This window comes from Nocardia macrotermitis (assembly GCF_009604405.1).
Taxonomy (GTDB): domain Bacteria; phylum Actinomycetota; class Actinomycetes; order Mycobacteriales; family Mycobacteriaceae; genus Nocardia; species Nocardia macrotermitis.
Window position 1 is genome coordinate 114,371 of the sequence record NZ_WEGK01000003.1, and the last position, 57,386, is coordinate 171,756.

51 protein-coding genes and 2 pseudogenes (1 of these 53 cut by a window edge) are annotated in these 57,386 nt (G+C 65.9%); 31 read left to right on the forward strand and 22 right to left on the reverse strand.

Annotated elements, in window-relative coordinates; genetic code table 11:
• The 10 genes from NRB20_RS07700 to NRB20_RS07745 form a co-directional block, all read left to right on the forward strand.
• Positions 1–194, forward strand: partial view of a hypothetical protein gene (locus NRB20_RS07700; RefSeq protein WP_153409787.1) — the final stretch only. Its footprint begins 691 nt before the window's first position; the window shows 194 of its 885 coding nt (coding positions 692–885); its start codon lies off the left edge, out of view; it ends in the stop codon at positions 192–194.
• 149 nt (positions 195–343) lie between these two features.
• A complete protein-coding gene (gene rplS / locus NRB20_RS07705; RefSeq protein ID WP_040826229.1) occupies positions 344–685 on the forward strand; it encodes a 50S ribosomal protein L19 in 342 nt (113 codons plus the stop codon).
• Positions 686–790: 105 nt separating this feature from the next.
• Entirely contained in the window at positions 791–1,651 is an 861-nt protein-coding gene (gene lepB / locus NRB20_RS07710; RefSeq protein WP_153409005.1) for a signal peptidase I, read from the forward strand.
• Between the two features lie 80 nt (positions 1,652–1,731).
• Positions 1,732–2,559, forward strand: coding sequence for a signal peptidase I (lepB, locus tag NRB20_RS07715; protein WP_406603793.1), 828 nt, complete (start codon positions 1,732–1,734; stop codon positions 2,557–2,559).
• 75 nt (positions 2,560–2,634) lie between these two features.
• Positions 2,635–3,378, forward strand: coding sequence for a ribonuclease HII (locus NRB20_RS07720; protein WP_406603800.1), 744 nt, complete (start codon positions 2,635–2,637; stop codon positions 3,376–3,378).
• A 67-nt stretch (positions 3,379–3,445) separates the two neighbouring features.
• On the forward strand, positions 3,446–3,751 hold the full coding sequence (locus NRB20_RS07725; protein ID WP_011210678.1) for a DUF2469 domain-containing protein: 306 nt from the start codon (positions 3,446–3,448) through the stop codon (positions 3,749–3,751).
• Positions 3,752–3,874: 123 nt separating this feature from the next.
• A complete protein-coding gene (locus NRB20_RS07730; RefSeq protein WP_319944606.1) occupies positions 3,875–4,231 on the forward strand; it encodes a YraN family protein in 357 nt (118 codons plus the stop codon).
• Positions 4,231–5,739 (forward strand): YifB family Mg chelatase-like AAA ATPase, encoded by a 1,509-nt coding sequence (locus NRB20_RS07735; RefSeq protein ID WP_153409009.1) that lies wholly within the window; start codon positions 4,231–4,233, stop codon positions 5,737–5,739. The genes NRB20_RS07730 and NRB20_RS07735 overlap by 1 nt, the downstream gene beginning before the upstream one ends.
• Before the next feature lie 176 nt (positions 5,740–5,915).
• Positions 5,916–7,280 carry a DNA-processing protein DprA gene (gene dprA / locus NRB20_RS07740; RefSeq protein ID WP_153409011.1) on the forward strand — a complete coding sequence of 455 codons (1,365 nt, stop codon included), beginning with the start codon at positions 5,916–5,918 and terminating at the stop codon, positions 7,278–7,280.
• Positions 7,281–7,462: 182 nt separating this feature from the next.
• Complete coding sequence (locus NRB20_RS07745) at positions 7,463–8,386, forward strand: tyrosine recombinase XerC (RefSeq protein WP_153409013.1); 924 nt, start codon at positions 7,463–7,465, stop codon at positions 8,384–8,386.
• A 218-nt stretch (positions 8,387–8,604) separates the two neighbouring features.
• On the opposite strand, the gene NRB20_RS07750 is transcribed toward NRB20_RS07745, so the two are convergent.
• On the reverse strand, positions 8,605–9,120 hold the full coding sequence (locus tag NRB20_RS07750) for a DUF1990 family protein (protein WP_153409015.1): 516 nt from the start codon (positions 9,118–9,120) through the stop codon (positions 8,605–8,607).
• Between the two features lie 121 nt (positions 9,121–9,241).
• Here NRB20_RS07750 and NRB20_RS07755 point away from each other — a divergent pair, with 121 nt between their 5' ends.
• Positions 9,242–10,009 (forward strand): siderophore-interacting protein, encoded by a 768-nt coding sequence (locus NRB20_RS07755; RefSeq protein ID WP_319944607.1) that lies wholly within the window; start codon positions 9,242–9,244, stop codon positions 10,007–10,009.
• Between the two features lie 8 nt (positions 10,010–10,017).
• On the opposite strand, the gene NRB20_RS07760 is transcribed toward NRB20_RS07755, so the two are convergent.
• Positions 10,018–10,518, reverse strand: a complete 501-nt coding sequence (locus NRB20_RS07760) for a M23 family metallopeptidase (protein WP_153409017.1) — start codon at positions 10,516–10,518, stop codon at positions 10,018–10,020.
• Between the two features lie 365 nt (positions 10,519–10,883).
• Here NRB20_RS07760 and rpsB point away from each other — a divergent pair, with 365 nt between their 5' ends.
• The 6 genes from rpsB (at position 10,884) to NRB20_RS07790 (ending at position 17,252) form a co-directional block, all read left to right on the forward strand.
• On the forward strand, positions 10,884–11,723 hold the full coding sequence (gene rpsB, locus NRB20_RS07765; RefSeq protein ID WP_153409019.1) for a 30S ribosomal protein S2: 840 nt from the start codon (positions 10,884–10,886) through the stop codon (positions 11,721–11,723).
• 139 nt (positions 11,724–11,862) lie between these two features.
• Positions 11,863–12,687: a translation elongation factor Ts gene (gene tsf / locus NRB20_RS07770; RefSeq protein WP_153409021.1), complete on the forward strand. Its 825-nt coding sequence runs from the start codon at positions 11,863–11,865 to the stop codon at positions 12,685–12,687.
• 196 nt (positions 12,688–12,883) lie between these two features.
• A complete protein-coding gene (pyrH, locus tag NRB20_RS07775) occupies positions 12,884–13,612 on the forward strand; it encodes a UMP kinase (RefSeq protein WP_153409023.1) in 729 nt (242 codons plus the stop codon).
• Between the two features lie 85 nt (positions 13,613–13,697).
• Positions 13,698–14,255 (forward strand): ribosome recycling factor, encoded by a 558-nt coding sequence (gene frr, locus NRB20_RS07780; RefSeq protein WP_319944608.1) that lies wholly within the window; start codon positions 13,698–13,700, stop codon positions 14,253–14,255.
• 259 nt (positions 14,256–14,514) lie between these two features.
• Positions 14,515–15,459: a phosphatidate cytidylyltransferase gene (locus NRB20_RS07785; RefSeq protein WP_153409791.1), complete on the forward strand. Its 945-nt coding sequence runs from the start codon at positions 14,515–14,517 to the stop codon at positions 15,457–15,459.
• 116 nt (positions 15,460–15,575) lie between these two features.
• Positions 15,576–17,252: a metallophosphoesterase gene (locus NRB20_RS07790; protein ID WP_227833327.1), complete on the forward strand. Its 1,677-nt coding sequence runs from the start codon at positions 15,576–15,578 to the stop codon at positions 17,250–17,252.
• A gap of 72 nt (positions 17,253–17,324) precedes the next feature.
• On the opposite strand, the gene NRB20_RS37940 is transcribed toward NRB20_RS07790, so the two are convergent.
• The gene (locus NRB20_RS37940; RefSeq protein WP_227833328.1) at positions 17,325–17,741 is read right to left on the reverse strand and encodes a LapA family protein; all 417 of its coding nucleotides are present in this window, start codon (positions 17,739–17,741) and stop codon (positions 17,325–17,327) included.
• Positions 17,742–17,890: 149 nt separating this feature from the next.
• Between NRB20_RS37940 and rlmN the strand changes: the two genes are divergently transcribed.
• The 6 genes and pseudogenes from rlmN to NRB20_RS07825 form a co-directional block, all read left to right on the forward strand.
• Positions 17,891–19,000: a 23S rRNA (adenine(2503)-C(2))-methyltransferase RlmN gene (gene rlmN / locus NRB20_RS07800; protein ID WP_153409028.1), complete on the forward strand. Its 1,110-nt coding sequence runs from the start codon at positions 17,891–17,893 to the stop codon at positions 18,998–19,000.
• A 649-nt stretch (positions 19,001–19,649) separates the two neighbouring features.
• A complete protein-coding gene (locus NRB20_RS07805) occupies positions 19,650–19,973 on the forward strand; it encodes a helix-turn-helix domain-containing protein (RefSeq protein ID WP_153409030.1) in 324 nt (107 codons plus the stop codon).
• Positions 19,970–21,226, forward strand: a complete 1,257-nt coding sequence (locus NRB20_RS07810) for a type II toxin-antitoxin system HipA family toxin (RefSeq protein WP_153409032.1) — start codon at positions 19,970–19,972, stop codon at positions 21,224–21,226. The genes NRB20_RS07805 and NRB20_RS07810 overlap by 4 nt, the downstream gene beginning before the upstream one ends.
• A 130-nt stretch (positions 21,227–21,356) precedes the next feature.
• Positions 21,357–21,893 (forward strand): annotated as a pseudogene (locus NRB20_RS07815) (radical SAM protein); the annotation flags it as partial.
• Between the two features lie 113 nt (positions 21,894–22,006).
• Positions 22,007–22,411, forward strand: a complete 405-nt coding sequence (locus tag NRB20_RS07820; RefSeq protein ID WP_153409034.1) for a hypothetical protein — start codon at positions 22,007–22,009, stop codon at positions 22,409–22,411.
• A gap of 101 nt (positions 22,412–22,512) precedes the next feature.
• Positions 22,513–22,638: pseudogene (locus tag NRB20_RS07825) on the forward strand (23S rRNA (adenine(2503)-C(2))-methyltransferase RlmN); the annotation flags it as partial.
• Positions 22,639–22,665: 27 nt separating this feature from the next.
• Here NRB20_RS07825 and NRB20_RS07830 read toward each other — a convergent pair.
• The 4 genes from NRB20_RS07830 to NRB20_RS07845 form a co-directional block, all read right to left on the reverse strand.
• Positions 22,666–24,501: a hypothetical protein gene (locus tag NRB20_RS07830; RefSeq protein WP_153409036.1), complete on the reverse strand. Its 1,836-nt coding sequence runs from the start codon at positions 24,499–24,501 to the stop codon at positions 22,666–22,668.
• Complete coding sequence (locus NRB20_RS07835) at positions 24,498–25,145, reverse strand: protein phosphatase 2C domain-containing protein (protein WP_194289757.1); 648 nt, start codon at positions 25,143–25,145, stop codon at positions 24,498–24,500. Before NRB20_RS07835 ends, NRB20_RS07830 begins: the two co-directional genes overlap by 4 nt.
• A gap of 50 nt (positions 25,146–25,195) precedes the next feature.
• Positions 25,196–26,038 (reverse strand): VWA domain-containing protein, encoded by an 843-nt coding sequence (locus NRB20_RS07840; RefSeq protein ID WP_227833329.1) that lies wholly within the window; start codon positions 26,036–26,038, stop codon positions 25,196–25,198.
• Between the two features lie 255 nt (positions 26,039–26,293).
• Complete coding sequence (locus NRB20_RS07845) at positions 26,294–29,056, reverse strand: AAA domain-containing protein (protein ID WP_153409042.1); 2,763 nt, start codon at positions 29,054–29,056, stop codon at positions 26,294–26,296.
• A 512-nt stretch (positions 29,057–29,568) separates the two neighbouring features.
• Between NRB20_RS07845 and NRB20_RS07850 the strand changes: the two genes are divergently transcribed.
• Both NRB20_RS07850 and NRB20_RS07855 read left to right on the forward strand, forming a co-directional pair.
• Positions 29,569–30,552: a glycoside hydrolase family 3 N-terminal domain-containing protein gene (locus NRB20_RS07850; protein WP_153409043.1), complete on the forward strand. Its 984-nt coding sequence runs from the start codon at positions 29,569–29,571 to the stop codon at positions 30,550–30,552.
• A gap of 26 nt (positions 30,553–30,578) precedes the next feature.
• A complete protein-coding gene (locus tag NRB20_RS07855) occupies positions 30,579–31,469 on the forward strand; it encodes a fructosamine kinase family protein (protein ID WP_153409045.1) in 891 nt (296 codons plus the stop codon).
• A gap of 58 nt (positions 31,470–31,527) precedes the next feature.
• Here NRB20_RS07855 and NRB20_RS07860 read toward each other — a convergent pair whose 3' ends face one another.
• Complete coding sequence (locus NRB20_RS07860; RefSeq protein WP_194289758.1) at positions 31,528–32,937, reverse strand: purine-cytosine permease family protein; 1,410 nt, start codon at positions 32,935–32,937, stop codon at positions 31,528–31,530.
• 68 nt (positions 32,938–33,005) lie between these two features.
• Here NRB20_RS07860 and NRB20_RS07865 point away from each other — a divergent pair, with 68 nt between their 5' ends.
• The gene (locus tag NRB20_RS07865; RefSeq protein ID WP_153409049.1) at positions 33,006–33,653 is read left to right on the forward strand and encodes a winged helix-turn-helix transcriptional regulator; all 648 of its coding nucleotides are present in this window, start codon (positions 33,006–33,008) and stop codon (positions 33,651–33,653) included.
• 134 nt (positions 33,654–33,787) lie between these two features.
• On the opposite strand, the gene NRB20_RS07870 is transcribed toward NRB20_RS07865, so the two are convergent.
• A complete protein-coding gene (locus tag NRB20_RS07870) occupies positions 33,788–34,615 on the reverse strand; it encodes a sigma-70 family RNA polymerase sigma factor (protein WP_319944609.1) in 828 nt (275 codons plus the stop codon).
• Positions 34,616–34,874: 259 nt separating this feature from the next.
• On the opposite strand from NRB20_RS07870, the gene NRB20_RS07875 reads away from it, so the two are divergent.
• Complete coding sequence (locus NRB20_RS07875; protein WP_153409051.1) at positions 34,875–35,234, forward strand: DoxX family protein; 360 nt, start codon at positions 34,875–34,877, stop codon at positions 35,232–35,234.
• Positions 35,235–35,239: 5 nt separating this feature from the next.
• Here NRB20_RS07875 and NRB20_RS07880 read toward each other — a convergent pair whose 3' ends face one another.
• The 3 genes from NRB20_RS07880 to NRB20_RS07890 form a co-directional block, all read right to left on the reverse strand.
• Positions 35,240–35,986, reverse strand: a complete 747-nt coding sequence (locus NRB20_RS07880; RefSeq protein WP_153409053.1) for a DsbA family protein — start codon at positions 35,984–35,986, stop codon at positions 35,240–35,242.
• A gap of 71 nt (positions 35,987–36,057) precedes the next feature.
• The gene (locus NRB20_RS07885) at positions 36,058–36,489 is read right to left on the reverse strand and encodes a hypothetical protein (protein WP_153409055.1); all 432 of its coding nucleotides are present in this window, start codon (positions 36,487–36,489) and stop codon (positions 36,058–36,060) included.
• A complete protein-coding gene (locus NRB20_RS07890; RefSeq protein ID WP_153409056.1) occupies positions 36,486–37,187 on the reverse strand; it encodes a helix-turn-helix transcriptional regulator in 702 nt (233 codons plus the stop codon). The genes NRB20_RS07885 and NRB20_RS07890 overlap by 4 nt, the downstream gene beginning before the upstream one ends.
• A gap of 346 nt (positions 37,188–37,533) precedes the next feature.
• On the opposite strand from NRB20_RS07890, the gene NRB20_RS07895 reads away from it, so the two are divergent.
• Complete coding sequence (locus NRB20_RS07895) at positions 37,534–39,738, forward strand: NB-ARC domain-containing protein (protein ID WP_153409059.1); 2,205 nt, start codon at positions 37,534–37,536, stop codon at positions 39,736–39,738.
• Here NRB20_RS07895 and NRB20_RS07900 read toward each other — a convergent pair.
• The 3 genes from NRB20_RS07900 to NRB20_RS07910 all read right to left on the reverse strand — a co-directional run bounded on the left by NRB20_RS07900 (position 39,713) and on the right by NRB20_RS07910 (position 42,552).
• Positions 39,713–41,359, reverse strand: coding sequence for a hypothetical protein (locus NRB20_RS07900; RefSeq protein WP_153409061.1), 1,647 nt, complete (start codon positions 41,357–41,359; stop codon positions 39,713–39,715). The genes NRB20_RS07895 and NRB20_RS07900 overlap by 26 nt on opposite strands.
• Before the next feature lie 513 nt (positions 41,360–41,872).
• Positions 41,873–42,358 (reverse strand): thioesterase family protein, encoded by a 486-nt coding sequence (locus NRB20_RS07905; RefSeq protein ID WP_227833360.1) that lies wholly within the window; start codon positions 42,356–42,358, stop codon positions 41,873–41,875.
• Between the two features lie 5 nt (positions 42,359–42,363).
• Positions 42,364–42,552 (reverse strand): TetR family transcriptional regulator, encoded by a 189-nt coding sequence (locus NRB20_RS07910; RefSeq protein ID WP_153409064.1) that lies wholly within the window; start codon positions 42,550–42,552, stop codon positions 42,364–42,366.
• A 387-nt stretch (positions 42,553–42,939) separates the two neighbouring features.
• Here NRB20_RS07910 and NRB20_RS07915 point away from each other — a divergent pair, with 387 nt between their 5' ends.
• Positions 42,940–44,976 carry an NB-ARC domain-containing protein gene (locus NRB20_RS07915; RefSeq protein ID WP_194289759.1) on the forward strand — a complete coding sequence of 679 codons (2,037 nt, stop codon included), beginning with the start codon at positions 42,940–42,942 and terminating at the stop codon, positions 44,974–44,976.
• A gap of 22 nt (positions 44,977–44,998) precedes the next feature.
• Here the strand turns inward: NRB20_RS07915 and NRB20_RS07920 are convergent, their stop codons facing one another.
• The 4 genes from NRB20_RS07920 to NRB20_RS07935 all read right to left on the reverse strand — a co-directional run bounded on the left by NRB20_RS07920 (position 44,999) and on the right by NRB20_RS07935 (position 49,952).
• A complete protein-coding gene (locus NRB20_RS07920) occupies positions 44,999–46,315 on the reverse strand; it encodes a hypothetical protein (protein WP_153409068.1) in 1,317 nt (438 codons plus the stop codon).
• Between the two features lie 552 nt (positions 46,316–46,867).
• Positions 46,868–48,118: a glycosyltransferase family 4 protein gene (locus NRB20_RS39245; RefSeq protein WP_153409070.1), complete on the reverse strand. Its 1,251-nt coding sequence runs from the start codon at positions 48,116–48,118 to the stop codon at positions 46,868–46,870.
• Positions 48,115–49,440 carry a pentapeptide repeat-containing protein gene (locus tag NRB20_RS07930; protein WP_153409072.1) on the reverse strand — a complete coding sequence of 442 codons (1,326 nt, stop codon included), beginning with the start codon at positions 49,438–49,440 and terminating at the stop codon, positions 48,115–48,117. Before NRB20_RS07930 ends, NRB20_RS39245 begins: the two co-directional genes overlap by 4 nt.
• A gap of 161 nt (positions 49,441–49,601) precedes the next feature.
• On the reverse strand, positions 49,602–49,952 hold the full coding sequence (locus NRB20_RS07935) for a hypothetical protein (protein WP_153409074.1): 351 nt from the start codon (positions 49,950–49,952) through the stop codon (positions 49,602–49,604).
• A 442-nt stretch (positions 49,953–50,394) separates the two neighbouring features.
• Between NRB20_RS07935 and NRB20_RS07940 the strand changes: the two genes are divergently transcribed.
• Positions 50,395–51,627, forward strand: coding sequence for an amidohydrolase (locus NRB20_RS07940; protein ID WP_227833330.1), 1,233 nt, complete (start codon positions 50,395–50,397; stop codon positions 51,625–51,627).
• Positions 51,628–51,695: 68 nt separating this feature from the next.
• Here NRB20_RS07940 and NRB20_RS07945 read toward each other — a convergent pair whose 3' ends face one another.
• Positions 51,696–52,013, reverse strand: a complete 318-nt coding sequence (locus NRB20_RS07945; protein ID WP_153409078.1) for a hypothetical protein — start codon at positions 52,011–52,013, stop codon at positions 51,696–51,698.
• A 211-nt stretch (positions 52,014–52,224) separates the two neighbouring features.
• On the opposite strand from NRB20_RS07945, the gene sthA reads away from it, so the two are divergent.
• Complete coding sequence (gene sthA / locus NRB20_RS07950; protein WP_153409080.1) at positions 52,225–53,625, forward strand: Si-specific NAD(P)(+) transhydrogenase; 1,401 nt, start codon at positions 52,225–52,227, stop codon at positions 53,623–53,625.
• A 238-nt stretch (positions 53,626–53,863) separates the two neighbouring features.
• Here the strand turns inward: sthA and efeB are convergent, their stop codons facing one another.
• The gene (efeB, locus tag NRB20_RS07955) at positions 53,864–55,099 is read right to left on the reverse strand and encodes an iron uptake transporter deferrochelatase/peroxidase subunit (RefSeq protein ID WP_153409082.1); all 1,236 of its coding nucleotides are present in this window, start codon (positions 55,097–55,099) and stop codon (positions 53,864–53,866) included.
• A gap of 66 nt (positions 55,100–55,165) precedes the next feature.
• Positions 55,166–57,241, reverse strand: a complete 2,076-nt coding sequence (gene efeU / locus NRB20_RS07960; RefSeq protein WP_319944610.1) for an iron uptake transporter permease EfeU — start codon at positions 57,239–57,241, stop codon at positions 55,166–55,168.
• Between the last annotated feature and the right edge of the window lie 145 nt (positions 57,242–57,386).

A 57,386-nucleotide genomic window follows, 5' to 3' on the forward strand; every position in this document is an offset into this window, starting at 1 on the left:
GGCGTCCGGTGATCCGCGCGAAGATTTTCGTACAGGATCTGATCGCCGGAAAACCCGATGCCGTGGCGCACATGCGGGTCGCGGCCGAGGAGGAGTTGGCTCGTCGGGTGGTGCCCGCGCCCGCGCCGCCGCATCCGATCGGGCAGTCGTTGCCGAGAATTCCCGGTCACGGCCGCCGGACCGGGGGCGATTAACGGCCGGGCGTGCGGGTCTGGCACAATACTCGGGTTGCCCTGGGCTGATCTGTCCAGCGCACCGCCCATAATCCGGAGCACGAACCGGTCGAGCGCCCTGTGGCGCGCCGCCAGGTTCCTCTGTTCGCGCGAACTCCACAAGGACGGAAATGAACACCCTCGACTTCGTCGACGAAAAGTCGCTGCGTAGCGACGTGCCGGACTTCCGGCCCGGTGACACCATCAATGTGCACGTGAAGGTCATCGAAGGTAACAAGGAACGCATCCAGGTCTTCAAGGGCGCCGTGATCCGGCGTCAGGGTGGCGGCATCCGCGAGACCTTCACGGTCCGCAAGGTTTCCTTCGGTGTCGGTGTCGAGCGCACCTTCCCGGTGCACAGCCCCAACATCGATCACATCGATGTGGTGACCCGCGGTGACGTCCGCCGGGCCAAGCTGTACTACCTGCGCGATCTGCGCGGCAAGGCCGCCAAGATCAAGGAAAAGCGCTGATCACATCCCGTTGACGGGATTGCGTTGTGGGAAAGCCTCCGGCCGCTGGGTCGGAGGCTTTCCGTATTCTCGGACCCGTTTCTCAGCTCATCGACCCGCCCTCGAATGCCAAGTGCGGCTAGGTTGTTCGTCGTGACGCGGGACAGCGAGACGATCGACGAATACGACGATGTGCGGCCGGGCGGATACACGCCGCGCCGATCGCGGCGGGAAACATCGCAGGGGAAGAAGAAGCGCAGGAAGCAGCGGCCGTTCTGGCAGGAATTCCCGATTCTGGTCGTGATCGCGGCGGTGATCGCGGCGTTGGTGGTGACCTTCATCGGTCGGCCGTACGTGATTCCGTCGGGGTCGATGGAGCCGACGTTGCACGGATGTCCCGGGTGCACGGGGGACCGCATCTACGTCGAGAAGCTCAGTTACGACTTCGGTGATCCCCAGCCGGGCGATGTGGTGGTGTTCAAGTCGCCGAGCAGTTCCTGGGACGAGGGCTACCACTCGACGCGCTCGAGCAATACGGTCGTGCGGGGCGTGCAGAATTTCTTCTCGTTCTTCGGTCTGGTGCCGCCCGATGAGAACGACCTGGTCAAGCGGGTGATCGCGGTCGGCGGTCAGACCGTGCAGTGCTGTGACGCGCAGGGCCGGGTGCTGGTCGACGGTAAACCGCTGGACGAGCCGTACGCCTACTATTCGGACCCCTATCAGCCCGGTCTGCCGTTCGCGGTCAAGACGGCGATGGGAGTGTCGACCAATCCCGCCGGACGGGAATTCGGGCCGATCAAGGTGCCCGAGGGCAATCTCTGGGTGATGGGCGACAACCGCAACAACTCACTCGACTCGCGCGGCCACATCGACGATCAGTACACCGGAACCGTGCCGATCGCGAACGTGCGCGGCAAGGCGGTGTTCAAGATCTGGCCGCTGAAGCGGATCGGGCCGGTGCGATCGCAGAACCCGCAGGCGAACTGAGCGCGCCACGCCGAACGCGTTGCGGCACTTGTCGACATCCCGGTAATGACCGTGGATGGGGGCGGGATAACCTGTTCGGCGTGGCAGACGAATTCGACTCGGGGGCGTCGACCGAAGGGGACGACGACGCTGCGAACGCGCCGGTGCCGCGCCGTCGGCGATCGCGGGGGAAGAAGCAGAAGAAGCAGCGGCCGTTCTGGCAGGAGCTGCCGATTCTGATCGTGATCGCGGCGGTGATCGCGGCGTTGGTGGTGACGTTCATCGGTCGGCCGTACGTGATTCCGTCGCAGTCGATGGAGCCGACGTTGCACGGTTGCCCCGGGTGTACCGGGGACCGGATCTATGTCGAGAAGTTGACCTACGACTTCAGCGATCCGAAACCGGGTGATGTGGTCGTGTTCGTCGGGCCGAGCGGATCGTGGAACAAGGAGTACCACACGAATCGCTCCAGCAATGTCGTCGTGCGGGGTGTGCAGAATTTCTTCTCGTTCTTCGGTCTGGTGCCGCCGGATGAGAACGACCTGGTCAAGCGGGTGATCGCGGTGGGTGGTCAGACCGTGCAGTGCTGTGACGCGCAGGGGCGGGTGCTCGTCGACGGCAAACCACTGGACGAGCCGTACGCCCGGTACCTGTACCCGTATCAGCCGGGTCAGCCGTTCGCGGTCAAGACGCCGATGGGGTTGTCGATCAACCCGGTCGGGCGGGAGTTCGGGCCGATCAAGGTGCCCGCGGGCAACTTGTGGGTGATGGGCGACAACCGCAACGAATCCGCCGATTCGCGTGCCCACCAGGACGACGAGTACTCCGGCACCGTCCCGGTGAAGGATGTGCGCGGTAAAGCGGTGTTCAAGATCTGGCCGCCGAGTCGGATCGGGCCGGTGCGAGCCCAGAATCCGCAGACGAACTGATCGCCGCGCCGGACGTGCGGGTGGTCCGGCGGATGCGGCCGCGAGAAGCGAACGGATAATCGAACGGTGGGTGCAGTGGCGCGCAACGGGCAGCGAACCGGGGACTGGCCGCCGCGAGTGGTGATGCGCAGGGCAAGTGGTCTGCGCACGCTCGAGGCGGCGCTGATCCGCAGTGGTCTGGGGCCGGTCGCCGGGGTGGACGAGGCGGGGCGGGGATGCTGTGCGGGGCCGCTCGTGGTCGCGGCCTGCCTGCTCGCGCCCAAGGCCTACGATTCGCTGGCCGGTCTGGACGATTCCAAGAAACTCACCGAATCCGTGCGCGAGGAGCTGTTCCCGATCATCCAGCGCCGGGCCCTGGCCTGGCGGGTGGTGGTGATTCCGGCCTGGGAGATCGACGCGATCGGCATCCACGTCGCCAATATCGAGGGCATGCGGCGGGCGGTGGCAGGGCTGGATCAGCGGCCCGGTTATGTGCTCACCGACGGTTTCAAGGTGCCCGGTATCGCGGAACCCTCGCTGCCGGTGATCGGCGGCGACGCGACGGCGGCCTGCATCGCCGCGGCCAGCATTCTGGCCAAGGTGACCCGCGACCGGATGATGGTCGAATTGGACCAGCAGTTTCCCGGCTACGGTTTCGCGACGCACAAGGGATACAACACGCCCGAGCACACCGCGGCGCTGGATCGGCTCGGACCCAGCGACGAACACCGGCGGAGCTGGCGCAATGTGCGGATGATCGGTGGGGAGGATGCCGGTCCGGTCCGTCGCGCCGGGGCCGGAGCGAGGCGGTTGGCTACCGACGCCGCGCATGCGAGATGATGTCAGAACACGCAGTGAGGCGAGCCCGCCGGGGGCGGCGTCGTGAACCAGGAGGACTTTCCACCAGATGAGTGCCGAGGACCTCGAGAAGTACGAAACCGAGATGGAACTCTCGCTGTACCGGGAGTACAAGGACATCGTCGGTCAGTTCTCGTACGTGGTGGAGACCGAACGCCGCTTCTACCTGGCCAATTCCGTCGAACTACGGCCGCAGAACGCCGATGGCGAGGTGTATTTCGAAGTGCGCATGTCCGACGCATGGGTGTGGGACATGTACCGGCCCGCGCGCTTCGTCAAGCATGTCCGGGTCATCACGTTCAAGGACGTCAACATCGAAGAGCTGGAGAAGCCGGACCTGCGTCTGCCGGAGTAGTCGTTCGGGGCGACGGCGCGCGTGTCGTGCGCGTGTTGTCCCCAGACGGGGGTTATCCACAGACTTTCTGTTTTCCCAGGTCGGCGGGATCGGGCGGGAGTGTGGTCCGGCCATCCTGAGCGGGTGGCACATAATCTTGCGCTCGGCGCACACGGGGAAGAGCTGGCGGCACAGTATCTGCGTGCGGCCGGGATGGAGATCGTCGCGCGGAACTGGCGTTGTCGGTACGGCGAGCTGGATCTGATCGCGCGCGATGCGGAGGTGACCGCATTCGTCGAGGTGAAGACGCGTCCGGGCCGTAAGTTCGGCTCACCGGCCGAGGCGGTGACCTTCACCAAGCAGCAGCGCATCAGACGATTGGCGCTGCTGTGGCTCAACGAGCAGCAGGGGGCATGGCGGCAGATCCGCTTCGACGTGGTGTCGGTGCTGATCGAGCGGGAGTCCGAGCCGGTCATCGAACATCTGAAAGCGGTGTTCTGATGGCGCTGGGGCGGGCGTTCTCCGTGGCGGTGACCGGGGTGGACGGGCAGTTGGTGGAGATCGAGGCCGATATCGGGCAGGGGTTGCCGTCGATCCACCTGGTCGGGCTGCCCGATACGACGCTGAACGAGTCTCGCGATCGGGTGCGGGCGGCGGTGACCAATTCGGGTGAGAAATGGCCGGACGGCCGGGTGATTCTGGCGTTGTCACCGGCGACGTTGCCGAAGGTCGGCAGTGTCTACGATCTGGCGTTGGCCGCGGCCGTGCTGGATGCGGGGGATGCGGTGCCCTCGGCGCGGCTGGAGGGGGCGGTGCTGCTGGGGGAGCTGGCGCTGGACGGGCGGGTCAGGCGGGCGCGCGGGGTGCTGCCCGCCGTGCTGGCCGCGCGGGCGGCGGGCCGGAGTACGGCCATTGTGCCGGAATCCGCACTTGCCGAGGCGAGTCTGGTCGACGGGATCAAGGTGCTCGGCGCGGCGACCCTGCGCGAATTGGTCGACTGGTTGCGTGGTGAGGGGGAGTTGCGTCCGCCCGAGGGCATGCTTCCCTCGTCCGAGCGGCCCAGCGGTGATCTCAACGAGGTGATCGGGCAGGACGAGGCGCGGTGGGCATTGGAGGTGGCCGCCGCGGGTGGCCACCACGTGCTGCTGACCGGGCCGCCAGGAATCGGCAAAACCATGTTGGCGCAACGTCTTCCGAGCCTGCTGCCGATGTTGACCGAACGCGAGTCGCTGGAGGTGACCGCGATCCATTCGGTGGCGGGCATCCTGCCGGGCGATCATCCGCTGATCACCGTCCCGCCGTTCGTCGCACCACATCATTCGACCTCGGTCACCGCGATGGTCGGCGGCGGGTCCGGTTCGGCGCGTCCGGGCGCGGTCAGTTGTGCCCATCGCGGGGTGTTGTTCCTGGACGAGTGCGCGGAGATCGGCACGAAGGTGCTGGAGGCATTGCGAACTCCGTTGGAGGAGGGCGAGATCCGCATCGCCAGACGGGACGGCGTGGCCCGCTATCCGGCACGTTTCCAGCTGGTGCTGGCGGCCAATCCCTGCCCGTGCGCGCCCGCGCGCGATGTCGACTGCATCTGCGCACCGCTCGCGCGGCGACGTTATCTCGGCAAGTTGTCCGGGCCGCTGATGGACCGCATCGATATCTGGGTGCAGATGCACGGGCAGGCCTCCGGCGCGTTCGCCGCCTCGGGGGCGGAGAGCAGCGCGGTGGTCCGGGGCCGGGTCGAGGCGGCCCGCAAGGCAGCCGCCGTGCGCTGGCAGGAGTACGGCTGGACCACCAACGCCGAGGTCCCGGGACACACGCTGCGCCAACGTTTCCGGCTACCACCCGAAGCCCTGGCCCCCGTGGAGAACGCCCTACGCTTGGGCCGAATGTCCGCCCGCGGCGCCGACCGCGCCATCCGGGTCGCCTGGACCATCTGCGACCTGCGCGGCGGCGAGATTCCCGGCACCCAGGACGTCATGCAGGCGTTGAACTTCCGCCAGCGCGGTGCGGCATGAGCGGCGGGCAGCCTCGGGCGCGCTGGGCCTCGACACCCGCCGAATATGCCGATTCCACTGTGTCGGAAGAGTATTCGGCGGCGCGGGAACCCATCGATGTCGGTCCCACGATCGGTCGCGAATCGGCATCCGGCTACGGCGATGGCTCGGGGGAAATACCGGGCCGTGCGGATCCGATGCCGCGTAGCGCCGATGGGGCCGGGGTGTCGATCTGCGGGGGAACGGCTTTCGGCGAGCCCTCCGGTTCGGGGGCGGTGGTGCTGGAGGAGGAGACGGTGGTGGGGCGCGATGGTTGTGCGGGCGCGGGGGCATACGAGGAGTCGATACTGCGCACCGGTACCGGGGAGGAATATGTGGAGCTGGACTCGGGTGGCTATGGGAACCTCTGTGCCTCAGGTGGTTTCGCTGAAGATGGGGATGAGCGGAGGTTGGCTTGGGTTTATCTGTCGCGGGTTGTGCAGGGGCCGTGTGCGGCGTTGTCGGGGTTGATCGAGCGGGTGGGGGTGGTCGAGGCGGCGCGGGCGGTGCGGGAGTGTGATCTGCCCGAGTCGTTGCGTGGGGCGACCGAGCAGCGGCGTGGGAGTGATTGTGCGGAAAGGGATTTGGCCAGCATTCTGGAGTCGGGTGGGCGGGTGGTGACGCCCGATGATCCGGAGTGGCCCGCGTGGCGGATGCTGGGGCTCGGGCAGCTCGACGCGGCGCGGGATCCGGGGGCGGCGGTGCCGCTGGTGTTGTGGGTGCGGGGGCCGGGATCGTTGCTGACCGCGAGCGAAAAGGCGCTGGCCGTGGTGGGTGCGCGATGTAGTACCGGGTATGGCGAGCGGGTCACCGGGGAGATCGTCGGTGATCTGGCGGCGCAGAGGTGGACGATCGTTTCCGGGGCGGCGTTCGGGATCGATGGTGCCGCACACCGCGCGGCGCTGGCCGCCGGTGCGCCGACGATCGCGGTGCTGGCCTGCGGTGTGGATCGGCCCTATCCGGCCGCGCATGCCCGGTTGCTGGCCGAGATCGCCGAAACCGGCCTGGTGGTCAGCGAATATCCGCCCGGCGCCACCGCGCACAAACATCACTTCCTGGCACGGAATCGGATCATCGCCGCGTTGGCAGACGGCGTGCTGGTGGTGGAGGCGGGATTGCGCAGCGGCGCGCGCAACACCGTGAAATGGGCTCGCCGACTCGGGCGTCCGGCCCTCGCGATCCCCGGTCCGGTCACCTCCGCGTCCTCGGCGGGCTGCCATCGGATGATCCGTGAGGGCGAAGCCGTGCTGGTGAGCCGCGCCGAGGAGATCGTCGACGAGGCAGGTCCACTGCACCTGTCCCTGCCCGCCGACGCGCCCGTCCCGGAGCGAGCCCTCGACGGTGACGAGGCCCTCGTCTACGCCGCTCTGCCGAGATCCGGCGCACGGATCCCCCTCGAGCTGTCCGGCGAGTCCGGCCTCTCGCTCCCCGCTGTCCGTGCCGCACTGGCAGCCCTGGACCTCGCCGGACTTGTCGGCTGCGACGAATCCGGCTGGTTCAGAACCACGAGACGTGGTCGATAGCCGGGGGCGGGGCGCCACGTCTCGAACGACGATCAGCGGCGAACCGGCAGGCCGACAGTCGACCGTTGCTGTGCTTCGGATGATGGACGACGCCGGCGGTGAGGACAGTGCACGCACATGGTCGAGGGGTGAATCCGGTGCGGTGACTTGTCAGGTGGGCGGGGGTCGGTGAGTGTGGAGGGATGGATGCACTGCCCGAGGATCTGGAGGCGTTGCTGCTGGAGTACGGGCGGCATCTGCGGCTCGGACGCAACCGGTCCGCGCATACGGTTCGTGCGTATGTGGGCGATGCGCGGTCGCTGCTGCTGCACCTGTGTTCTCGGGCGGCAGATTCCGGCGTGGGGGAGATCGACCTGCCGTTGCTGCGGTCCTGGTTGTCCGTGCAGTCCGGGGCCGGGGCGGCGCGCACCACGATGGCGCGGCGGGCATCGGCCGCTCGCACCTTCACCGCCTGGCTCACCCACACCGGGCGGCTGGCGATCGATCCCGGGCCGCGACTCGGATCGGCGCGGGCGCATCGGGTGCTGCCCTCGGTACTCGGCCGTGAACAGGCCGCCGATGTTATGGATGCCGCGCAATCCGGTGCGGCACAACATGATCCGATGGCATTGCGGGACAGGCTGATCGTCGAGCTGCTCTACGCCACGGGTATCCGGGTCAGCGAGCTGTGCGGCCTGGACATCGACGATATCGATCGGGAACGTCGCCTGGCTCGCGTACTTGGCAAGGGCAACAAGGAGCGCGCGGTCCCGTTCGGCGCCCCCGCCGACGAGGCGCTCGAGAGCTGGCTGCGCTCGGGCCGCCCGGCCTTCGCCAACGCCGAGTCCGGTCGCGCCCTGCTACTGGGCCGCCGCGGTCGCCGACTCGACCAACGTCAAGCCAGAACCGTTGTGCACGAGGTGGTTTCGGCCATCCCCGGAGCCCCCGACCTGGGCCCGCACGGCCTCCGTCACACCGCCGCCACCCACCTGCTCGAGGGCGGCGCAGACCTGCGCATCGTCCAGGAACTCCTCGGCCACGCCAGCATGGCCACCACCCAGCTCTACACCCACGTCTCCGTCGAACGCCTCCGCAACGTCCACGACCAGGCCCACCCCCGCGCCTGAGCCGGACTGTCGCCGCAGAGTCCGCTCGGCTGCCCCCGCATGCCGGTGATGGCGCTCCTCGAAGCAATGCTGTCCGAAGAGCCGGCACACGAAGGCGGCGTATCGGGCCGAATGCATCGTCTGTATGGAAACGATGAATACAGCACGGGCACAGTCGAATTCGGTGAATCTGATACAGGCGGGCAGCTATCCGGAGTGTGTCTACTCTTGGTCGCGGGTCAGGCGGGGCGGATGGCGTCGACGTACTTCCCGGCCATGTAGTGCTGGAGGCGGCGGGTCACCGGGCCGCCGAGGCGGGTGTACCAGGTTCCGGGGCGGGAGAAGGCGGCGACCAGGCCGTGGACGGAGTCGTCGGTGGGGTCGTAGTCGACGGCGAACAGTTCCTCGCCGATTTCGGGGTGTCCGGGCAGGGTGCCGTAGGCGAAGCCGCGACGGTCGGGCTCGTTCAGGACGTAGACGACGCGGCAGGGCGCGGTGATGGCCAAGGGGCCGATGCCCAGGCGGACGGTCAGTGCGGTGCCGGGCGTCGCGGACGGTGTGCTCGCCGAACCGAAGATGCCGGCGCCGCGCTGCATGCGATAGGTGAGGACCTGCTCGGCCGCCGATTCGAACAGGTCGCGGCCAGCGCCGATCCGCCGCCGCAGCCGGAAATGGTGGTAGCCGGCCGGGAATTCCCTGCTCGTCGCGCCGGTTTCGGGATAGGTGAAGGGCGGAGCATCGGATTCGTCGGCCATCTCCCCATCCTGGCCGACGACGCCGTCTCCCGCCTCAACTATTATCGAAGACATATCGCGAGCTATCGTCGATACTTCATGCTAACCTTCCTTAGGTAATCCTAATTACTGGAGGTGCCTTGTGGCTCGTACACCGTTGTCCTTCGTCGTCCGGCGCACCGAGCGCCTGACCGACCATCTGATCCGGGTGCACCTGGGCGGTCCGGGATTCGCGTCCTTCACGCCCAACGGTTTCACCGACGCCTACGTCAAATTGCAGATCCCGGGCGAGGACGGCCCCATCACGCGCACCTACACGGTCCGCTCCATCGATCCCGACCTCGAACAGATCGCCATCGATTTCGTCTACCACGGCGCGGAGGGCGCGGCCGGTCCGTGGGCTGCCGCGGCGCAGCCCGGCGATGAACTCGTGCTGGCGGGCCCGGGCGGTGCCTACGCGCCGAAGCTCGATGCCGATTGGCATCTGCTCGCGGGCGACGAATCGGCCCTGCCCGCCATCTCGGCCGCCTGCGCCGCGCTGCCCGAGCAGGCGGTGGGCCGCGTGTTCGTCGAGATCGCCGGTCCCGCAGACGAATTGGACTTCACCCGGCCGGCCGGTGTGGAACTGGACTGGGTGCATCGCGGCGACCGCGAGCCGGGTGTCGCCCTCGCCGAGGCCGTGCTCGCCGAACCATGGCGGGACGGCAAGGTGCACGTCTTCATCCACGGCGAGGCGCAGGTCGTCATGCACGAACTGCGCCCCTACATCCGCAAGGAGCGCGGCGTCCCCGCCGATCACGCCTCCATCTCGGGCTACTGGCGTCGCGGCCGCACCGAGGAGACCTTCCGGCAGTGGAAGCGCGAGCTGGCCGAGCGCGAGGGTGTCGAGCCGACCGGCGCGCGGCGGTAGGCCACCAGCTAGGGCGGCCGCCCCTGCACCGGTTCGAGGCGTAGCGGCGCGAGGTGAACGAGCCCGAGCGGATCGAGATACTCGCGCCCACGCCGCACTCCCCAGTGCAGGCAGGCTCCGGCGCATCCCGGATGCCCGGCCTTCAGCACGCCCAGCACCTCACCTCGAAAAACCTTGCGCCCCACCGTAACCGACGCGCGCACCGGTTCATAGGTGGTCCGCAACCCGCCCGCGTGATCCACCGAGACCACCGGCTTCCCCGCCACCTCGCCCGCGAACACGACGAACCCGTCCCCGGCCGCGAGCACCGGCTGCCCGGGCGCACCGCCGAGATCGACTCCGCGATGCCCGGGCAGCCAGTCGTGCACCGGCCGATCGAACCGCCGCACCACCGGCGGCCGCGGATGCAGCGGCCAGTCGAACGCCCCGGCAACGGCTACGGCCCGGGGCATGGGCAGCAGCATCGGCAACACCAGCCAGCCCAGCACGATCGCGATGATCCAGCGCATGACCCCACCGTGCCGAGCGCGAACGTGTCGCGAAACCCCGTCTTCGGCGAGTGTGGACAACTTCGACGCTGTGAATACGCACGTGTTCTGATTTGCCGAACACCGTGAGCGCCCCCCGCGCCCCGAATTCCACCGCGCGAGTCCCCGCGTTCACCTCGCATTTCTTTCCCGGAACACCCCGTTTAGGAGTTCCGCCCGCAAACTCGTAGACTGGTTCGGCGGTCCGCTCATTCCCGGGACCGACTTCGCGCGTCCAGCGCACAAGCCGTCGGCTGGTCCCCGTGCAGGGGTTCCGGCGGCCGTGGACGCCAGGGCAGAGGTCGCCGATCTCTGCGACAACCAGCAACGAAAGAGGATACGCAGCCATGGCTGTCGTAACTATGAAGCAGCTGCTCGACAGCGGCGCGCACTTCGGGCACCAGACCCGCCGGTGGAACCCGAAGATGAAGCGGTTCATCTTCACCGACCGCAACGGCATCTACATCATCGACCTGCAGCAGACCCTGACGTACATCGACAAGGCGTACGAATTCGTCAAGGAGACCGTCGCCCACGGCGGCACCGTGCTGTTCGTCGGCACCAAGAAGCAGGCGCAGGAATCCATCGCCGCCGAGGCCACCCGCGTCGGCATGCCGTATGTGAACCAGCGCTGGCTCGGTGGCATGCTCACCAACTTCTCGACCGTCCACAAGCGGCTGCAGCGCCTGAAGGAGCTGGAGTCGATGGAGCAGACCGGCGGTTTCGAGGGTCGCACCAAGAAGGAAATCCTCATGCTCACGCGTGAGAAGAACAAGCTGGAGCGCACCCTCGGCGGCATCCGGGACATGGCCAAGGTCCCCTCGGCCATCTGGGTCGTCGACACCAACAAGGAGCACATCGCCGTCGGCGAGGCTCGCAAGCTGAACATCCCGGTCATCGCGATCCTGGACACCAACTGCGACCCCGACCTGGTCGACTACCCGATCCCGGGTAACGACGACGCGATCCGCTCGGCCGCGCTGCTGACCAAGGTCGTCGCCTCCGCGGTCGCCGAGGGTGTGCAGGCTCGTGCCGCGCGTGCCAGCGGCGATGTGAAGCCCGAGGCCGGCGCCGGTGAGCCGCTCGCCGAGTGGGAGCAGGAACTGCTGGCGCAGGCGACTCCGGCCGCCGACGAGGCCGCGGAAGCCCCCGCCGCCGAACCGGCTTCGGCTGCCGCCGAGAGCTGACCGACGCGTCCGTGGCGGTAGCACGCGAGTTGCCGCCACAACCGGATTTGTTCACCGTGCCGGCCCTTCCTGTTCGGAAGCGGTCGGCATGGTGGTGCTACGACCTGACCCACTCTCCCCGTTAAGGAGGCTCGCCAGGATGGCGAACTACACCGCCGCTGACGTCAAGCGGCTCCGTGAGCTCACCGGCTCCGGCATGATGGACTGCAAGAAGGCCCTGGAGGAGACCGACGGCGACTTCGACAAGGCCGTCGAGGTGCTCCGCATCAAGGGCGCCAAGGACGTCGGCAAGCGTGCCGAGCGCGCCACCGCCGAGGGCCTGGTCGCCGCGCAGGACGGCGTGATGGTCGAGATCAACTCGGAGACCGACTTCGTCGCCAAGAACGCCGAGTTCCAGACGCTGGCCACCCAGGTCGTCGAGGCCGCCGCCAAGGCGCGCCCGGCCGACCTGGACGCGCTCAAGGCCGTCGACCTCGGCGGTAAGACCGTCGATCAGGCCGTGCAGGAGCTGGCCGCCAAGATCGGCGAGAAGCTCGAGCTGCGTCGCGTCGTTGCCTTCGAGGGCCCGGTCGCGACCTACCTGCACAAGCGCGCCACCGACCTGCCGCCCGCCGTCGGCGTGCTGGTCGAGTACCAGGGCGAGGGCGAGGGTGCCGCCGAGGCCGCTCGCGCCGCCGGTATGCAGGTCGCCGCGCTGAAGGCGAAGTACCTGACCCGCGAGGACGTCCCCGCGGATCTGGTCGCCAAGGAGCGCGAGATCGCCGAGGCGACTGCCAAGGAGGAGGGCAAGCCCGAGGCCGCCCTGCCGAAGATCGTCGAGGGCCGGGTGAACGGCTTCTACAAGGACGTCGTCCTGCTGGAGCAGCCGTCGGTGACCGACAACAAGAAGACCGTCAAGGCGCAGCTGGACGCGGCCGGTGTCACCGTGACCCGTTTCGCTCGCTTCGAGGTCGGCCAGGCCTGACCGGCCGGGATCGATTCCGGAGGGCTCCCCGTGCAGTGCGCGGGGAGCCCTCCGTGCATCGAATCAGGGTCGGCTCCACATCCCGACCCGGCATAGGGCAGGATGGACGGAGCTTTTTGTCACCATCCCGTGCTCGCTGCGACACCGGATGGTCTTTTCGCGTGTGCATGGCGTTCCGCCCAGGAGAAGGAGACAGATGTCGGACCCGGAACCGGCTCGTGAGGGCTATCGCCGAGTACTCCTCAAACTGGGAGGAGAGATGTTCGGCGGCGGCAACGTAGGGCTCGACCCGGATGTCGTGCAGACCGTCGCCGAGCAGATCGCGGAGGTGGTCGCGACCGGCGTTCAGGTGGCGGTGGTGATCGGCGGCGGCAACTTCTTCCGCGGCGCGGAGCTCGAGGACCGCGGTATGGAGCGGGCCCGCTCGGACTACATGGGCATGCTCGGCACCGTGATGAACAGCCTTGCGCTGCAAGACTTTCTACAGAAGCAGGGTGTGGACACCCGGGTGCAGACGGCGATCACGATGGGGCAGGTCGCCGAGCCCTACATCCCGTTGCGCGCCAAGCGGCACCTGGAGAAGGGCCGCGTGGTGATCTTCGGCGCGGGCATGGGTATGCCGTACTTCTCCACCGACACCACCGCCGCCCAGCGCGCGCTGGAGATCGGCGCGGAGGTCGTGCTGATGGCCAAGGCGGTCGACGGCGTGTTCAATGCCGACCCCCGGATCGATCCGGACGCGACGATGTACTCCGAGATCACCCACAAGGAGGTCATCGAACGCGGGCTCAAGGTGGCCGACGCCACCGCCTTCAGTCTCTGTATGGACAACCAGATGCCGATGCTGGTGTTCAATCTTCTGACCAAGGGCAATATCGCCCGCGCGGTGTCCGGTGAGAAGATCGGCACACTGGTTCGGTCCTGACGAGCGTCGGGAGCGGTTGTCTCGTGCGACACCCGCCCTCGTGATCCCGGAACCGACAACGACTAACGCTGTGGAGGAAACGGTCGTGATTGAGGAAGCACTCTTCGACTCCGAGGAGAAGATGGAGAAGGCCGTCACGGTGGCGAAGGACGACCTCGGCTCCATTCGCACCGGTCGGGCGAACCCGAGCATGTTCTCGCGGATCGTCATCGACTACTACGGCTCGCCGACCCCGATCACCCAGGTGTCGAGTATCAACGTGCCCGAACCCCGCATGGTGGTCATCAAGCCGTATGAGACCGGTCAGTTGCAGGCGATCGAGACCGCGATCCGCAATTCGGATCTGGGCGTCAACCCGACCAACGACGGCAACATCATCCGCATCTCGGTGCCGCAGCTCACCGAGGAACGCCGTCGCGAACTGGTCAAGCAGGCCAAAGGCAAGGGCGAGGACGCCAAGATCTCCATCCGCAACGTGCGGCGCAAGACGATGGACGAGCTGAACCGCATCCAGAAGGACGGCGAGGCCGGCGAGGACGAAGTGGGCCGCGCCGAGAAGGAATTGGACAAGACCACGCAGAAGTACGTGGCGCAGATCGATGAACTGGTCAAGCACAAGGAATCGGAGCTGCTCGAGGTCTGACGGCCCCGGGCGCGAGTGCCTGCCCGGGGCGGGGACGGAGTGGACGGATACGTGAGCGCAGCGAAGCGGAGTGAACCGATAAGACAGCGCGCGTCGCGCACGGCGGAGCCGAGCGCCAGCGAGGCGGAGTCGTGAGCGCAGCGAAGCGGAGTGAACCGATAAGACAGCGCGCGTCGCGCACGGCGGAGCCGAGCGCCAGCGAGGCGGAGTCGTGAGCGACGGGACAATCGTGGCCGAACAAGCCGCGGCCGACGAGGGCATGTCGGCGAGCGAAGCAGCCGGTACATCCGGCGCACCGGGTCAGGCGGTTCCCGCCGGTCCGGGGCAGGCGTCCGCCGAGGGCGAGCAGGTGCAGTCCGAATCCGAGCAGCCCGAGGCGGCGAAGTCCTCGCGGGCGGGACGCAATCTACCGGCCGCGCTGGCGGTCGGCTTCGGCCTCGGTCTGTCCCTGATCGCGATTCTGCTGTTCGCGCCGAGGATTCTGGTCGGGGTGATCGCGGTGGCGATCGCGATCGCCACCTGGGAGGTCGCCAAGCGGCTGCGGGAGGCCGACGTCCTGGTGCCGCGCATACCGCTGCTGGTGGGCGGGCAGGCGTTGATCTGGTTGGCCTGGCCGTACGGCGCCGACGGCGTCGCGGGGGCGTTCGGGCTGACGGCGCTGGGCTGCATGGTGTGGCGGCTGTTCGATCACGGCCTGGCCGCGACACCGCGAAACTTCCTGCGCGACACCGCGATCACGGTTTTCGTACTGGCTTGGATCCCGTTGCTGGCGTCGTTCGCGGTGCTGATGCTGTCCGAACCGAGCGGCAATCTGCGGGTGCTGACGTTCATGATCCTGGTGGTCTGCTCGGATGTCGGCGGGTATGTGGCGGGGGTGCTGTTCGGGCGGCATCCGATGGTTCCGGCGATCAGTCCGAAGAAGTCCTGGGAGGGTTTCGGCGGGTCCCTGGTGTTCTGCGTCATCGGTGGACTGCTCACGGTGACCCTGCTGTTGCAGGCGAATTCGATGATCGGCGTGCTGCTGGGCGTCGCGGTGGTGCTGGTGGCGACCTGTGGTGATCTGATCGAATCGCAGATCAAGCGGGAGTTGGGCATCAAGGATATGGGCACGTTGCTGCCCGGTCACGGCGGCATCATGGACCGGCTCGATTCGATGTTGCCCTCGGCGTTCGTGTCGTGGCTGGTGTTGACCGCGCTTTTGTGAGTTCGGTTCCCCGCGAGGGGGAAGACTGCGTTCATCACGCTGTCGGGTATCGGTAATCTTGCGCGACTTGGATGTGTCGCATACCGGTTCCCGTTTCTCGGCGCGAAGGTGTCAGCATGCTCAACCCTCCCGGCCTCGCGCCGAATACCGGAATTCCCGAGGCGCTGGCCGCCCGGATGACGATGGACGAGCAGTACGACTGGCATCGGTCGTATCTGAAACGGCATGCGGTGAGCCGTCGTTCGATCCTGCGTGGCAGTACCGCGGCGGCGATGGTGGCGGGGCTGTCCTCGTTCGGTGCGCTCGCCTATGCCGAGGGTGCGCCACTCGCGGTGGCCGGGCGGCACACCGGATTCGGGCCGGACGCGTCGAGTCAGCTGCGGTTCTCGGCGCAGTTGTCGCGAAATCCGGGGCGCGCCAAGGTTTTTCTCGAACACGGTCCGACTCCGGCGTTGGGGGCACGGGTCGAGGGGCAGGTGCGTAACCTGCTGACCCAGATTCCGCGGACCGACGGGGGAGTGCTCGCGGCCGAACAATTCTACGTGCATGCGCCGGTGGATGGGCTGCCGGGGCGGATTCCGCACTTCTACCGGTGGCGTACGTCCGACGGTTTCGTGAGTGAGGTGGCGTCGGCCGCGCCGGCGATGCCGAGTTCGCGGGCGGCGTTGCTACCGTTCCGGTTCACCATGATGGGGGATCAGGGGATCGACGACATGCCCACGCGGCCTTCGGGTTTGCGGTCGGGGGCCTACCGGAACAAGTACGGCGACGGCGATGCGCCCGGTGCGCGTAATGCCGAGGCGATTCAGCGGCAGATCGTCGCGTGTAATCCGGATTTCCATATTCTGGCCGGTGACATCACCTATGCCGATCCCTCGCACGGTGGTGGGCCGGACTGGTTCGTGCCCAGCGGGACCTCGAAGAATCCGAAGATCGACGCGTACAACCCGTTCGTCTGGGACAGCTATTTCCAGGCCATCGAGGGCAGTGCCGCGCGGGTGCCGTGGATGTTCGCCACCGGCAACCACGATATGGAGGCGGTGTACGGCACGCACGGCTACGGCGGGCTGACCGCGCGGCTGGATATGCCCGAGAACGGTCCGGCCGGTTGTCCGTCGGTGTATTCGTTCCGGTACGGGAATGTCGCGGTGCTCTCGCTCGATGCCAACGAGGCGTGCTATCAGTATCAGGCGAATCTCGGGTATTCCGGTGGGGCACAGAAGAATTGGCTGGAGCGGACGTTGGCGGGGTATCGCGCCGATCCGGCGGTGGACTTCATCGTGTGCTTCTTCCACGAGTGCGCCTACGCGACGGGCGTGGGCGGGGCCAGCGACGGCGGGGTGCGCGGGACGTTCGCGGAACTGTTCGATCGGTACGGCGTGGATCTGGCGTTGCAGGGGCACAATCACTGTTTCGAGCGCACGGATCCGATTCGTGGCGGGCGGGCGACGCGGGTCGCGGGGGACAACTCGATCGTCTATCCGGAAACCGACGGGACCGTGTACTACGTCGTCGGCGGGGGTGGGGCGGCGCACGGGGAGTTCGATTTCGGGGAGAGTTATCGCGGGCACGTGTTGCCCGATACCGCGGTCGCTCGCAGCGGGGTGTGGGATGCGGACGGGAAGCAGCAGTTCGAGGCGGTGCAGTGGTCTCGGGTGCGGTACAGCCGGTACTCGTTCATCCGGGTGGATGTGCGGCCCGGGGTGTTCTCCAGTGAGATGGATGTGATCGCCGTCGACGAGTTCGGGCGGGAGTTCGACAAGGTTACTTTTCGGCGGTTGGTGCGGCGGTAGCGTTCCGGGGCGAGCGCGTTCGGCGGTCCGGGTGTGCTCGGCGGTGGGGTTCGGCTGCGGTTGGTTCGGGTTTCAGGCGCGTTTGGCCGCGCGACGCAACTGAAGGATTCGCCAGCCGCCTGCCAGGCCCATGACCAGCGATCCCGCGATCAGTGACAGCAGGATGGTCACGCCCAGCGGGAGCTCGAAACTCCAGAAGAACAGCGTGACGCGGGCCTGATTCAGGTTCTGGAGGATGAAGATCAGCAGGACGATGCCGATGATCGCGGCGGCGACCAGGCTGACCCAGGTGGCTCCGGCGCGAGTGCGCAGCGGGTCCTTGCCGGTCGGGCGGGTGATGGTCGCGGGTGCGGTGTCGGGGGTCGTGGTGTCCGGGACGGCGAGAGGTTCCGAGCTGGTGGCGGGCTCGGGGATCGTGGGTGATTCCGGAGCGGCAGACGCCCGCGGAGGAGTGTCCGGGCCCGAGCTCGATGCGGCGTCGCTGGTCATACCTCGATGATTACCCATTGCTATCGGTTCTGCACGCAGGTTGGCGTCCGAAACCTCTCCGTGCACGGGTGTGTCTTCGCGCGCATGTGATCGAGTCGACGGGGCCCGCGCCCCACCGCGCCGGATGTGGATGGGACACTGGTGAGGTTATGGCTACCCCTCTCCCGCTCGTTTTCGATGCTCCGCGTCGCGGCATGCCGCCGCGGCATCTCGCCGACCTCAATGCCGATGAGCGGCGTAAGGCGGTTCAGGAGCTGGGGTTGCCCAAGTTCCGGGCCGATCAGATCGCCCGGCAGTACTACGGCCGGCTGGTGGCCGATCCGGAGCAGATGACCGATCTGCCCGCGCAACTGCGCGCCACGGTGGCCGACTCACTGTTCCCGCCGCTGCTGACCGAGGTCCGGCACGTCGTCTGCGACGACGGCGCCACCCGCAAGACCCTCTGGCGCGCGGGCGACGGCACCCTCCTCGAGTCGGTCCTGATGCGCTACCCCGACCGCAACACCCTGTGCATCTCCAGCCAGGCCGGCTGCGGTATGGCGTGCCCCTTCTGCGCCACCGGCCAGGGCGGCCTCAACCGCAACCTGTCCACCGCCGAAATCGTCGACCAGGTCCGCGCCGCAGCGGCCGCCCTCCGCGACAACGAGGTCCCCGGCGGCCCCGGCCGCCTGTCCAACATCGTGTTCATGGGCATGGGTGAGCCGTTGGCGAACTACAAGCGTGTGGTGAATGCGGTGCGTCGTATCACTTCTGCGTCTCCGGATGGTTTGGGTATTTCGCAGCGCAGTGTGGTGGTGTCGACGGTTGGTCTGGCTCCGGCGATCCGCAAGCTTGCTGATGAGGGTTTGTCGGTGACTTTGGCTGTGTCGTTGCATACTCCGGATGATGAGTTGCGGGATACGTTGGTGCCGGTGAACAATCGTTGGTCGGTGTCCGAAGTTCTTGATGCGGCAAGGTATTACGCGGATAGGTCGGGTCGTCGGGTGTCGGTCGAGTATGCGTTGATTCGTGATGTGAACGATCAGCCGTGGCGTGCGGATCTGTTGGGTTCGAAGTTGCACAGGGCTTTGGGTTCGCGGGTTCATGTGAATCTGATTCCGTTGAATCCGACGCCGGGTTCGGAGTGGGATGCGTCGCCGAAACCTGTTGAGCGAGAGTTTGTTCGGCGGGTGGAGGCGCAGGGGGTGGCGTGTACGGTGCGTGATACGCGGGGGCAGGAGATCGCTGCGGCGTGTGGACAGCTCGCCGCCGAAGGCTAGGCAGTCGTTCGCAATCGATTCCCTTGGGCCACGCCGGTTGCACAGAGACTGTCGTCGGATCTGGTGCGAACCTGCGGCTGAGATAGAAGGGAACAGATTCTCCATCGCAGGCTGTAACGCCCAAGGGCCACAGTCGTATTGGTGGAGTGCACGACCTGGCGTGCCTGGGTCTGGTCTGGAAATTCGGCGGACAGGGACAGCTGTGCGGACACGACCAGTGGGCTTACAGGGTCTGCCAACTCCCGGGAAAGGAACGCTTCGACATCCTCGCCCGCGCCTGATGACCGGTAGTCCTCCGGTGATCAGCGTGGCGTCGAAGGCGGCGGCCGGTTCGAGACCGGTCATCGTGGCGACATCGGCCGGGTCGAGCGGCCGTCCATACGAGGTCAATGCCTGCATCCCCTACTGGAAGAATCTGGGTTGAATGGTGTAGGTGCTGGTCAGATGGTTTGTATGCCTGTTGTGATCGGTGAGCCGCGCGCGATGAAGCGGCGAGTGACTCGTCGCAATTCTGGGGTGCTATCGTCGTCATTCTGATGATAAGGCTGGAATTTATGCTGTAGGCCACTTTGGTGGCGCTTATAGTTGCTATCGCAGTGATAGTTCGGCCGGATCGTTGCCGGGGCGAACAGGGTTCGAAGCCACATGTATGCGCATAGGAGCACAGTTGACGCGACCCCAGCCTCGTAGGCGGACCCGGGCGGATATCGGGCCGCTAACCGCATTTGCAGAGTTCGTAGCAGAACGTCGCCACGTTCTCGGGTTGACGCAACTCGATCTTGCGGATCTCGCTGACGTCGGCGTGTCGACGGTGCGCAATGTCGAGGCCGGCCGGGCCTCGCCGACGCTCGAAGTCACCCTTCGTGTGCTGAATGCGCTCGGCTCGACCCTGGTGGGAATGCCTCAGGGGTCGGCAGATCGACTTCCGCGCGATGCTGTCGATCTTGGTAAGGAGAGGAACGCGCGGCGATGACCGATTATCCGGATTCCGGCGTTCTCCGGTCGATCAACGAAGCTGACGTCTATAAGGCCGGAGTGCTCGCCGGCCATCTGCGACGGTCGGGCGATGTGGTGGGGTTCTCCTACACCGACTCATATCTTGCCGAACCCGTGGCGCCGCCGGTCGCGTTCACTCTGCCCAAGAGCAATGGGACGTACCGAGCCACCGGGGGTTCTGTTCCGCCTTTCTTCGCCGGGCTGCTGCCTGAAGGATTGCGCCTCAGTGCAATGACGACCGCCGTGCGAACCAGTGAAGACGATCATCTCAGCCTGTTGCTGGCGGTCGGCAGGGATGCGATAGGCGATGTCCAAGTGGTCCCCGGCGGATATCGCCCGCTGGATCCGGTGCCCGTTTTCGATGGTGCGGACACCTCCGACGCGGATTTCGGTTCCCTGTTCGCGCAGGTCACGGCTACGAACGCTGACGAATTCGACCGCACTGGACTTCCAGGTGTGCAGGTCAAGGTATCCGCACAGATGATCTCGACTCCGTTGTCGACCACGCGCGGGCCGGCGATCCTGAAGCTCAACCCGCCGGATCACCCGTTTCTGGTGGAGAACGAGAACTTCTTCCTCGACATGGCAGCAGCATGCGGCATCCAAGTTCCGCAGCACCGCATTGCAACCGATGGCCGAGGGCGAACCGCGCTGTTCGTCGACCGTTTCGATCGAGTGGTCGAACGCAGTGGTGTACGCAAGCTGGCGCAGGAAGATGCTTGTCAGGTCGGCGGTCGGTATCCGGCGGCAAAATACCGAATCACCTTGCAGGAAGCGATGAGATCGCTTGCCGAAGCGGTCAGCGCTGGTGGCGGATCGTATCCGTTGGCAATCGTCCGGATGTTGGAGATCGCGGCGTTCAGTTACCTGATCGGCAACGGCGACCTGCACGGAAAGAACCTCTCCATCAGGCAGAACCCGACCGGACTCTGGGAAGTCACGCCGGCCTACGACCTCCTGACAACTCAGCCCTACCTGTCCTGGAACGATCCCATGGCACTACGGCTCTATGGCCGAGACGGAAAGTTGATCTATCGCTGGTGGATCGAAGCTGCCCGTCACCTGGGGGTGTCCGAACGTGCGATCAAGCGCAGCCTGGTACGTATCGTTGATTCGTCCGAGCCATGGATCGACCGCGTCTCGGATATCGGCTTCGACGAGAAAACTACGCGTCGGTTGAGCCGGATGATCGGTCAGCGACGCGAGGAACTTCGTCGGCCGTCGGTGTGAGGCGGGGCCCTGATGCTGACACTCATCGACTCGAACCTGTTATCGCTACTATTCTGACGATTAGTCGGATTTATGTGATGCGTACAACACAATCGGATGCTATCGCTCCCAGGGGAACGATAAGGCTGTCGAGGTCTGTGGGGGTGAGGAGGCTTGTCCAGCGGTCGTGATCGGTGAGCCGTTGGCGAACTACAAGCGTGTGGTGAATGCGGTGCGTCGTATCACTTCTGCGTCTCCGGATGGTTTGGGTATTTCGCAGCGCAGTGTGGTGGTGTCGACGGTTGGTCTGGCTCCGGCGATCCGCAAGCTTGCTGATGAGGGTTTGTCGGTGACTTTGGCTGTGTCGTTGCATACTCCGGATGATGAGTTGCGGGATACGTTGGTGCCGGTGAACAATCGTTGGTCGGTGTCCGAAGTTCTTGATGCGGCAAGGTATTACGCGGATAGGTCGGGTCGTCGGGTGTCGGTCGAGTATGCGTTGATTCGTGATGTGAACGATCAGCCGTGGCGTGCGGATCTGCCGGGTTCGGAGTGGGATGCGTCGCCGAAACCTGTTGAGCGGGAGTTTGTTCGGCGGGTGGAGGCGCAGGGGGTGGCGTGTACGGTGCGGGATACGCGGGGGCAGGAGATCGCTGCGGCGTGTGGACAGCTCGCCGCTGAGGGGTAGTGGCTGTCTGATCGCGGGGTGGGTCGGCAGTTCGGAAAGTTTGTCGGTGGGTCTGGTTACGCTGGCAGCCGACACCGATCAGACGGTGTCTATCGGACAAGGGAGGGTTCATCATGGCTGCCGAAAGTCCCACTGCCCTGCGTGATCGAGTGCTCCGGGTGCGGGAACTGCTCAGAACAGCAAAGGATTTCATCGTTCCGTGGGATTACTTCCACGACGAGTTGGCGCCGAAGGCGGATTTCATGAGCGCCGGTGAGTCCGGCGTGAGCCCGCTGATCGACGCGGCGATCGAGCGCATCGCGGACAGCCGAGGGTGGAGTCGGCCACAAGGGCAGCAGCCGACCACACACATTCCGGAGTTCGAGTTCTGGCACGGGCCTCGGTTTCTCGGGGCGCGCAACGGCATCTTCTTCTATGACGAGCGCACCTGTCAGGGCCTGCTGGGAGTGATGACCAACTTCACCGGGCCGGTCGATCTCTTCCGCTTCACGACGATCGCGCTACCGGCGGACAGTTAGTCGCCGCGTCCACGAAGATTGCCGCGCAGCTCGAGTCACGCGCTTGGACATCCGTGGCTGCGCGGCAACCACCCTTCGAGTAGGTCCGTGGGGTGATCTGAATGGGCGAGCCACTCGCGAACTACAAGCGTGTGGTGAATGCGGTGCGGCGCATCACTTCTCCGTCTCCGGACGGTTCGGGTATCTCGCAGCGCAACGTGGTGGTGTCCACGGTCGGCCTTGCGCCGGTGACGAGTTCGGTCTGTACAGGGTGATCAACCGCTGGTCCGTGTCGTTTGTTGTGGTGAGGGTAGCTGCTGCCGCGGCGACGGGTAGTGGTGAACGATGACCACGCCGAGGATCAGGGCCGCGATCAACAGCAGCAGCCACACGATGTCGCGGGCGCTTCTGCTTGGTCGCAGTGACGTCGGTGGTGGCGGTGGTATGTATTCGCGCGGCGGCGGTCGTTGCGGAGACGGCGGAGTATCGCCGGTCTTCGGCGGACGTAACTGTTCCTGACGGTACTGCGGTGGGACCGGGGGTGGCCGATTGTCCGTTGGTGTCGTGCTGCTCGGTGGTGTGGGCGGGGGCACCGGCGTCGGTTGCTGCGGTGTGGTCCGGGGTTTGTATCTGTGGCTCAAGTCCGCGTGTAGTTGCGCGTTGGACCACGGATCCTGCGGTGATCGACTCTGTTGTGATGGTGTCGGTGTCGGCGGCAGAGGTGCTCTCGGCGGCGGTTGCGATTCGGGTTCTTCCAGCACGTCTTCCGTACCAGCCGCCTGGCGGTGATTCGCCTTGTTGCTGAGGTCCTCGTACTGGTTCTTGTCGAGGATCTGTAGGAAGCCGGCGTGGTCGAGCTCGATCTGGGGAGTCAGTTCGTCGGAGTGTTTGCTCTCGTACAGCCAGATCGTCCCCGTGACAGCGACTTTCGTGCCTTCCAACGAGAGCAGCTTGTCGGACCGCGCCTTTCGGCCGTACTTGTCGAAGAGGTCCTTCGCGACCTCGCCGAAGCCGACGATAGCGAATTCCGCGTTCTGGTAGACCCCCAGGTTGATCAGAGCGACGCCTTCGAAGGGAACCTTCGTTCCTGCCACTGTGCCGAATACAGTGACTGTCTCGCCTTCGAGCTGTCGCAACAGGTCGGTGGTCCCGGTTTGCGCGTGCACCACCAAACCCGTTGCGACAGTGCGTGCTCGGGTGCTGCGTGCGGTCGTCGTACCCGCCAGCGCGGTGATGGTCTGGGAGTAGCCTGCCCGGCAGGCGTGCTGGAAACGCTCGACGTGTTTGGTCAGCTCACCGAGCCGCAGCAACTCGCCGAATATCGGTGCACTGTCCGGATCGGTGAAATCGGTTGCCTGAAACAGGATGTTCTCGCCGGTCTTGCCGTATGTTTCCCACAACTCCGGCCGACGGGCGAGTGCGGCCAGCGACATGCGGATGCCGTAGGCGGAAAAGTTGTCGAGTTCGGCATCGTAGTGTTGGCCGCGATCGGGATGTTGGTAATTGCGGTGTCCCTGCTCGATGGCGCCCAGGTGCGCTAGTTCGGGAAGGTACATGCCGTCGTAGTCGATCAGCCAGATCCTGTGGTCCGGCCGCACCAGGATGTTGCCGTGCTGGAGATCGCCGTGCGCCGCGCCGTGCGATTGCAATTGCTGTTCGGCCTCGCGGATCGCGTTGCAGACCTGGTTGATCGGGTCCGGATTCGGTTCCGCAGCCCACCGTTGCAACCATGTCCCCAAGGGCACACCCTCGGCCCAACGCATCCGAACCGTCGGAAACGGCTCGCCGTTCACCCTGATTCCGTCGTCCTGATATCGGACCGGGACCATGAAATCGAGTTCGGGATGCCTATCTATGAACTGTCCGATGGCGTGATATCGGTCGGGCAGGCGCCGGTTCTGGTTGTCGTTCTTGTGGAAACAACGCACCGCCCAACGCCCGGAGGCGCTGGTGATATCGAAAGTGACGGCGAATCCGCCGGAGGCGGCGACCGGCAGACGTAGCGCATTCGTCCGAGCCTGTCCGTCTCGCAGTGTCGCGTCGTTGCCGAAGGCGTGCTGTGGATTCTGTACGGCCAGTTGATATTCGCGTGGCGACGGTAGCCTGGTCACAGTCGTACCACGCAGATGGTGGTGTCGTCGTTGTCGAGGCCGTCGTGGGCGCGTGCGTCGACGACCCACCGTGTGAACGATTCCTCCGTGGCGAGGTGCTCCGCCATATCGACCTTCCGGTCCTGCTCATGAGCGCGCAGCAGGTACTTCGACAGCGCATCCGTCGCGAGTATCAGCACGTCTCCCCGTTGGTATGGAATTGTGAAGCGCCACAGTGACTTACGGAATACGTCGGGATCGTCGAACCTGGATCGGATGGTGCACGGCTTACGGCCGAAGCGCCCGTGACCGTCCACCGGGCCGGCCGCGACCAGCTGCTCGCGTCGAAAGTGGAACAGGCACGAATCCCCGATGGCTGTGACGTCGTAACAGGCGTGATCGGGAGCCAGGCGTACCCCGAGGAAGGTTGTCGCCCCACCCAAGTTCAGCTTCTGTTTCGAATGCCACGGTAGTGTCGGTCGGTGCACCTCGTCACGCCACCGGTGACGTAGCCGGGGCAGCTCCGCGGTGTCCCACGGCTCGATGTGCTCCCGGACATACGCCTCCACCAGGATTTCCGCCCATACCTCGGCGCGCGCCGAGTCGGAGGCGCCGTCGGCGATCGCGAACCGGTCCGTGCTTGCGCCGGCGCGGTCCTGGTTCACGGTTCTGCCGTCTTTGACCGTTGACCACAGCGTCGCTGTAGCGCTGGAGATCACCCGTTCGTGTCGTTCTCGTCATCCGGGTCCAGGGGTTCGGTGTGTGACGAGTCGCCTGCGGTCAACTCAGCGAGTCCGGTCGGCGTGACCGACCGAGTACCGATGTCGAGGAAGTCGATCACCGTTGTCGCGTCCGCGTTGTACAGGAATCCTCGTGCCCCGGACTGCACCGGGTATCCCATCGCGGCTGCGGCTTCGAGCATCGCGGGTGGCAGTTCGCTGGACAGCTCGTACAGCAACGCCGCATTGGGATCAGACAGTGCCGCAGCGGAATTCGGAAGTCTGACCTGCTGGCCCTGCACTCCGGACAGGTGCAGATTGAATATCAGCGCCGGGCCGTCGTCGGTGGCCAGTTTGCGGATCCGGGCGACGACGTCACGGGGGTCGCCATCGGTGCTCATCCCATCGGTCACGTTGATCACGATCGGCGGAAAGCTGGATGGATGTGCGGCGCACCAGGATTCCACCACCGGCTCGATCGCAGTGAAGGCTGCCACCATCGGTGTCGCACCGTCGGCGACCGGGTCCACCCACACCGGCAGGTATTGTTGTTCCGAAATCACCCCGCCCGCACCGTCTGGGACGCGCCGGGTAACGGTGTCCACACGTAACGGGTTCTCGGCAATGTGTCCGACCGGCACGATCAGGCGGCTCTCGTCGGTGCCGTACAGGGCGCCGCCGACCTTCGCGCCGTACCCGAGCACGCCGACCTCGAAGTAGTCGTGCACCTGCTCGTCGCCACGGCTGCACAGCAGAACCGCATTGCCCAGGAGGTTGTTCACCGCCAAAGCCAGCGCCTGCGCTTTCGACTGGCCTGTTTCGGCCCAAGGTTCCGCCATGGAGAACGATCGGTCGATGGCGAGCAGTAGTAGTGCGGGTTGTCTGCGATTGATTTCCGCCGAATACAAGTTGAACCTTCTCCCCAGTTGATTCGTGCCGGTGCGTGTCGAGTGTTGTTCCCGCTGAGTCACATTCGTGCGGCGACGGTGTGACTCGGCCAGAGTAGCCGAGCTGAAATGGATTTCGTGGATCTATCGCCGAGTGTTGTTGCGCGACATTGCAAATGAGCTTTCATATGCCGACTCGGGAGTAGGTTACCGTGGTCCGGCGGGAGGTTCGAGGAGCGCGTCCAAGCGCTCCCGGATCCTGCGGTGCTCCTCACTTCCGGTGGTGGGCAGGCGCAGCAGTGGGATCTCGTAAGTGGCGCAGATGGCGTTCTTCAGCGCGTCCTTGGCCAGTTGTGCGGGGTTGTCCTCGTGAAACTTGAAGCCGTCGACTTCGATGGCCAGCACGAGACGCAGGGTGATCCGGTTGTAGATGACGAAGTCGAGCTCCGCGCGATTTCGTACATAGGTCGCCTGTTCCGCTGTCAGACGGGTGAGGTCGGGCAGCGTGCTGTTCAGCAGGACGTGCGGCACCACCTCGAGGCGGGTGTACGGATCCTCGGCGAGGATGTCCCGCAACACGGTCAGCATGATGTTCTCGGACTTGTATCGCAGGTCCGTGCGCAATCGCCGGGCCAACGGCTGCAGACGGGCCGAGTAGTCGCGGTAGAGCAGGTCGAACACGGATAGGATGCTGCCCTCGACCAGCGGTTCGTTCGGGTTGTGATACTGGATGTATCCGATCAGGTCGCCGATGTTGCGGCTGGTCGGCATGAGACTGTGATTGGTGACGAGCAGGAAACGCTTGCCCGCCCGCGACACTGCCACATTGACCAGGTGCGGGTCGTCGACGAAATCGGTGCCGAGCCTGCCCCGCCAGGTTTCGTCCAGGACGGTGGTCATGATGATCGCCTCCTTCTGCCTGCCCTGGAATTTGTGCACGGTGTCGTTGGCGATGCCCTCGATCAGGGAGGAGTCTGCGAGCTTGTCCACCTGTCGTCGATAGGGAGTCGTGATGCCGATGTCCTCGGGCTCCACGTCCGAGCAGTACTGCGGAATTACTTGCTGGACGATGACATCGACTTCGCGTTGATTGGACCTGCCGCGATCACGATGCTGGCGCATGTGATTGCCCTCGACGGTGCGCACCACGCGCAGTGGGTGCGAGCCCGGTGTGCTGGTGGTGAAGGGAACGAGCTGGCCGCCGTAGAACGTCTTGTTGCAGAATCCGATGATCGCAGGATCGCAACGGTAGTGCTCGCGCAGCATCGTGCTGGTCAGCGCCTCGCCGTACAGGTCGATAAATGACGACTGGATGCTGTGCTCGAGGTAGTCGTATGCCGGAGCCGGCGCCGCGGCGGCGTTCGGTGTCACCTCTTTCACCACGGGCTGAAGTTGGCGCAGGTCGCCGACGATCACCACGGTCCGGGCACAGGCGAGCGCGGGTGCCGCAGCCAACAGACTCACCTGGGACGATTCGTCGATGATCAGGTAATCCAGGAGGTATCCGTCCGGAAGGCTGCGTGCGAGGGAGTGACAGGTGCTCAGAATGACCGGATAGTCGCGACCGAATGCCGCGAATCCGGACCGCCGGTACGAGTCCTGCGTGTAGGTGGTGGGCGACATCGCCGCATAGCGCTGCTGCAGTGTTCCGCGCAGTGTCCGTATCGAGAGTTCGCGATGCTCGGCGGACTTACCCGCGAAATCCGCACGGCGCAGCTCTTTTTCGGCCTGTTCGATGCGGTGCCGCAACGCGGAGATCCGTCGTTCGTAGTAGGTGCGTTGCAGCGCGAGCACTACTTCGGTGGTATCGGCATCGAGTTGCCCGGTCGGGCCGTAACGGAGGTAGGACCGGACCTTTCGGACCAATTGCCGCATACGGCCCGTTTCGTCTGCGTCCATTGCGGTTTCGGCGAGGTAGTCCAGAATGCGCTCCGGTGATCGTCGCAGCAGGGGGAGCCGATCCAGATCGGGTAATTCGTGTCGCTCCAGGTGGTGCTCGAAGTGCTGGTGCTCGAGCAGATAGGCATCGATCTCCTGACGTGCTTGTGCGAGTCGGCGGTCCGCCTCCTGCCAGCGGCGCAGTGTGCGGCCCAGGTCGGCGACTTGCTTCGGAGATGGCATCGGGATTGCGGCGGCCTCGACCAGCCGACGGACCTCGGCATTTCGCGTCGGCTGCGCGGCGAAGAATTTCTGCTGTTTATCCTGATTGCCGAGATTTGCGACCGCGTATCCGAAGCCTTCGTCGACGAGTTTGTCACGCACATTGTCCACGGCGGCGTTGTTGAACGAGACGACGCCGACGGTACCCAGGTCCGAGCAGATGATGTTCGCGATCAGGTTCAGGATGGTCTGTGTCTTGCCGGTGCCGGGCGGCCCCTCGATCACCGAAATCGATTGGCGCAGAGCCTGTTCTACTGCTCGATTCTGGCTGAGGTTGCTGGCGAATGGGAAGATCGGCGTGACGGCGTTGTCGGATGTTTCGATGGGCCGGACCTCGAGATAACGGGCCAGTGCACTGTCGGCGTGTACGAACTTCAGCTTCGCGTAGACGTCGTACAGCGGGTCCTGAGGCGGCAGTGCCGCCCGCAAGTAGGCGAGAATTTGTGCCGGGCCGGTGTGCTGCGCGACGCTGTGCACGAAATGGACGTCCGAGGCAGGGTAGGTGCGGTAGGTCTCCGTGGTTCCCTTGCGATAGAAGACGCGTGTCCAGGGGCCGAATTGAAGTACGGTCGTCGCGTTCGTCCATACGCTGCCGTGGACCTCTACGCACAGGTTCGCGTCGAGCCGGACCGGAGTTGGCCGGTCCAGGATGGTCACTCGTTGTCGTCGGTAGTTGTACGGTTGTGACCGGCCGGTATAGACGATCTGTACCGTCGTCGGGTTTTCCTGGAATGTCTCGATCTTTGCGGTCTTGTCGATGACGGCCCCGTTCTCCTCGACGAGGATGGCAACCTGGCGCGGATCGATCAACTGTGTCCCCCTCGGTCCGGCGAGATCAACTGCGCGGCTTCGGGATACAAGCTACTCCGTTGTGTCCTCCCGTGTGCCGTTGGTGCGCAAGGTGTTTCGGATGTTGCCTCACGCTGCGGTGAGTGTGCGCACTACGCCCGCGGCTGCCATGCCTCGAGTAGGTCCGCAGGGGTGAAGACGGCATCGAGGTGATCGGTTGTCGCTCCGGATCGGGTCACTGCGATCAGCGGGATCGGGTCGTCGTGTGCGACAGGCTCTCGGTCGGCATCGACGATATCGATTTCGACGTCGTTGCTGCGGGTCCAGTAACCGCCGATGGCGGGGGCCGTAGCGCTCGCGGAAGAGTGGCCGTCTGGGACTGCCCTTGCTTCCCGGATGCCTTCGGGTTCTGGCGGATTTCCGGAACGTCACCTCGCCGGTGACCGCAATGATCGAACCGCAATGCCGCTGGGCTGGGCGGTTAGTGTGGGGGGCGGTTCATTCGGCTCTGATCAACGAACAGGGTGATGCGTATGTTCGATCGGCGTAGGTTCTTGACCTCGGTGTCCGCTGTCGCGCTGGGGGTTGCGGCGGTTCCGGCGGTGCGTGCTCGGGCTTCGGCGCTGCCTGCTGGGCGGCGGGTCATCTACTCGTACAAGGGGACGCAGCCTCCGGCGGAGTTGTTCACGTTGGCGTCGAAGAGTCAGGTGGGGGGCGTTATCTTTTTTGCCGACAATATTGCGTCCGCGCAGCAGCTTGCGGAGGTGGCTGCGGAGTTGCGGAAGGCTTCGCCGGTGCCGTTGATGTTGACCACGGATCAGGAGGGTGGGCAGGTCAATCGGTTGCCGGGTGGGCCGGGGGCGTCCGCCAAGCAGGTGGGGGCGGCGGGGAACAGTGTTGCCGCCGCGAATGCTCAGGCCGCGGGGGCCGCGCATGTGTTGGCCGCGGCGAATCTCGATGCGAATCTTGCGCCTGTGCTCGATGTGTATCGAAGCGCGGGGGATTTCCTGGATCGGTATCAGCGCAGTTATTCCAACCGGCCGGAAGTGGTGGCCGGGTGTGGGGAGGCGTATGTGCGGACGTTGCAGGGCAGCAGGATCTCGGCTTGTGCGAAACACTTTCCCGGGCTGGGGGCCGCGCCCGCGGGGGCGAATACGGACGAAAGGCCCGTCACGATCACCTTGTCGGCGCAGGAATTGACCGGGGTCGACATGGTGCCGTTCGATCGGGCGATCGGGGCGGGGGTGGCGCACGTCATGATGTCGTGGGCCGTCTATTCGGGGTTGGACGCGAATCGTCCGGCGGGGATGTCGCCGATCGTCGTCCAGAACTATCTGCGGCAGCGGCTCGGTTTCCGGGGGCTGGTCGTCAGCGACGCGCTGGAGGCGGGGGCGCTCGCGAACTACGGTTCGACCGGTAATCGGGCGATCGCCGCGGACAAGGCGGGGGTGGATCTGCTGTGCTGCTCGTCCCGCGACATCGAGCAGGGCAAGGAGGCCGCGCAGGCATTGCGCTGAGCGGGCGGAGGCGTAGCATCGCCGCGATGGACCTCGATTGGCTGCGCGCCAACCCACGCCAGCTGGGAATGTTCTTGGAACACCAGCGAATTCGGGTGACGCCGGTGCCCGGTGGCGATATCTGCGTCGCGGAACGGCTGACGCTGGACGACGGCAGTGAGCTGTTCGCGAAACGGCTACCGGGGACGCCGCCCGCGGGTTTCTTCGCTGCCGAAGCCGCGGGCCTGCGGTGGCTCGCGGTGCCCGGCGGCCCGCGCGTGCCCGAGGTGGTCGCGGTGGATTCGAGTGCGATCGCGTTGGAGTGGATCGGCCACGGTGAGCCGAGCTCGGCCGCCGCCGAGGAATTCGGTCGGCGACTGGCCGTGCTGCACCGGGCCCCTTGCCCGGATTTCGGCGCGGACTGGCCGGGTTACATCGGCACCGAACCCCTGGACAACACGCTGACCAGCGGCGACACCGCTTGGATCGAGTGGTACCGACTCCGCCGGATCGAGCCTTACCTGCGTAAATCCAGGGATGAAGATGCGCTCACGGCCGCTGATGTCGCGGCAGTCGAGAAGACTCTGAACAGCATCGATCCGCCGGGTGCGGGACCGGCCAGGATTCACGGCGATCTGCATCCGGGGAATCTGTTCTGGGGTCGCGACGAGGTATGGCTGGTCGATCCGGCCGCACACGGTGGACACCGGGAGACCGATCTCGCCACGCTGCGTCTGTTCGCCGGTACACCGCACCTGGATCGGATTATCGCCGCCTACCAGGAGATTCATCCGCTCGCCCCGGGCTGGGAGGAGCGAATCGGAGTGCACCAGTTGCATCTGGCGCTGGTCCATACGGCGATGTTCGGATCCATGTACGCCGATCTGGTGCGTGCCCTCGCATCGGCTCGTTCCGGGGAATCGCTCGGCGGTCGATGATTTCTTCTGTGGCGCAACGTATTTCGTATGACGAAAGGCTTCGGTGACCGCCTGAGGTTCAGGCGTTGTGCACTGGGGTGGTGGCGGTTTCGATGACGACGGTGCGGGGGTCGTCGGTCGAGCGGCGACGCCGTACGAACAGGACGGCCGCGTAGCTCAAGGCTGCGACGAGGGAACCGGCCAGGCTCAGCGGGACGGCGTGGTAGAAGGCCGCGGGCAGGAAGTGGGTGCCGTAGAAGCTGATGACGAAACCTGCCAGGAAACAGCACAGGGCAGGCAGGTGCCATCGCTCGGCGGTGGTGCGGGCGGGGCGGAAATAGCTGTCGATGTCGTGTTTGTCGCGTAGGCCCCAGAGCCAGTCGACGATCAGGACGAAAGTGAAGGGGCCCAGCAGTTCTCCGGCATCGGTGACGAAAGTTTCGGCGTGCGAGAGGATTCCGGCCTGGGCGAGCAGGACGCCGAGAATGCCCAGGGTGATCGTCGCGATGGGCTGTTCCCAGTTGCGCGGGGTGCGAATGGTGTTGAGGGACACCAGGATATCGACGGTCGCGGGGTAGAGGTTCATGGCGTTGATGTGCATGATCGCCAGCGCCACACCCAGCGCCGCCACCGCGCCCCACCCCGGAATGTGCGCACCGGCGACGGCGATGTTCCAGTCACCGGTCGCCTCCTTCGAGTACGCGCCCATGACACCCATGGCCAGATTCGGCAGCATGATGCCCAGGCTGGGGGCGAGAAAGTACCAGCGGCGCTTGGGAGTTCGGTCGGCCGGGAGACAGAATCGGGAGACCGTGGAGGTCTTGTAGGTCCAGGACAGGATGCAGAAGCCGCCGATCACCGAAATCGCTGTGCCCCACTGCATTTGCGTGGTCTGCGCCGGGACGTGTAGCGAATGGTGTGTTGCCAGATAGACGGTCAGCGCGCCGTAGCAGACCAGGAACAGCACCGCGGTGTAGCGATAGAAGTATTCGAGCCATTTGAACCCGAACAGCACCAGCAGCACGTTCGATCCGCCGATGATCCAGTACCAGGGCGCCGCGGCGGTGTGTGTCAGGGCGGCGAGGATATGGGCTCCACCCGCGGCATTGAGTCCGAAGAAGGCCATGTTGACGAAGGAGAACAGGGTCGAGAGCAGGAATGTCGCCGACCGGCCGTAGGTGCGACGGGCCACCACCAGCGCGGTCAGTGGCAGTTCGCGGCCCATTTCGGAGAACAGGCCGCACGGGACGAGGAAGACCAGCCAGCTGACCGCCATCGCGGCGATCGTGTACCAGAGGCCGTAGGGGTAGAGAATCGCGCCGATCAGCGGTGTCATCGCCGAGGCCGCGGTCATCGCCCAGGTGATGAAAAGCTTTCCGGCAGTTGCGGTTCGCTGGTCGTCGGGCACCGGGGCCACGCCGACCGTCTCGACCTCGTCGCTGACTCGTCGCCACCAGGAGGTTGTGGCAACACCGGCCTCTTTATGCACATGAGTAATGTACCGCTGTATAACGGCACGTGCAATGGGTTCTGTGCGGGGCATACACTCAAGTGAGTATGAGAAAGTCAAGTACGGACGGCTCGGCGTCCAAACGGTCCTACGGGCAATACTGCGGCCTGGCGCGGGCGCTGGACGTGGTCGGTGGGCGCTGGAGCCTGCTCATCGTGCGTGAACTGCTGGTCGGACCGGCTCGCTACGGCCAGTTGCAGGCCGGACTGCCCGGTATCGCGACCAATCTGCTGGCTCAGCGGCTGCGGGAGTTGGAGGAGGCGGGCGTCGTCGAGCGCACGCTCGACACCGAGAGCAACGGCGTCGCCTACATGCTCACGCCCTGGGGTCACGAATTACGCGATACCGTTGCCGCTCTGGTGAATTGGAGTAGCCCGCTGATGATCACGGGCCCGCAGGGCGATGCCTTCCAGGGGCATTGGCTGGTGGTCGCGGTGGATTCGCTGTTGCGGGACAAGCGATTCGACGAATCCGTCACGGTCGGTCTGGCTGTCGACGACGTGATCGTCAGCGTGCACGTCGGGCGGACGGGCGCCCGCGTCGAGCTCTGCGGAGATACCGTGCCCGACACCGTATTTCGTGGCGATCCCGCCATTGTGCTGGGTCTGGCCTCGGGCATGCTGCCGATCGAGCAGGCGGTAGCCGGGGGTGAATTGACCGGGCGGGCAGCGGATCTCGCGGTCGCGTTCGGCTGAGTCGCGGGATATGCCATGCTCGGTGATCCGCCCAGCGTCGTGTCCACGATGGTCTCGCGTTCATGGGTTCCTGTACTCGGTGGTACCGCACGTGATCGGTGCGATCGCGGTCAGCCGGGGCAGCGAGTGTCCGATCACGTCCGAATCGGTTGGGGGCGAACGATTTCGATGCGGCTGACAAGGCCATCTCGAACGACGACGTCGACAATCGCGAGTAAGTGACCGCCGGGGGCGATGACGTGGGTACGGCGGCCGTCGATCAGCATTGCCGCGGTGACGCGGATCCGGTCGGCGAACAGTCTGGTCTCCTCGGCGACCGCGCGGGCGCCGGTGACCGTGGGCGGCGTGCCGGGCGGGACGAGGGCGGGGTCGGCGGTGCGTACGCAGTCCTCGGTCATCAGGGTGATCATGCGATCGATGTCGCCACCGGCGGCCGCGTCGAGGAATGCGTCGACGATCGCGGCCTGCTCGTCGGTGGTCGTCGGCGCGGGGCCGGTTCGGTCGATTCGCCTACGGGCCCGGCTGGCGTGTTTCTTCGCATTGTCGGTGGTGGTGGCGAGGGTCCGCGCCACCTCGCGGAACGGGACGTCGAACAGGTCGTGCAGGACGTAGGCGACGCGTTGGGGTGGGGTCAGGCGGTCCAGGACCACCATCAGGGCTCGGGAGATGTTCTCGCGCCGCAGATATCGTTCGTCCGCGGCCAGGGATTCGGCGGGGATCATGTCCGCGAGCAGGGGTTCCTCGCGGCGGCGATCCCGGGTGCGGAGGTGGTCGAGGCAGATGTGGGTGAGCACCGTCGTCAGCCAGGCCGCCGGGTTGCGGAGCTGCGTGGTGTCGGCGGTGGACGCCTTGATCCAGGTGGTCTGGACGGCGTCCTCGGCGTCGTGCACCGAGCCGAGCAGCCGGAATGCCAGCGCGGTCAGTTGCGGGCGGGCCGCTTCGAATTCCACAGCCGTCAGCACCGGGTGTCACCTTTCCGAGGTGTGGGACGTCGGGATGGATGAGACCAGCAATCTCGGTTCCGAAGTTCACCATTACTCGAGGAAGTAACCTGCTGATGAGCGTACAGACGGTCCGGACCTCGTTCGGGGCGATACCGATCGATTCCCATGGGCCGATCATCGATCCGATCGGCGGCCGGGTGTCATCGATTCCGGAAGTGATTCTGCCGCAAAGATATTACGTGGTCGTGCCGTGCTCGGTTCGGGGCGGAGTCGACGCATGATCGCGCTGTTGGTGGCTACGATCGTGTGCGTCGTGGCGAACGCGTCCATCGCCCTCGCCGACTACGCGCGGGCCGGGGTCGTGCTGAAGAATTCCGCCGAAGTGCACGTCCCCGAGGGAGCGTTGCCCTATCTCGCGACGTTGAAACTCGCGGGTGCGGTCGGGCTCGTCGCCGGGTTGGTCTGGTTGCCGTGGGTCGGCGTGGCGGCTGGGATCGGGCTGGTGCTGTTCTTCGTCGGCGCGATTGTTGCCCACCTCAGAGCGCGGGTGTTCTACAACGTCGCCTTCCCCGGTCTGTATCTGATCCTCGCGTTGGCGTCCGCGGCGTACCTGGTGCACGTCGCGATCGGCCGGTGATGACCTCAGCCAGCGGCAATGAGCGGGGCGAGACCGCCCAGGGTCATGAGCGCGGTGCTGTCGGTGACCTGCTTACCGTTGACGGTGACGGTAGGCGTCGAGTTGACGCCACTGGCCAGCACCTCCTTGGTCTTCGTGCGCAGGTAGGTGTCATAGCTGCGTTTGGTGATGCATTGCGCCACAGCATCTTCCGTATAACCGGCGGTCTTCGCGATCTGGATCAGCTGGGCGTCGGTGAGGCCCTCGCTGCCCTCTTCGGGCTGTTGGGTGAACATCGCGGACAGCCACTTCTGGTAGTACCCGAGGCCCGCGTTCGCGACACAGAACGAGGCGTTTCCGGCGCGGGAGGAGTACTGGGTGGTGCTGGCGCGGTCGAGGAAGGTGATGACGCTGTACTCGACCGCGGCGGTGTGGTCGGTTACCGCCTTCTCGAGCGTCGTTCCGTTGTTGGCTTCGAACATCTTGCAGTAGGGGCACTGGAGATCCATGACGACCCGGACGGTCACCTTGGCGTGCGCGTCACCGATCCGGACCGAGCCGTCGGCCTGCATGTGTTCGACCGATGACGTCCCGGCCGCCGCGACGGCGGTTCCCGCGATCTGTTTCGCGAACGCACCACGTGCCAGTAGCCCCACCCCGACCGCGAGGGCGAGCACCAACACCACCACGACGGGAATCACGACGGCGAGGTATCTCCTGCGCTGCGGCACCGGGATCGGCGGTTGCGGGCCGTAGCCGGGATCGATGCTCATCTCAGGTTCCCCCGTTCGCCGGATGTACGAAGCCTCAGCTTAGGTGGCACGCTCCGAATCCGCCGACCCGGTCAGACGACGGCGTCGATGAGGGCGAGGATGCCACCGATCAGCAGGGCGAGGGTCTTGATCACCTCGAGAGCGATGTACGCGTAGTGGGCGTTCGAGCGGGGCGCGTCTTCCCCGGCGAGGACGGCGTTGCTGCGGCGGGTCAAGCCGGGGCGGACGAACAGGAGCTGGCCCGCGAGCATCAGCACCGCGATCACCACCGCTACCGATACCCCGCGGAACGATGTGAACAGCATCGCCACCACCGTGACCACGGCGAAGACGACCTCGACGGTGTTGAGCGCGCGAAACACCATGCGGCCGATGCCGAGTCCGATCGGCAGCGTCACCTGGGGTGCGCGGAATTTCAACGGCGCCTCCAGGAACGAGATCGCCAGCACCATGCCGAGCCAGACGAACAGGATGGCGGTGACGACGGCCTGGGCGGAACTCATGGGGTGTGTCCTGTCTGTTCGGCGGCGGACTGCTGCCCGTCGGTGGGGGTGAGATGCGCCAGGCACAGATCCGGCCGGGCGAATGCCTCGAGTCGGTCGACGGTGACCGGTGCGTGCCGCGCGTCCAGCACGCCGCGCATCAGGCCCAGGTGCACCGCGCAGACCAGTGCCGGGCGTTCCTCGACCAGGTCCAGAAATGGGCAGTGCCGCAACATGATTCGATTCCGGTCCGCAGCGTCGGGTTGGGGATCGAAACCGAGATCGTGCAGCGCGTGCAGCAGGGCGTCGGTCGCGGATCGCGCCGTGTCCGGCGACGTCATCCGGCGACCCCACACCTGCCCGGCCCGGATGGCGTGCGCGCCCGGATCAGCGGCGGTTTCGAGTTCGGTGAGCAGGATCTGCGCGAGCACCCGGTAGTTGCGCGGCCCCGCCGGATCCATCCCCGGACGGACCCGGAACAACTGTGCGGGCCGCCCCGGACCGGTGCGTTCCGGCGTGACCTGCTCGGCCCGACCGGCCGATACCAGCGCATCGAGGTGGAACCGCACGGTATTCGCATGCACCCCCAGCCGCGCGGCCAGATCGAGAATGCTCAGCGGTTCGCGTGAATCACGCAGTGCGGACAGCACATCGCCGCGACGGCCGTGGGGGCGGGCCGGTCGTGGTTTGTCCGGGTCGGTGGGTGCGGAACTCCGCATACGTTATTTATACAACTAGGGATTGGAAAAATTGACGCGGGGTGATCCGTTCGGGGTCTCGGAGCATGTGGAACGTTTCGAGACTCTCGGGATGTCTTGGTGGATAAGGGATTACGAATGTCGCCGCTAGTCGATGATTTCCGCGTCGGGATCGGCATCGCTCCCGACGTGCTCGGGCATCGGATAGTTGGGTCTTGATCGGCAGATTGCCGCCGGTATCCCACGCGAAGGTCTCGATGCTGCGGGCCGGTGCCGAATTCCGTGGCGGAACCCCGTGCGCGCCGGTCGGGCAGTGGTTTCGGTGCTAGCGTGGTGCGGTGGTGTGGGGACTACCGGAGGGGCGCATATGGCGGCGTTAGCCGAAGTCGTGACCGGGGAGATCGCCAAGGCGATCACCGCGAGCCTGGCCGGGGCCGGGATCAAGGGTGCGGGCAAGCTGTCGCAGTTGCTTCGGACGAAGATCGCGCACCGCGCGACCGACGACGCCATGACCTCGACCGTTCCGACGCTGGACGAGTGGAATGCGTTCGTCGTCCGGTGCGCGCAGGAGGATCCGGAGTTCTTCCGGCAGTTGGCCGATGCGGTGGCGGATGTGGATCCGCTGGTGCCGGATCCGGAGGTGCGTCCCGCCTTCGTGCCGCCGGATCCGTTCTGCGATCGCGACGATCTGCGCGGCGGGCTGCCGGAATACGGGGTCTTCGGGTATGCCGGACCGCCCGGATCAGGTAAGACCGCACTGGTACAGCGACTCGCGGCCGATTATCAGGACCGGTTTCCGCTGCATCATCGAGTCTCGGTGGATCTCAACGATTTCCGTGCGGGCGATATCCCGCGCCTCGCCGACGCCAAGCGACATGTCCTGCGTCAGTTGGGAATCGAGGACATCGTCGCGGACGGTCCGGGATTCGCGAACCAGTATCGGAGCGCGCTGTCCACCCGTCGCCTGCTGCTGGTCGTGGAGAACATCCTCGGCGCGGACGAGTTCGACGCACTCATCGAGCCGTGGCCGAAAGCGTTGGTGCTGGCGACAACTCGCCGCCTGACCGGGGATCTGCAACTGTGCATCCCGCACTGGATCGAGCTGCCCGGACTCGAGTGGGACGGGGCGCGCGAGATGCTCGCCGTCTGGTCCTCCCGGTCGGTCGTCGCGGCCGAGCTGGACGTGGCCGACCAGTTGCTGGAACGATTCGATCGTCGGCCGTCCGCGATCAAGCTGTTGGGCAGGCTGCTGTCCCGGCGGGCGCACCAGCCGAATCCGGTTGCGGGGCTGATGAATCAGCTCGAAGAGATGGGCATCGAGCGAACCGATCGCATGCTCGGCGCGGTGATGTCCGGGCAGCTGGCAGAGGTGACTTCCGAGATGCGAGAGTCCTTCCGGCTCTTGGCATTACATCCTGGTGGGCAGTTCACCGCGGAGACGGCGAAGGAGTTGCTCGGGCGGTCGGCCGACGGTGTCGTCGATGAACTTCGCGAGCTCGGCCTGGTCGAGGCCGCAGCCCGTGGTCGGTACCGGATGAGCTGGGCGGTACGGCGATTCGCGGTCGAACTCGGTATGCCGGAGGGTGGTCCGGCGGCGATGGAGCGATTGCTGAAGTATTTCGCCGCTCGCGCGGTCGCGGCCGATCTCGCCGGCGGACGACGCATGCGTTACTACCGCATGCTGCAGGTGAGACCGTGGCCGGACAACGAGACTCCGATCGAGTGGCTGGCCGCCGAGGCCGAGGTGCTCGTCGAACTGGTCGAGTACGCCTACTTGCACGGGTACGACGACGAAGTGGGGCAGCTGTGCGGGGGATTCGAGGTGCTGTCGCTGCATCATGGCCAATATGGGTTGTGCCTCACGGTATTCGAGCGGGGAGTGCAGGCCGCGCAACGTCGGGGAGAGTTGCGCCTGTTGGCTCGTCAGCACGCGCTGTGTGGGCGGATGGCGACCTTGCTGCACCACTTCGATCATGCCCGCTCGGCGCTGGACCGCGCGCGGGAGATCGCCGATCGGGTCGCGGATCTCGCGCTGACGGCTTCGATCTGGGAATTCACCGGTCGGCTCGCCGAGGAGGAGTCCGGTAGCGCGGCAACACCGGATTGGCGGCCCGCGATCGCGGCATACGTTCGCGCACTGGAGATCGACCGACGTCGCGACGGTGCTCGCCGGGCGCGGGGGCTGCACGCCAGGATGTTGGCCAATGCCCTGGTCAAGGCCGGGTTGTTCGAGGGGGTCGACGCGTTGCTGCGGGAGGCGCTCGATTGTGCGGACGGTCCTCGTAATGCCTCCCGGGTATTTACCGTGTGGGCCAGATATGCTGTGGCGCTGGGTAATTCGTCCGATGCCCGGCGCAATATCGGCGAGGCGTACGCGTTGGTGCAGACTGCTGGGGCTGCTCAGTACCGGATCGAGTTGGACGATCTGATGGGGGAGATCGAATATCTGGAGAACAACATCCAGGGTGCCCGGGAGCTGTGGGCGACCATCGCGCAATACTATGTGGCGCAAGGGCATCCGAGATCGAAGGAGTTCTTCGCGAAACTCAACCGGCCACCACTCGGACTGTGAAGGTGTGATCACCGAGAGTGAGGCGTCCGGTGCCGGTCGGTGGCTGGCGCCGAAGAAGCCGGATGTAGACCATCGAGGCGAGGACGGTTGGATCGAATCCGATGGGCGGCTCCTGTGCGCTGGCGATCACCCGGCCTTCGGCGTGATGAACAACGCACTCTCCCAAACTGTTTCGCATCACGACCAGCCGTGCATGCGACCATTCGGTGAGTAGTGCGGGTGCTGTTGCGGCGAACTCGCGTTCGTCGGTATCGGTGCAGACGATGATTCTCGCCGCGGACACCTCCGCTATCGACGCGGTGTCCAGGTCCGCGATGAGATGGCGAAAGTCATTGTCGTCGAATGGAATTCCGTACCGAAGCGCGGGGACCCGGTGGATTCGCAGTGCGCCGTCGTGTTCGGTGGCCGATGCCACGAGGGTCGTCCAGGAGATCGGCTGTGGGGCGGGTTTCGGTGCGGGCGGATAGTTGGCGTCCGGGGCGCGGGCGGCCAGGTTCAGCAGCTCGTGGAGCGTGTCGCGCAGTACCTTCGCCGAGGAGCTGACCTCGCTGACGCCGGCCGCGATGATCTTCGCCCGGTCCGCGGGCGGCTCGGTGGCGGCGAGCGCGGCGATCTGCGGGCCGAGGGGCTCGTGGGGTTGCAGGCGGTCCGTCGACGCGGCCAATTGATCGAGCGGTGAGCCCACCACCGTGTGCTCGGCCTCACCCGGGGTGAGCAGCAACGGTTTTCGCAGTGCTGCCGCGTACAGGGCCAGGGAGGACTGGTCCGCGATCACCGCGTCGCTCGCGACGAGCGCGGCCTGCCAATGTCGTTGATCGACCAGCACCAGGCCCGCTTCCCGGGCACGGGTGAGCCACGCTTCGACCTGCCACTGCGAATGCGTCGCCCGCACGCCGGGATGCAGTACCAGCAGCAGCCGATGACGGTCGACGGACAATGCGGTCGCGGTGGCTTCCGGTAGCTCGGGCCAACGCCTGAACAGGGAGTCTTTCCCCCACGTCGACGCGAGCAGCACGACGGTGCGGCCGGAAGCTCCGAATGCCCGACGGTAGGCGGGGCCGTGATGGTGACTGGCCAGCATGCGGTCCAATGCGGGATCGCCGATGACGGTGGCGTGTTCGGCGGCCGGTGGGCAGGTGATCGCCAGCTCGGCCTTCTGCGCGGGATGGGATATGCCGATGACGGTGGGTATCAATCGACCGTCGCGCAGCAGCCGCGCCGGGTTCATGCCGGCGACGACCTGTCCGTTCGGGTAGTACTTCTGGTGACCGAAGCCATGGGCGACAAGGAGTTTCGGGCCTCGTAGCAGGTGTAGGCGGTCGTTCTCGCTGGCGGCGACGATCAGATGGAATTCGACCGCGGTGGCGTGTTCCCAGGTGACCACCGCGACTTCCATGGCGGTGAGCATCTCGTTCACGCCGCGTCGGAAGACCGCGCGGCCGGCGGGGTCGGTGGTGAAGACGATCTGCACGCGCCGGTCGGTCTGGATCAGTGACACGATGTCCAGGAGGCGATTCAGCGCGGTGACGGTTCTGGCGACGACGAGGACCCGTTTGTCGAACGGGACGGTCAGCCAGTCACGCAGACGCTCCTCGAGCGGAACGCCCGGCCCGGGGATCATCGAGCGCGGCTTCCGGCTTCCGGCTTCCGGCTTCCGGCTTCCGGCTTCCGGCTTCCGGCTTCCGGCTTCCGGCTTCCGGCTTCCGGCTTCCGGCTTCCGGCTTCCGGCTTCCGGCTTCCGGCTTCCGGCTTCCGGCTTCCGGCTTCCGGCTTCCGGCTTCCGGCTCGTTAATTATACCGTCTGCCAGGGGATTTGGTTGCCGAACGTCGTTGGATGCGGCTTGGTTGCGCACCTCTGATCGAATCGGTTTCCGCTCGGCTGACACGTTCAGAGCGTACGGGAGGGGCTCGTGGACATGTCATCGGTGCGGGGCGTTGGGGACGTGGCGTGGGTGTCCCGGCAAATTTTCGGCTGCCGCGTGAAGTCGTCGGGTGGGTGGCGGTTTTCCGCCGGACTACAGGGCTGTCGACGAAGTTCCCTGAACCGATGACGAAGCCTCCCTCTGCAATCGGCGCAGGGGGAGGCTTCGCAGGTGTCGCAGGCCCTCCGACTTTACCTGCGCGACTGGGGAATTCAGGAGGAGGCGGCCAGGGCGGCGTGTTTGGGGGCGAGGCGGCGGGCCTCGTAGTGGGGGCGGTGGACGGCGACGAAATCCATCCGGCCCTCGCCGACCGTCTCGTGTGAATCACGCACTGTCACTTGCCAACTGCTGAAGCGGCCGCGGGCCCGGACACAGCGGGCGGTGATGGTGATCTCCGAGCCGACCGCGATCGGGCCGAGGTGACCGAGGTGTTGGCGGGTGCCGAGGGAGCAGAAGCCCTCGGGCATGGTTTCCAGGAGTGCGACCATGCACAGTTCCTCGCACAGCCGGATGACCGCGTACGAGGCCACCACCGGCGGCTTGTTCGACCATTCCGGGCCGGGGCCCGCGACCTGGACGCAATCCTGTGCGGCGGTGCGGTAGCTGGCCTCGCGGGCGTCGCCGACCCGGGCGAGGGTGTTGCGTGATCGTCGGAAACTGTTGGGGGACAATCGTAGTCGGGTGGCGCCCGCGGACATGAGACTCACAGCGCGACCGCCCCGGCTGCGACGGGGATACCGGCGGAGAGCGCGTCACGCACGTCGTTCATACCGCGGAAGTAATCGTGGATATGCGACGAGTCCAGTCCCGCGGTGGCGGCGATCTCGTCGATGGTGGAGTCGGATCGGGTGCTTCGGAGTTCCCTGGCGATATCCAGGATGTATTCGCGCATTCCTCTTGCCCTCTTCGGAGAATCTGCTGGAAAACCGGGCCGGACAAGCATCCGACCTGGGCGAATCGGTAAGGAGCACTCGACTGTGAGTACCTGACGGTTGGTACCGTATGAGCCCCGTTCGACCGATCAGTTGCCCCTCGGTTGCCTCCGGGTTACACATTGCCGGGGTGATTGCGAACTGTGGCTGTGAACGTCGCCGAGCCGGGCGTGTGTCCTGTATCACTCAGTGCGGCAAGTATTTTCGATACTACGCCAAGTGTCGCGGATCGGTTTGCCGCTGTCTCCTCGGTGTATTCCCGGGGGTGCCGTGGCGTACTTCCCCGTTCGATACCCGTCGAGGTAATGTCCTCGGCACGGCACACACGAGGCAGGGGGTTGCTCCCGATGGGTGAGCAGAGGGTTCTGGATCTGTTGCGGCACCCACCTGTGATCTTCGTGGATCGGGAGGACGAGCGCGCCGCCGCGGTGACGGCGATTCGTTCCGCGAGGGCGGTCGGCAATCGGGCGGTATTGGTCTTCAGCGGCATGTCGGGCGTGGGGAAGACCGCGCTCGCAGTGCGTGTGGCGCAGGAGTTCTACGCGCCGGAGAGCTCGGAATTCGAGGTCGTGCTGATGGTCGGGCTGGGTGCCGCGGCGCATGCTCGATCGCCCGAGGAGGTATTGCAGATCTGCCTGAATGCACTCGGCGTCAAGCAGATGCCGCAGACCTTGGAGCAGATGCAGGCGAGGTTCCGGGAGCTGACCAGCCGCCCCACGCTGCTGCTGCTCGATGATGTCGAGAACGCGGAGCAGGTTCAGCAGTTGCTGCCCGGATCGGCGACCGCCGTGGTGGTCGCGACCAGCCGGCGGCGCACCGACGGATTCGCCTACTACGACTACGAAGTCGTGCCGGTGGAGGTGTTCGGCCCGGAGTACGCGCTCGAACTCCTCACCGCCCGGATGAGCCCGGAAACCATTCGTGCCCAAGATGTTTCGTTGCGCGAGCTGGTCGATCGCTGTGGTCGTCTGCCCTATGCGCTGAATATCGCTCGGGCCCGGCTGCGGACGCATTACCGTGGCGACGCGGCAGCCTATGTCCGCGCGTTGAATTCGGCCCGATCGCTGCTGGCCGAGTTCACGATCGAGGGCGAGCAGCGGCTGGTGCACCTGTTCAACGAGGCGTACCTGCGGTTGCCGCCGGGTGCGGCGAGCCTGTACCAGCTGCTGGGTGTGCATCCCGGACTGCAATTCGGCGCGCATGTTCCGGAGGCGTTGGCCGGGCCGGGGCGGGCCGATGCCGTCGCGGCCGATCTGTCGGTACTGGTCGACTGGTGCCTGCTGGCCGAGTTGCCCGGTGGGCGTTTCGAAATCCACAGCCTGACAGCCGAATACACGCGGGCCCTGCTCGCCGACCTGCATGCCGCCGATGTGCATCGGGCGCTGGTCCGGATGGTCGAGTCCTATCTGGAATTCGCCGTGTCGCGCGAGCTCGTGCTGAGTGATCGAGTTCGCTTCGGCCCCTTGTTCTCCGGGGTTCTCGAACCCGCGTACTCGGGCGATGAGGCGTACGAGCGCGCCGAGGTCGATCTCGAACGGGAACGGGCGAATCTGCGCCGGATCGTCGCGGTCGCGGCGGAGACGAGGCTGCACGATCTGGTCTGGCAGCTCTGTGAAGCGTTGATCACCTTCTACTTTCAGCGCGACCTGTTCGACGACGCGATCGAGGTGCACAGTTCGGGTCTGGTCGCGGCGCAGTGGCTGGCGAAGGCCGCGCCGAACGACGAACCGGTGCCGCTGCTGGTGATGCACAATGCGTTGGGGCGGGCCTACTTCGGTAAACGCAGGCATGCCGAGGCGTTGGAGAATTTCCGCCGGGCCGGTGCGTTGGCCGGGCGGCTGCGCGGCGCGAACGCGCTGTTCGGGCTGGCTCAGGCCGCGACCTGGGAGTCCTTCGTGCATCAGCGACTTCGGGATCCGGAGGCGGCGTTGCGGGCGTTGTCGGCGGCGGCGATGTTCGTCGCGGATCCGGACTATCCGGCCGATCAGCGCGAGCGGGAGTTGCGCCTGATCGATATGAACGGCGGCCCGATGCTCGCCGCGGTGGGGCGCATCGAGGAGGCGATCGTCGCGGGCCGTCGAGCGGTGGAGTATTTCCGCGACGGCAAGGAACTGCACAACAGGGCGAAGTCCGTCGCCAATCTCGGCCGGATACTCGCCGTCGCCGGTGAGCCGTATGCCGAGGAGGCGGTGGAACTGCTGACCCTCGCGATCGATCAGGAGATCGAGTGCGGTCTCACGTCGTGGGCGGCAGACAGCTGTGAAGTGTTGGGCGAGTTGCTGATTCGACTCGGCAGGGATGCGCTGGGCCGGGTGTGGTTGGCGCGTGCCGCCGAACTCGATGCGCAGTTGAACACCGACGACGACCCGCCGGTCGAACCCTAGCTATCGGTCGAGCCCCGGCCGATCAGGCCGGAGCGGATCCGCGCAATGAGAATACGACTCGATCGGCTCCGGTATCGGCGATCAGTTCCGGTGGAAGTTCGCCGCCGCCGGTCAGCAGCCATTCGTACACGAGTGCTGCGGCGAGGCCGGTATCGTTGCCGGACAAGATGATTCGCCGATCGTCACGGATGCGTACGATAATGGTCTCGTTGTCGGCCGGCACGGCGACTACTCGTGCGGCGGGGAGCCGTCGCAGGATTGCGGTGAGTATGTCGTCGAGAGATTGTCCGGCCGCCGGTGCGGTTCCCAGGACTACGGGTGATTCGCGCAGCAACGCCTGCTGCGGATGGTTCTCGTGCACTACGAGGAAGGCGTCGTCCAGGTAATCCGCTGTGCTGCGGTCGATTTCGATGGCTGCGGGGTATCGGGAGACGGTGTATCGGCCACGGCTCGTCGTCGTGCAGACTACGAGATCGGCGAGGACGTCCGGGGTGGGGATCGCGACGAGTTCGGGTGGGATGATCGCGGTCACGGGCTTCGCTTGGGGGACAGGTAATTTCAGATGGCGATAGCACAATGCGCGGAGTCGTTCGATGGATTCGCCGGGGCAGGAACTCATCAGCTCGGCGATCGGGGCGTAGCGGGGCGGGGCGTTCTTCTCCGAGCGCGTGTCTTCGGCGGCCCTGTCGTCTTCCAGAGCCTTGTCGAGTTGAGTGCGCAGCGACTCGTACCGGTTGATGCGAGGCGCGAGTCGGCCCAGGAGTTCGCCGACCGAATCCGGTGCCACATCGGCATCGCTGAATCCCGCCAGAAGTGTCGGAATGCCTACTGCCGCACCGTAACACGTCGTCGCGCCGAAGTCGCCGACGATCAGATCGGAGGCCAGCAGCACGGCCTGCCAGCCCTCGGTCGGGCCGATGAGTGTCAGACCGGCCCGTCGGGCGTCGGCGAGCCAGGATTTCACCTGCCAGGCGCCGTGGCCGTGCCAGGTGTTCGGGTGGACCACGCCGACGATGCGGTACTCGTCGCGTGGGAGACACGCGGCGAGTTCGCGGAAGAGTTGCGGCCAGGTGCCCAGGAGGGAGCGTTGCGACCAGGTCGTGCAGACGGTGATCAGTTTCCGGGCGGGCGCGACGTGCAGTGCCTCGCGGTAGTGCATGCGCAGGTGTGCGCTGGCGAGCATCCGGTCGTAGGCGGGATCACCGGCGACGACGCCGATATGTGCGGCCGCCGGGGTGAGCGTGGCCAAGCGCGCCAATTCCGCTTCGTGCGCGAGTACGAGTGCCGACGCGACGGGACGCCCGTTGTACAGCAACCATTCCGGCGACAATCCGAACACCGACCGGCTCTCCGGCTCTCCGGCTCTCCGGCTCTCCGGCTCTCCGGCTCTCCGGCTCTCCGGCTCTCCGGCTCTCCGGCTCTCCGGCTCTCCGGCTCTCCGGCTCTCCGGCTCTCCGGCTCTCCGGGGGAATTCTTAGTATATCCGGCACCGTGCGGGAGAATGATCAATTCTTCCGAAATTTCGCTCAGTCCACCGTGATTCGCGGCGATTACCAGATCGAATTCGGTGGCGATCGCCTGATGCCACGGAATGACCGTGACATCCAGTGCGTGCAGGCGTTCCTCGATTCCGTCGACGAAAGGGTCGGAACCGTTCCAGCTGAATACCACCTGCACGCGCGGATCGGAATCGAAGACGGTGAGCATATCGATCAGACGCAGTATCGAGGTGACATGGTGTGCGACGACCAGCACGACCCGTTGCGGCGCAATGGTGTTCCAGTGCCGCGCCTGCTTGCCGATCGGGACCTTGACGGACGGCTTGGCATGCACGGAGCCCCCTGCGGTGACGATCGGTACGGGTACGACCGGCTAACCGTATCCGATGCCCTCACGCGGCGGGGACGAGCCAGGGTGCGGTCTCGGCGAGCACCTGGCGAACGACCGAAGTGTGGTCGTAGCGGTGTCGCGCGTGTGTCCTGGCTCGGCCGATCATGGTGCGCCGTTCGGCAGGGGAGAGAGTGAGTGCGCGGGCGAGTGCGTCGGCCAGGCCGTCGGGATCGGCTGGGGCGCAGGTGAATCCGGTCACTCGGTCGGTGATCTGGCCGGACAGGCCGTGTGCGGTGGTGGAGATCACGGGGCCGGCAGCGGCGGCGAATGCCTCCATAGGGATGCGGCCGAATGGTTCGGCGCGGGAGGGGACTATCACCGCGCGGATGCCGGGGTGGGTGAGGATTCGGGAGACGGCGGGGGTGAATCGGTGGATCACTGTGGCGTCGATGCCGAGTTGTTCGATTCGGGTGGTGAGGTATTGCTGATATTCGGTGGGGTGGGTGGTTTCGGTGGTTGCGGCGAATATCAGATGTGGTGTCGGGCAATGGCGTTGGTGGAGTATTGCGATGGCGTCGAGTAGGTCCTCGAATCCCTTGTATGGTTCAGCTCTGCCCATGGTCAGGATGAATTCTTCGGGTAGTGCGATGTCGTCGCCGGGGGAGCCGGTGAGGCGTTTCCAGTCCTGTGCGCACAATCCGTCGGCGAATTCCAGCAGGGCGGAATTCGGGATTCCGTAGTCGGTTCGGAGATGATTACGCATATATGGGGAAATGACGCCGATTCGCGCGCCTGCGGATGATCCGGTGTGCAGCATGTCCCGTTCCCATGTGATGCGGGTGGTGTCTCGTGGGTCGTGGATCGCTCCGCTGCTGCGCGGGACGATGATCAGACCTCGGCGCGGGTCCGCGGGGAGTAGTGCGCCGAGGCCGAAGAACGGGACGTCGAAGGCGATGGTGAGGATGGGGCTGTGGTGTGGGAAGACTTCGCGCACAAGGCATTCGGCGGCAGTGGCGCCGCAGGTGCGGAAGTTGTCGAGTCCGCCCCAGCGGTCGAGTCCGCCGGTGCCGTTGTCGATCGGGTGCACCGAGACGTCCCGTCCGCGCAGGAGTTCGCGGACCCGGGCGTGCCAGCTCGGATGGTGTTCGGGACCGCCGCGGGCCAGTCGGACCGGCAGGATCGCGAGATGGACCCCGGCGGGCAGCAGGGACAGCATCGTGTCCAGGAAGCCGAAGTTGGCGTAACCCGCGCCCGTTCCGCATCCGTAGAAGCCATCGTGCACGGCGAGCGCGACGGCTGGGCGTCCGGTCACTCGGCCGCGTTCAGGCGCGGATGACGCACGCCCGCGGGGAGTTTCGTATTTCCGTCGACGATCGCCGTGCGGATCGCAGCATCGGTGAGGCCGCGTACGTCCCGCAGATCGACACCCTCCAGCACAGCCTCGTCCAGGTTCGCGCCGGTCAGGTCGGTGACCGAATCCGGTGCGTCCGGAACGGTTCCGAACCGGGCGCCGCGTAACCGGGCACGTCGCAACTGGGCACCGCGCAGAGTGGTACCGCGCAGATCGGCATCCGCGAACTGGGCATTGACGAAGTGCGCGTCCGTGGCATTCGCGCCGACGAGATCGGCCGCACCGAGATTCGCGTCGGCGAGATCGGCACCGGACAGATTCGCGTCACGAAATACAGCGCGCGTGAAATCGACTCCGGTGCAATGGGTCTCACTCAGGTCGGCGCCGGTGAAATCCGCGCCGGACAACGTTGCCACATTGTTTTCCTCGACGGGACTCGTGCCCGCCGAGGTGGCTGTACCGCCGTCGCCGACCGGATTCGTACCCATCAACCCGGCCGTACCGACGCCGGGCCTGGCTGCGCCGATGCGATGCGGCGAGTACACCCCAGTCGATGGCACCGCACCGACGCCGTACACCGAATTCCCGCCGGACAACCCGGCCGCGACACCGCCACCAGCTGATTTCCCTCCTGGTAGCTCGCTGATGCGGCCGGGCTCGGCGAAATGTGCCCCGCGCAGCTGCGCCCCACGCCAGTCCGAGCCGGGCAACTGCACCCCGATCAGATCCAGCGGTTGCGATTCCGGACGTTGCGGCCGGTCTCGGAGCGCGGTGACCGCTGCGGTCAGATCCGCGGGCAGCCGCCGCCGATCCGGCGGACCCGCAATCGCGCAGTGCCGCAACATGTCACACAGCGCGGCGACCACGAGCATGTGGTCGGTCGGTGAGGCGACCATGAGCCGGAACAGCGTGCGCACGCCGTTGGCCCGCTCGTTCGGTTCCGTGGCGGCCAGATGTGTTGTGGCATCGTTGAATTGGCCGGTCATATGTTTGTCGTTGTCGAGCCGCTGCTTGTCCTGTTCGATGCGCTGCTTGTCCCGGTCCAGGAAGAGCCGATCGATGCCGAATCCGGCCACCAACAGCGTGCCGAGGCCGCCCAGCAGTTTGATCGAGTTGTCCTGAACGGCGCTCTTCGCGCTCTGCCGGGCGGTCGCGGTCATATGGTCCGCGTCCGTGCCGACTACCCAGCCGGGCAGCACCACCATGGTGAACCACGCGACGCCGACCATCCCAACCCCCAGCACGATCAGCAACGTGATCGTGCGCAACCATCGAGATCGCATGGATCATCCGAACACGGGTGCGGGGTGCGCGGCAAGCCGGTGCGAGACGGGTCGTCTCGGTCGGTGCGGTGAACGTCGAGTGTGCGAGCCGCGTAAATATTGCTAAAAGTTAGCTGTGAATCGAATATGTATTCGCTGGACGCCGCTGCGCGCGGGATCGATCAGTGTGAACCGCGCGGTGGAAGCGTCGGGTGGGTGACCCCGGATTTCGCATCGGTCACCTCGCGGATACGAGCTGCCGCACCCCGGAGTTGATCGCCCAGATGGGTCGTTCCGATAGAGCCGACAAAGTAGTCGACCTGCACATCATCGGCGAAACGGACGTCGCAGACGAACCAGCAGCGGGCTGTGGGGGAGAGGGGTTCCAGAGCGCAGCGGACGGCCAGTTCGGTGAGGGCCGCGGCGGCCTGCGCGGGGCTGCCCGCATTGCCGACCCGCCACCACGTCTCGCCGTAGTTGTCGGGCCGGGAGATCGTCACCTGATAGGTGAGCAACTCTCTAGCATCCGCCACCCTTCAGAACATACCTGAAGTTCGAGAATTAGTCACTAGTCAGCAAACGTTCGAGTGCGGATCGGCGATTCCCGGATCCGATTGCGACAGTCCGCCTTTTCGGTCGCCTGTCCGACTGGGCACGGGCATCGTTCGATGTGTACCGGCCGGTACGAGACGGTTACGCAACCGGCGGACAGCGCTCCGGCCGAGTCCGCACGCGCTTCGGCCCACTGCGCGCGGGCCGGATGCGAAGGTACACGCATGATTTCGTACTCTGCGGTCCTGTCGCCAGGTTGCAGCGATGATCGCGGAGCGGGGTCAGGGGCGGACAGACGGCGTTGGTTGTGGTGGATGACGCGCGGACTCGGATGTCCGGATTCGGACTGCCGAACAGCCTGGTGTGCAATGGATCGAGATGACGTTCGACCTTCGAATCCGCCCGTGGGAAAGGACATCGATCATGACCAGTAGTGCGACGGTGCTGAACGGTCTCGACGCGATCCGCGATCAGGTCGAGGATTTCTACCGGGACCTGCACAGACATCCCGAACTCGGTTTCCGGGAGCATCGCACGGCGGGGAAAGCCGCGGGTGCGCTGCGGGCGGCGGGATACGCGGTCACCGAGGGGATCGGCGGGACCGGGCTGATCGGTGTGCTGCGCAACGGCGCGGGACCGACGGTGATGCTGCGGGCGGATATGGACGCGCTGCCGGTGACCGAGCGGACCGGGCTGCCGTACGCGTCGGAGACCGACGGGGTGATGCACGCGTGCGGACATGACGTGCACGTTGCGGCGATGGTGGGTTTCGCGCGGCTGATGGCGGGTGCTACCGATGCCTGGGGCGGGACGCTGGTGGTGCTGTTCCAACCGTGTGAGGAGAACGGCGACGGTGCCACCGCCATGGTCCGGGACGGATTGACCGACAAGTGCCCCAAGCCGGATGTCGTTCTCGCGCAACATGTTCTGCCGTATCCGGCCGGATATGTCGGGACCCGTGCCGGATCGTTCCTGTCCGCCGCCGACAGCCTGCGGATCACGCTGCACGGGCAGGGTGCGCACGGGTCGGCTCCGCAGGCCGCGATCGATCCGGTGGTGATGGCCGCGATGACCGTGGTCCGCTTGCAGACGGTCGTTTCGCGGGAGCTCGCGGCCACCACTCCGGCGGTGCTGACCGTCGGCAGCATCACCTCCGGGACCGGGCCGAACGTCATTCCCGACCGGGCCGAGTTGCAGATCAACATCCGCACCTACGACGACGCGACCCGCACCCGGGTGCTCGACGCGGTCGACCGGATCGTCCGCGCCGAGGCCACCGCTTCCCGATCGCCGAAAGAGCCCGAATTCGAGCGCATCGCGGCGTTCCCGCCGACGATCAACGACGAGGCGCCGACGCGACAGGTGGCGGCGGCGTTCGCGGAGTACTTCGGCGCGGACGCGCACACCATCGAACTGCAAACCGCCAGTGAGGATATGAGCGATCTGCCCCGGGCGTTCGGAGTTCCCTACACCTACTGGGGATTCGGTGGTGTGGATCCGCGGCGCTATGCCGAAGCCGAAGCGAAAGGCGCTGTGGCCCAGGATATTCCGGTGAACCACAGCCCGTTCTTCGCGCCGGTGCTGCAACCGACCCTGGATGTCGGCGTCAAGGCTCTGACCGTTGCGGCCCTGGCCTGGCTCGGCGAATCCGGGTAGCCGCCGGATCCTCCGCGGCCGGATCGGCATCCGAAAGATGGTGCGGGACAGGCCGATCCGGCCGGAGGTCAGCCCTGCGGTGCGGCTTGGTCCGGCTGGTTCGGCCCCTGGGGTGCGACGACGAACGTGCTCTGGCCGTCGGCGTCGACGCTGGTGTCCAGGATCTTGTCGTCCAGGAAGGCGGCGGCCTTCTCGTCCAGGAAGATGCGGGAGCCGTCGGCGCTGAGCACCTGATCCTGCTCCGCGGGGGCCTCGGCGATCGCGAGTTGCAGGGATTGCGCGTTCTCGGTCGCCGAGAAGATCCGCAGGCCCGCGTCGGCGGGCTTACCGTCACCGGTGGTGATGATGCGAACCGCTTCGATGGCTGTGGGGGTGAGCATGAGCATGTGTCTGGATCCTTCCGCTGTCGGGACGGGCGGCCGCGGTCGCGGCCGGTCTTCGATTGCGTGGGCCAGTCGTGAAACCCGATCATCGACGCCGACGGCTGTGTCGACGTTCCCCTTCGGGTAGCCGTGCGCCCGATTGTGAAACATATTTCCCAGGATCGGCCCGGTTATTACACCCGTGGATTTAACTTTTCGCTGTCAGACTTGCCGCATGTACGACTACGACGTTCTCGTTCTCGGATCAGGTCCCGGCGGTCAGAAGGCGGCGATCGCCACGGCGAAACTGGGTAGGCGAGCCGCCGTGGTGGAACGGCGGGACATGATCGGCGGGGTGTGCATCAACACCGGCACCATCCCGTCCAAGACTCTACGCGAGGCGGTGCTGTATCTGACCGGCCTGAGCCAGCGCGAGATGTACGGGCAGAGTTATCGGGTGAAGGAGGACATCACCGTCACCGATCTGCTCTCCCGCGCGCAGCACGTGATCGGCCGCGAGGTCGACGTGATCCGGAATCAGTTGTCCCGCAACCACGTCACGGTGCTGCCTGGGATGGGGGCGTTCCTGGACGAGCACACGGTCGAGGTGATGGACGGCACCGGTCAGGAGACCCGGGTGACCGCCGAGAACATCGTCATCGCCACCGGCACCCAGCCCGCGCGGCCCGATACGGTCGATTTCGACGGGAAGACCATCATCGATTCGGACGGAATTCTCCAGCTCGAGCGGGTGCCGCAGTCGATGATCGTGGTCGGCGCGGGCGTCATCGGGATCGAGTACGCGTCCATGTTCGCCGCGCTCGGATGCAAGGTGACCGTGGTGGAGTCGCGCGATCGGATGCTGGACTTCTGCGATATCGAGGTGGTGGAGGCGCTCAAGTACCACCTACGCGATCTCGCGGTGACCTTCCGGTTCCGGGAGACCGTCGCGGCGGTCGAGCGGCATCCGCGCGGCGCGATCGCGATCATGGAGAGCGGCAAGCGAATTCCCGCCGAGGTGGTGATGTATTCGGCCGGGCGGCAGGGTATGACCGCGAGCCTGCGGCTGGAGAAGGCCGGGTTGAGCGCGGACAAGCGCGGGCGGGTCGCGGTGGACGAGTACTTCCGGACCGAGGTGCCGAACATCTACGCGGTCGGCGACGTCATCGGGTTCCCGGCGCTGGCCGCGACCTCGATGGAGCAGGGGCGGTTGGCCGCGCATCACGCGTGTGGTGAACCGGTGCAGACGTTGTCCTCGCTGCAGCCGATCGGCATCTACACGATTCCCGAGATCAGTTTCATCGGCCAGACCGAGGACGAGTTGACCGCGGCCCGCAAACCGTACGAGGTGGGTGTGTCGCGCTACCGTGAACTGGCTCGCGGCCAGATCATCGGTGACTCCTACGGTGTGCTCAAACTGCTGGTGTGCAGCGAGACCCGCGAGATCCTCGGTGTGCACGTATTCGGTACCGGCGCAACTGAACTCGTACACATCGGTCAGGCTGTCATGGGCTGCGGCGGCACCGTCGACTACCTGGTCGACGCCGTGTTCAACTACCCGACCCTCGCCGAGTCCTACAAGGTCGCGGCCCTGGACGCGATGAACAAGATCCGGCAGATCGAGCACATGGACTGATTCTCCGAACGGTTGCCTCAGAGCGGCTGGGCGGTGCCGCGTAAGGTCCACGAACCGCCTCGGAAGTGCAGCGTGGTCGCGCTGAGCACCACCATCAGCAAATATAGCGCGGTGCGTTCCCGGATCGATTCGGGATGTCCGAGCGAGGGCCGATCGCACGATGGTCGAGGAGATCGCCAGGAGGTGTATCTACTGGTGGGCGACGGCGTGCGCTGAGCAGATCCAGTGGTTTCGCAGGTCAGGCGAGCAGGCCGCGGCCGTACCAGTCTTTCTCGTCCGCGACGCCGGGCAGGGCGAAGAAGTAGCCGCCGCCGAAGGGCTGGACGTAGTCGGTGAGGGGCTCGTCGATCAGGCGGGTCTGGATGGCTTCGAACTGGCGCTTCACGTCCTGCTGGTAGCAGGAGAAGATGTGGCCGGACGCGAGGTTGCCGTTGGGGTCCACGCCGAGGTCGTAGTTGTAGGAGCGGCGGATCAGCTGCTCGCGCGCGGTCTCGTTGGTGCGCGGATTCGCAAGGCGGATATGGGAATCCATCGGGATGACCGATCCCTTGGGGTCGGCCGCGTAGTTCGGGGTGTCGAATTCCTGGTTGCCGTCCAGGGGTGCGCCCGAATCGCGGCGGCGGCCGAACATGTTCTCCTGCTCGGTGATCGAGACGCGGTCCCAGAACTCCACCAGCATGCGGATCAGCCGGACCACGTGATAGGTGCCGCCGCGCGTCCAGGCGGGTTCGTCGGCGCCGTCGGTCCAGATCAGCGATTCGGCGGTCGAACCGGTCGGATTCGCGGTGCCGTCCTTGAACCCCATCAGGTTTCGGCCGGTGCCCGAAGGACGCGGCGGGGAGTTGTAACCCTCGATCTTCCAACGCAATTGGAGTGCGCCGCGGGTCTGGCGGGTGATGTCGCGGATGGTGTGGTGGATGGTGTCGGGATGGTTCGCGCACAGCTGCACCATCAGATCGCCGTGCGTCCACGCCGCCTCGGGGGCGTCGTTGGGGAAGATGCGCATCGGAGTCAGCTTGGCGGGCTTGAGTTTCGCCAGCCCGAACCGGTCGTCGAACAGGCTCGCGCCGACGCCGGTGGTGACGGTCAGGCCGTCGGCGGGAATGTCGTTGCCCAGCACCGCACTGTCCGAAGGTGGTTGTCCCACACCGAGATCCGGCGCGGCGCCACCGGCGGTCAGAAAGCGCGCGCGGCCGGTCAACGTCTTGAACAGCTCGGTGAGCTCGGTCCGGTTCGCGGCGGTGACATCGAATGCGGCGAAGCAGGCGGCGTTCTGCTTCTGGGCGGGCCCCGGGGTCAGGATTCCGGCCTGATGGGCGCCGTGGAACGGATACGACGACGCCGTCGCGCCCTGCCCGTTGTCGGCCGTGGCGGCGTCGACGCGAGCGCCCTCGGCGAGTACCCCGGCGGTCAGCGCGGTCCCGGCCGCACCCGCGACAGCGCCCGAGAAGAATCGGCGGCGACTGACATCCATCGTGAGTTCCTACTTACTGTGTCGGGGGTGGGTGGTGGGGCCGAAGCTCGGTGCGCGAGCCGAATCTCAGTGCGCGATGGGAACTTCGAGCAACCGTGGCACCCGGGCGAGATCTTCCAGCGCGGCGCCGAGTGCGGCCCGCACGGCCTGGCGCTGCGCGTCGGGGGTCTGCGCGGGCGCGCGCCACCGACCGTTGTCCTGGGTGGCCAGCAGGGCGGTGTGCAGGGTGTCCAGGTGGGCGGACAGTTCGGTGCGCAGGCCGGGATCGCGGGCGTCCAGCAGGGGGCCGAGTTCGTCGAGTACCGCGCGGGTGACGTCGATATCGGCGTCGGTCAGCGGGTAGGCCGCACCCGAGCCCTGATCGTCGATGCCGAACAGGTGATCGCGCAGCGCGTCCTCGAGGATCTCGTGCGCGCGGATCGGCAGATTCGTGGGGTCGCCCGCCAGATCGTCGCTGCTCAGATTCTTCTGGATCGCGGCGATGTCGCCGCCGAGCCGGTCGAGCGCGGGCAGCAGCTGATCGGGGCCCTGGTCGTGCCACAGGCCGTATTCGATCCGGTGCAGGCCGGTGAATCCGGCGTCGGCGGGGCCGTCGGGCCGGCCGTTGGGCAGCCCGTCCACGGCGGTGCCCGCATCGCCGAAGCTGTTGTAGGACGCGCCGACCCGTTCCCATTCCATCTGCGCGTTGAGCCAATCCGCTTGTGCGGCAGGGATGTTGTTCGCCCGCACGTCGTTGCCGATCGCGGTTACCGCGGCCGCGAGCCTGGTCAGCACCTGGTCCGCGTAGGCCTGGTAGGCGTTGTTGGCCGGGGTCAGATCGTCGGCGGTGACCGGTTTGACCGCGGGCGGGGTGCTCCCGGACGCGCCGCTGACCTGCACCGTCGGTGAGGTGGCCTTCGGTTTGCCGGACATCAGGCAGGTGATGATGTAGCTGCCGTTGCCCAGCGTCGCGGTCATGTCCGCGGTGGTGGCCGGGCCGATGGTCTCGATCTCGCCGACGATCGAGCCACCCGCGTCGAGCAGGTTGATCTCGCCCGCCTTGCTCGTCTTGTTCTGGATGGCGAAGGTCTGGGTGCCGGACTTACCGGACTTCCAGTCCGAGGCGCACGAACTGTCGGTGATGGTCACGGCCTGGATCGAACCGCTGCTGCTGGAGGGCAGCAGCGCGATCGCGATGCCCGCCGCGGCTACCGGAATCACCACCAGCGCCGTCGCGACCAGCGCCAGGCGCGGTCCGGCGAAACGCTCCCACCAGTCCGGCTTCGGCTCCTCGTCCACGGCTTCGGTTGTGGCGGAGGCGGTTTCGGCCGCTGCCGGGGCCGGGCGGCCCGCCCGGACGAACAACGGAATCACCACCACCAGGTACGCCACCCACGCGACGACCTGGAGCACCCGCATCTTCGGCGTGAGCTCGGTGATGCCGGAGATGAACGCGACCCACCAGGAGTTCGGGTCCGCGTGCGCGGTGATGTCGAAGGCGATCCAGTTGGTGCCGGGCAGCCAGCCCGCGTCCTGGAGATCGCCGAGACCGTAGGCGAGCACACCGGCCGCGATGACGATCAGCAGCACCGCGGTCCGATTGAAGAACACTCCGAGGTTGAACCGCACGCTCTGCCGATACAGCAACCAGCACAACGCGATCGCGATGATCAGGCCGAGCGCCGCGCCGATCAGCGGGGCGACCGTTGCACCGGACGCCTTGACCGCGGTCCAGACGAACAGCGTGGTCTCCAGGCCCTCGCGACCGACCGCCAGGAACGCCGTCAGCGCGAGTGCGCCCGCGCCCAGCGCCGCGGCGCGCACGACCTCGCCGCGCAGCTGTTTGGACAACGTCCGCGCGGTGCGTCGCATCCAGAAGATCATCGCCGTCACCATGATCACGGCCAGGATGCTCAGCACGCCGCCGACCGCCTGCTGCGCCGAACTGGACAGCACGCTGGTCGAATAGGTGAGCACCGCCGCGAAGCTGCCCGCCACCGAGATCGCGCCGAGCAGGCCCAGCCAGATCGGTGCGGTGGAGACGGGACGTTCCGCGGTCGCGGCCTTGCGCACGGCGGCCAGTAGGATGGTTACGACGAGACCGGCCTCGAGACCTTCCCGAAGGCAGATCAGCAGGTTCGGTACAGCCTCAGCCCAGTTCACATTGCAAAGGTAAGGCATACCTACGCGTCAGTCCAATAATTCGCCACCGAATTTTGTGAAAGACCTGATCGTTGTGGCGGAGAGGTGTGTGCACTCGGGTGCGCGTAGGTGTTGAATGTCCGAAAAGGGATATTTGTCTGGATTG

Coding starts and splice junctions, on each gene's coding strand:
- rplS (WP_040826229.1), top strand. CDS start 344: ATGAACACCCTCGACTTCGTCGACGAAAAGTCGCTGCGTAGCGACGTG.
- lepB (WP_153409005.1), top strand. CDS start 791: ATGCCAAGTGCGGCTAGGTTGTTCGTCGTGACGCGGGACAGCGAGACG.
- NRB20_RS07725 (WP_011210678.1), top strand. CDS start 3,446: ATGAGTGCCGAGGACCTCGAGAAGTACGAAACCGAGATGGAACTCTCG.
- NRB20_RS07735 (WP_153409009.1), top strand. CDS start 4,231: ATGGCGCTGGGGCGGGCGTTCTCCGTGGCGGTGACCGGGGTGGACGGG.
- dprA (WP_153409011.1), top strand. CDS start 5,916: ATGCCGCGTAGCGCCGATGGGGCCGGGGTGTCGATCTGCGGGGGAACG.
- NRB20_RS07745 (WP_153409013.1), top strand. CDS start 7,463: ATGGATGCACTGCCCGAGGATCTGGAGGCGTTGCTGCTGGAGTACGGG.
- NRB20_RS07750 (WP_153409015.1), bottom strand. CDS start 9,120: ATGGCCGACGAATCCGATGCTCCGCCCTTCACCTATCCCGAAACCGGC.
- NRB20_RS07760 (WP_153409017.1), bottom strand. CDS start 10,518: ATGCGCTGGATCATCGCGATCGTGCTGGGCTGGCTGGTGTTGCCGATG.
- rpsB (WP_153409019.1), top strand. CDS start 10,884: ATGGCTGTCGTAACTATGAAGCAGCTGCTCGACAGCGGCGCGCACTTC.
- tsf (WP_153409021.1), top strand. CDS start 11,863: ATGGCGAACTACACCGCCGCTGACGTCAAGCGGCTCCGTGAGCTCACC.
- pyrH (WP_153409023.1), top strand. CDS start 12,884: ATGTCGGACCCGGAACCGGCTCGTGAGGGCTATCGCCGAGTACTCCTC.
- NRB20_RS07785 (WP_153409791.1), top strand. CDS start 14,515: ATGTCGGCGAGCGAAGCAGCCGGTACATCCGGCGCACCGGGTCAGGCG.
- NRB20_RS07790 (WP_227833327.1), top strand. CDS start 15,576: ATGCTCAACCCTCCCGGCCTCGCGCCGAATACCGGAATTCCCGAGGCG.
- NRB20_RS37940 (WP_227833328.1), bottom strand. CDS start 17,741: ATGACCAGCGACGCCGCATCGAGCTCGGGCCCGGACACTCCTCCGCGG.
- rlmN (WP_153409028.1), top strand. CDS start 17,891: ATGGCTACCCCTCTCCCGCTCGTTTTCGATGCTCCGCGTCGCGGCATG.
- NRB20_RS07805 (WP_153409030.1), top strand. CDS start 19,650: ATGCGCATAGGAGCACAGTTGACGCGACCCCAGCCTCGTAGGCGGACC.
- NRB20_RS07810 (WP_153409032.1), top strand. CDS start 19,970: ATGACCGATTATCCGGATTCCGGCGTTCTCCGGTCGATCAACGAAGCT.
- NRB20_RS07820 (WP_153409034.1), top strand. CDS start 22,007: ATGGCTGCCGAAAGTCCCACTGCCCTGCGTGATCGAGTGCTCCGGGTG.
- NRB20_RS07840 (WP_227833329.1), bottom strand. CDS start 26,038: ATGGCGGAACCTTGGGCCGAAACAGGCCAGTCGAAAGCGCAGGCGCTG.
- NRB20_RS07850 (WP_153409043.1), top strand. CDS start 29,569: ATGTTCGATCGGCGTAGGTTCTTGACCTCGGTGTCCGCTGTCGCGCTG.
- NRB20_RS07855 (WP_153409045.1), top strand. CDS start 30,579: ATGGACCTCGATTGGCTGCGCGCCAACCCACGCCAGCTGGGAATGTTC.
- NRB20_RS07865 (WP_153409049.1), top strand. CDS start 33,006: ATGAGAAAGTCAAGTACGGACGGCTCGGCGTCCAAACGGTCCTACGGG.
- NRB20_RS07875 (WP_153409051.1), top strand. CDS start 34,875: ATGATCGCGCTGTTGGTGGCTACGATCGTGTGCGTCGTGGCGAACGCG.
- NRB20_RS07880 (WP_153409053.1), bottom strand. CDS start 35,986: ATGAGCATCGATCCCGGCTACGGCCCGCAACCGCCGATCCCGGTGCCG.
- NRB20_RS07885 (WP_153409055.1), bottom strand. CDS start 36,489: ATGAGTTCCGCCCAGGCCGTCGTCACCGCCATCCTGTTCGTCTGGCTC.
- NRB20_RS07890 (WP_153409056.1), bottom strand. CDS start 37,187: ATGCGGAGTTCCGCACCCACCGACCCGGACAAACCACGACCGGCCCGC.
- NRB20_RS07895 (WP_153409059.1), top strand. CDS start 37,534: ATGGCGGCGTTAGCCGAAGTCGTGACCGGGGAGATCGCCAAGGCGATC.
- NRB20_RS07900 (WP_153409061.1), bottom strand. CDS start 41,359: ATGATCCCCGGGCCGGGCGTTCCGCTCGAGGAGCGTCTGCGTGACTGG.
- NRB20_RS07905 (WP_227833360.1), bottom strand. CDS start 42,358: ATGTCCGCGGGCGCCACCCGACTACGATTGTCCCCCAACAGTTTCCGA.
- NRB20_RS07910 (WP_153409064.1), bottom strand. CDS start 42,552: ATGCGCGAATACATCCTGGATATCGCCAGGGAACTCCGAAGCACCCGA.
- NRB20_RS07915 (WP_194289759.1), top strand. CDS start 42,940: ATGGGTGAGCAGAGGGTTCTGGATCTGTTGCGGCACCCACCTGTGATC.
- NRB20_RS07930 (WP_153409072.1), bottom strand. CDS start 49,440: ATGCGATCTCGATGGTTGCGCACGATCACGTTGCTGATCGTGCTGGGG.
- NRB20_RS07940 (WP_227833330.1), top strand. CDS start 50,395: ATGACCAGTAGTGCGACGGTGCTGAACGGTCTCGACGCGATCCGCGAT.
- NRB20_RS07945 (WP_153409078.1), bottom strand. CDS start 52,013: ATGCTCATGCTCACCCCCACAGCCATCGAAGCGGTTCGCATCATCACC.
- sthA (WP_153409080.1), top strand. CDS start 52,225: ATGTACGACTACGACGTTCTCGTTCTCGGATCAGGTCCCGGCGGTCAG.
- efeB (WP_153409082.1), bottom strand. CDS start 55,099: ATGGATGTCAGTCGCCGCCGATTCTTCTCGGGCGCTGTCGCGGGTGCG.